Raw genomic sequence first — 55,166 nt, forward strand, 5'->3', positions numbered from 1 at the left:
GGGCGGGTGGGTGCGGGGTTGGAGGGTCAGGCGGCTGCGGCCTCGCGGTGGGCCTCGCAGGCGGCGACGCCGCCGTGCAGCCGGGTCAGGAACCGGCGGCAGGCGTCGAAGTCGAGCTCGTCGCAGCGCCAGGCCACGTGGCCGTCGGGACGGATCACGTAGAGCGCTTGTGCGTCCGGGTCGTCGAGCCCGTAGGCGTCGAACACCGCCGCGGAGTCCGCGCTCTCCATCCAGGGGGCGCGACGGTGCTCGGTGCGGGCGACGAGGTGGGTGCCGATCGTGTCCCCGAAGGCCGCCAGGCCGGCCAGCTGCTCCGCGTGCCGGACGGCCTCGTCGGTGGTCAGGTGGCGCCGGGAGAACGCGACCACCTGCAGCTTGTAGCCCTGCAGGAGGTCGAACATCGACCGGTCGGACCGCAGGGCGGCGTCCGGTGCCCGGTGCCCGGCCCGCGGGCCCTTCAGCGAGTACAGCAGCGCGTCGACGGCGTGCTCGCCGGCCGGATAGCGCAGGCCGGTCTGGGACAGCCGCCGGAAGGACTTCCGGTGCGGGATCGGCGCCGCCGACATCCGGCCCAGCAGGAACGGGCCGATCGTGTCGCGCAGCCACGCCCGCCAGCCGCGCAGGTCGGCCGCCACCCGGTAGAGCCGGTCGGTGAAGCGCAGCAGCGCGACGCCGACGGGGTGGCGCTCGGCGTCGAAGGTGTCCAGCAGCGCCGGGTCGGCCCCGGTCCGGACGACGGCGGCGAGCTTCCACGCGAGGTTGGCCGCGTCGAGCAGGCCGGTGTTCATGCCCTGACCACCCGCGGGCGAGTGGATGTGCGCCGCGTCGCCGACGAGGAACCCGCGACCGGCGCGGTAGGTGTCGGCCATGCGCAGGTGCACCGCGTACCGGGTCAGCCAGACCGGGTCGCTCAGCGTCAGCGGCACCTGCATCGCCGCGCGCAGCGACTCCTGCAGCGCCTCGAGCGTCACCTCGCCGTCAGCGCCGGTCGGGCCGAGGTCGGTCGCCATCACCCGCGAGGTCTCCGAGCCGCGCAGCGGGAGGAACAGCCCGATCCGCCGGCCGTTCATGAACACCCGGAAGCGGGCGTGGTCGAGCGGCCAGTCGACCCGGCAGTCCGCGAGCAGAAACCGCTGCGCGTAGCGGTCGCCGGTGAAGGTCAGGCCGAGCTCGCGCCGGACGGCGCTGTGCGCGCCGTCGGCACCGACGACATAGTGGCAGGTGAGCGTCCGGCGACGGTCGTCGCAGCCGGGTTCGACGAGCGCGGCGGTGACCGTCCGCGCGTCCTGGGTCAGCGTCTCCAGCCGGGTGCCGCGGTCGACGGTGAGGCCGTGCCGGGCGAGGTCCTGGATCAGCAGCTCCTCGACCTCGCACTGCGGCGCCATCAGGATGAACGGGTAGGGCGTGTCCGGGGCGCGGGAACGGTCGAAGTCCAGGCCCCCGACCCGCCGGCCCCGGATGTGGAAGGTCAGCCCGTTCGCGACCACACCGCGGCGCAGGAGCTCGTCGGCCAGCCCGATGGAGCGGAACAGCTCCACCGTGCGGGCCTGCACCGCGAAGGCGCGGGACTCGGTCGCCGGGCCGGCGTTCGCGTCGACGATCCGGACCCGGACACCCTGGCGGACCAGCAGCGCCGCGGTCATCAGGCCGCTGGGCCCGGCGCCGACCACCAGGACGTCGACGTCCGTCGGGGGCCCGGCCGGCGCCTGTTCCCGCGCGGCCTCCGCCTCCCGTCGCCACGCGTCGAGCTGCACCGGGCTCGGCCCCTCGGCCGGGGGTGCGGGCGCCCGGGACTTGCCCAGCCCCTCCAGGAACCGGCGGACCGGCCCGGTGTCGCGGCGCCGGGCGTGCACGACCGGTGCCGGCGTCCCGCTGATCCTCCCCCACGCCCACCGGCCGCCGGCCAGCGCCAGCACGACCAGGGCGACGACGATCAGGCCCATCGGATCAGGCCTCCACGGGGACGGAGGCGGCCGGCAGCGTGCTGCACATCCGTAGGAACTGCTGGCGCAGCGGCCCCTCGACGTGCGGGCCGATCCGGCGGACGAACTCCTGGGTGTGCGACTGCGCGAGGTGGGCGACGAGCTCGTCGCGGGAACGGAACATCTCGTAGATCACGAACGTCCGCCGGTCGGCCCGGTCGCGGTGGACGTGGAACTCGATCGCGCCGGGCTCGGCCCGCAGCGGCGCGACCAGGCCGAGGATCAGTTCCTCCACATCGGACTCGTGACCCGGCTTCGCCCGGCAGAAGCCGAGGTGCGCATACGGCCCGGTCTCGTCGGCGTCGGGTTCGGGGAGGACGACGGGGTGCTCGGTCACGGCGATCTCCTCATCGCTCGGCGGAGCGCGCGGCGGCACCGGCAGGGGCGCCACGCACCGCGGGAGCGTCGCAGCGGCGCGGGGCGCTCCCCCAGCCGTCGTCCCACTCGCCGGGACTCGGTGGGTACGGACCCGGTGGCCGGGCCGGCGTGGCCGGGCCGGCGGGACCGGGGAATCAGGGACCCGGCCGCGCCCAGCGCCGGCTCGAGTAGGCCCGGGTCGCGGCCGCCGCGGCCATCCGCACCGCCGGCCCGAGCTGCTTCTCGGGCACCGCGGAGCTGGGCCCGGTGACCGACAGCGCCGCCACGACCTCGCCGTCACGTCCGAAGATCGGGGCGGCCACACAGGACACCCCGGCGTTGCCCTCCTCGCGCTCACGGGCCCAGCCGCGGTCCGGGATCGCGGCCAGCTCGCGGCGCAGCGCGGCCGCGGTGGTGAGCGTCCGCGGGGTGCGTGGCGGCATGCCGGCCGCGACGATCCGCTCCACCGTGGCCTCGTCGGACCAGGCGAGGATCGCCCGGCCCAGCCCGGAGCAGTAGGCCGGGACGGAGCTGCCGACCTGGGAGAGCATCGGCATCGGCCGGTGTCCGGTGATCTTGTCGACGACCAGGACCTCGCTGCCGTCGAGCACCCCGAGCTGCACCGTGGTGCGGGCCGCGGCGAAGAGGTCCTGCAGGAACGGCAGCACCGACTCGCGCAGCTCGTGGCGCACCGGGACCAGCCCGGACAGCTCGAACAGCCGGGTGCCGATCCGGTACCGGTCCCCCAGCTTGTCGAGCCAGCCGAGCTCGATCATCCGGGTGGCGAGCCGGTGCGTCGTGGACCGGGGCAGCCCACCGCGGCGGACGAGGTCGGCGAGGGTGAGCTCGCGGTGGTCGGGGCCGAACGCGTCCAGCAGGAGGGCGGCCCGCTCCAGCGAGCCCGGTGGCAGGTCCGCCGGGTCCCGCTCGGCGGGACTCACCGTCGTCCGCTCCGGGTCACCCGCCGAACGTAGAGGTCACGCGGCCCCGCGTCAGCACCCGAGCCCGGCCGGCGCCTCCGGCCGTATCGTCCATGGTCCTTCTGCGTGGAGTCGAGAGTGCAGTACAGCGGCACGCAGGCTCCACAGAGGAGGATCATGGTGTCACCAGCAGCACCCAGTCCTCGTCCGAGGGCGGCGCGTAGTCCGCGCCCGCCCCGGTCTGCGTCCGCTCCCCCGTACGCGGGTCGACCCAGTACGCACGGGCGGGGCCCGTCACCGCACTGGAGTCCACTGTGAACTCCCGCCCCGACGGGCTGTAGACCAGCAGGTAGGACCCGTCCGACGCCCGGTTCGCCACGACCCGCTCCGCGCCCGACCCGAGATCGGACGTGAGCACCGACGGCGCCGGTTCGCCGAGGTGGAACGGCAGCGACTCCATCAGCTCGCGCAGGTGCCGCATCTGCCCCGCGGCCGGGAGCTCCAGGGCGTCGGTCCAGCTGCCCCGCGCGCCCAGCTCGCCGTCGCCGCCGTCGTTGAACTGCCAGACCGCGTGCGCCCCGTAGGTGTGACCGGCGGCGCCGCCGAGCACGGCCCACCAGGCGTCGCGCCGGACGTCGGTCGCGGTGGAGTACCCGCGGTCGCGCTCCCAGCAGTACGGGTGGTCCTCGTAGATCGGCTCGCCGTCGAGGAAGGGCTTCGCCGGCTGCGCCGCATAGGTCTGCTCGAGCAGCCGGGCCCGGATGCCGTAGCGCAGGCAGTGCCCGCCCTGGATCATGTGGAAGTCCAGCCAGTCTGTGCCGGCGAACCAGGTCGCGGACGTCTCGTCGCCGCGCGGGTGGTAGGTCTTCAGCTGGGTGCCGCCCGCCTCGTCGAGCCCGGCGGCCAGCTCGCCCCAGAGCCCCTCCTCGCCGTCGGCCGGGTGGTCGCCGCCGAGGGTCCAGACGACGTTGTCGCGGTCGCCGTAGCGCTCGCCGAGGAACCGCCCGTAGGCCCGCGCGTTGTCCTCGGTGACCACCGAGCCGGTCTGGTCGTCACCCCAGACCGGGTGGATCGCGAGGTACATGCCGCGCTCGGCGGCGGCGTCGATCGCGTCGTCGACACCCGCCCAGTGGTCCTCGTGCGCGGCGACGGTGCCCACGTCGCCGTCGATCGGCCGGCGCGCCCCGCCCTGGGGGAAGATCGCCACCGTCTGGATCACGTTGAAGCCCTGGTCACGGCGGGCGTCCAGGTAGCGGGCGATGTCGTCGCGGTCCGGCTTGCCGAGCATCGCCCACGCCGTGTCGCCCAGCCAGAACATCGGCGCCCCGCCTGCGGCGAGGAACCGGCCGTCGATCTCCATCCGCGAAGGCGTCGGGTCGGGCTCGGGCTCCTCGACCGGCTCGGCCGACACCGACGCCACCTGCCGGGTCCCGCCGGGCGGATCCCACACCGAGAGCGCGGCCGCGGCGAGCGCGCCGAGCGACATCGCGAGCCCCAGCGTGAGCAGCATGCGTCCGGTGTACCCCGGGGTGCGTGGCACGTCGCCTCCGATCGGTCCTCGCAAACCTAGATGATCACCGCGCGGGTGGGCGTGCACCACGACGACGATCACTCCCCCGGATGCGGGAGGATCACCCCCATGGCCACCGCGGCTCCCGGCGTCTTCGTCCCGTACGGCACCACGCACTGGGTGGCGCTGGGGGTCGGCGTCGTGGGTGCGGTGGTGCTCGTCGTCATCGGCCGCCGGCTGCGCGGACGGCCGGCGGAGGCGGCGTTCTCCCGCTGGTTCGCCGTCGCGATCCTGGCCTTCCAGATCCCGCTGCAGCTGCGCCTGCTCACCCCGGAGCGCTTCGACCCGGACATCTCGCTGCCCCTGCAGCTGTCCGACCTGTCCTGGATGTTCGCGGCCTACGCGCTCTGGTCCCACCGCTGGTGGGCCTGCGCACCCCTCTACTACTGGGGGCTGACGCTCACCCCGCAGGCGATGCTCACCCCCGCGACCGACGCCCCCGACTTCCCGCACATCGAGTTCGTCTCGTTCTGGGGCCTGCACCTGCTCGTCACCTGGGCGGCGATCTACCTGACCTGGGGAGCCGGGGTGCGCCCCAGCTGGGCGGGCCTGCGGGTGACGCTGGCGGTCACCATCGCGTGGGCGGCATGCGTGACGACGTTCAACTCGGTGGTCGGCAGCAACTACGGGTTCCTCAACCGCAAGCCGGACAACCCGTCGCTGCTGGACCTGCTGGGTCCGTGGCCGTGGTATCTCCTCGTCGAGTTCGCGCTGGTCGTGATCGGGTGGGCGCTGATCACGTGGCCGTGGCGACGCGTGTCACCAGGCGCCCCAGTCCCTCGATCCGGCTGACCAGCTCGTCACCGGGGCGCAGGAACACCTGCGGGTCGCGTCCGGAGCCGATCCCGGCCGGGGTCCCGGTGAAGATCACGTCACCGGGGTGGAGGGGCAGCCGGCCGGACAGATACGCCACGAGACTGCGCACGTCGAAGATCAGGTGCGTGGTGCGGGAGTGCTGCACGGTGGCGCCGTTGAGCGTGCAGCTGATCTCCAGGTCGTCGGGGTCGTCCAGCTCGTCCGGGGTCACCAGCCAGGGGCCGGTCGGCCCGAACCCGGGCAGCGACTTGCCCAGGCCGAACTGCTGCGGCGCCGGGCCGGAGAACTGCAGGGCCCGGTCGCTGAGGTCCTGCCCGATCGTCAGACCGGCGACGTGCTCCCACGCCACCCGCTCCGGGACCCGCCGCGCCTCCCGGCCGATCACCACCACCAGCTCCACCTCCCAGTCCACGGTGTCCGAGGGCAGTACCAGCGGCGCGCCGGGCCCGGTGAGACAGGAGGCGAACTTTCCGAAGACGACGGGCTCGGTGGGCGTCTGCAGGCCGGACTCACCCACGTGGTCGGCGTAGTTGAGGCCGATCCCGAAGCACTGGCGTGGGTACGGCGCCGGGGCCCCGGCATCCGGTGGTGGCGCGGTCCGCGGGTCGGCCTGCGGCCGGCCGGCCGCCCACTCGCGCAGCTCCGGCCAGCGCGGGTAGACCTGCTGCGGGTCGGCGTCGAACCGTCCGCCGCTCGCGCGGGCCACGTCGACCAGCTCGTCGCCGGACAGCAGGCACAGCCGGCCCGCCACGTTCGCGACCCTCACGGGACGGGTCGGCGAGCGCTCACCGCGGCCCGACCCGGGACAGCAACCGGCCGCCGGGCAGCGGCTCCCCGCGCCGCGCCGCCAGGTAGCTGCGGCGGCCGGTGTCGTACCAGCGGTGCACCGTCCGCACCGGGGCGAACCGGTGGGCCTCGTGCGCGCGGTACCGCCACGGCGGCAGCGACCCCTTGCGGCCGCACATCGCCGCGGAGAACTCGACCGTGTCCCGGTCGGTGTAGCGGTCGACGCGCTCGAACCAGGCCATGCTGGTGCGGGCGGAGGCCTGGGTGCGCGCCATCGCGCGACGCCGGGTGCGGTCGTAGCGGTTCAGCGCGGTCTGCAGGTCGTCGCCGTGGTCGTGCAGGTTCTGCGCGAGCGCGACGGCGTCGATGCAGGCCAGCCGGGTACCGGAACCGATCGTGAAGTGCGTGGTGTGCGCGGCGTCGCCCATCAGCACCATGTTGTCGTGGTACCAGCGCTCGTTGCGCACCTCGAGGAAGTGCCGCCACTGGGTGGGCTCGCCGCGGGTGCTGCTGAACAGGTTGTGGCCGCGCAGGACGCCGGCGAACAGCTTCTCCAGCAACGCGATCGTCTCGGCGTCGGTCGCCTGGCCCAGCCCCAGGGCATCCCACGTGGACTGCTGGCACTCGACGATGAAGGTGCTCGTCCCGGCGCTGGACGGGTAGGCGTGGCACCACACCCAGCCGACCGGGGTCTCGACGAAGTCGAACACGAAGCTGCGGAACACCGCGTCGGTGCCCAGCCAGGCGTACGGGTTGGCGCCGACGGACACCTGGGTGCCGAATGCGTCGCCGGCGAGCCCGCGCACTCTGCTGTTCGCCCCGTCGGCGACGACGACCAGGTCGGCCGGTGGGACGTTCTCGAGATCGGTGATCTCCTCGCCGTGCCGGACGTCGACGCCGAGGTCGAGGGCCCGCTGGGTCAGGATCTCCAGCAGCGCGGCCCGCCCGACGCTGTAGCCGTAGCCACCGAGGTAGGACGGCCTGCCCCGGAGCCGGATCTGCTGCTCCTGCCAGACCACCGACGCCGCGCGCAGCTTGCGCGCGCTCTCGGCGTCGTTGCGGTAGAGCGTGTCGAGCAGGTTGTCCCAGTACACGACGCCGAACCCGTAGGTGGCTCCCGGCGGATCCCGGTCGACGACGGTCACGTCGTGCCCGCCGTCGCGCAGCGCGGCCGAGATCGCGAAGTAGAGCCCGGCGGGGCCGCCTCCGACGCAGGTGATCTTCATGAGGTGGTCCTTTCGACGAGGTCGTCCGGGTCGGCGGCGGCGTGCCTGCCGTGCCCGTTGCGGGCGTGCCCGTTACGGGGCACCGGCGACGGCCGCCACTGCCCGGTCTGCGGCCCCCACCGCTCGGGGTGGTGCAGGCGGTAGAGCGCGGTGTAGCGGCCGCCGCGCGCGAGCAGCTCGGCGTGCGTGCCGGTCTCGGTGACCCGGCCCTGCTCGACCACCAGGATCCGGTCGGCGTCGGCGACGGTGAGCAGGTTGTGCGAGATGACGATCGTGGTGCGACCGGCCATCAGCCGGCGCAGCGGACCGAGGATCCGCTCGCCGGTCTCGGCGTCGAGGCCCGTGGTGGGCTCGTCGAGCAGCAGCACCGGTGCGTCCCGGACCATCGCCCGGGCGATCGCGATCCGCTGGCGCTGCCCACCCGACAGCAGCCGGCCGCGCTGGCCGACCCGGGTCTCGTAGCCGTCCGGGAGCGCCGTGACGAAATCGTGCGCCTCGGCCGCCTTCGCCGCCGCGACGACCGCGCGGTGGTCGGCGTCCGGCCGGCCGGCGAGGATGTTCTCGGAGATCGTCCCGTCGAGCAGCAGGGTCTCCTGCAGCACGATCGCGATCGAGTCCCGCACCTCGCGCGGGTCCAGGTCGCGCAGGTCGTGCCCGTCGAGTGTGATCCGCCCGGCGTCCGGGTCGTAGAAGCGCAGCAGCAGCTTGAGCAGCGTGGTCTTGCCCGCCCCGCTGGCCCCGACGATGGCGGTGGTGCGCCCGGGCTCGGCCGCGAACCCGACGTCGTGCAGCACGTCGCGGCCGGTGTCGGGGTAGCGGAACCGCACGTCGGAGACCCGGACCGAGCCGCGGGCCCGGCCCAGCGCGACCGGGTGGGCCGGCGCGGTGACCTCCGGCTCCTGGTCGAGCAGCTCGATGATCCGCTCGGCTCCGGCCGCCGCGGCGAAGAGTGTGTTGGACAGCTGCCCGAGGCTGCGCATCGGCGAGTACAGCTGCGAGATGTAGAGCAGGAACGCGAGCAGCCCACCGAGCGTGACCTGCCCGAGGGTCAGCTGCCAGATCCCGACGGCGACGATGGCCATCAGGCCCAGCACCTGGAACACGTCCGAGATCGGGCCGAACATCGCGATGAGCCGGGTGGCGCCGAGCTGGGCGCGGACGGCGCCGCGCGCCTGGTCGTCGAACCGGCGGACCTCGGTGCTCTCGCGACCATAGGCCTGGATCAGGATCGCGTTGCCGAGGCTCTCCTCGGCCACCACGCTGATCGATCCGCTGCGCCGGCGGACCTCGCGGTTCATCGCCCTGATCCGGCGGGAGAAGTACCGCGAGATCGCCGCGAAGAAGGGGACCACGATCAGCGCGACGAGCGCGAGCCGCCAGTTCAGCACGAACATCAGCCCGGCGAACATCACGATCTTGACGAGCGCCGAGGCCGCCTGCGCGACTCCGGCGAGGAGCAATGACTCGATGGACGCAACGTCACCGGACAGTCGCGTTATGATATCGCCCAGCCGACGCCTGTCGAAAAAGCTGACGGAAAGCGTGTGCAGATGGGCGAACACACGCGTCCGCATGCGTCGTAGGAAGTTCTCGCCGATCCACACGGCGAGGTATTGATCGAGGAATCCAATTGTGCCGCCGAGCACGGTGATTCCGGCGTAGGCCAGTGCGACCCAGCCGAACGCCGCGAAGTCCCGCGGCACGATGACCACGTCCACGAGGATCTTGGACATCCAGATCGCCGCGGCCTCCAGCGCCGGGGAGACCACGACGAACAGCAGGCTGATGCACAGCCACCCGCGGAACGGGCGGATGTCGGGCGCGAACCGGCGGAAGATGGCCGCCACCGCGACCGGTGGCGCCTGGTCGACGAGACCGCCCTCGATCTTCGGCGGTCGTCGCAGGTCACGTACCCAACCGCGGATCCTGCCGAGCACCGTCCACCCCCTCCCGACTCCTCCGCGCGAAGGGCGGTGGCCCGGCTGGGACCGGGCCACCGCCTGACTTCACCGGGCCGTCGGCCCGGCAGGGTGTGGGGTCAGTTGCAGTCCCAACCGCCCCATCCTCCCCAGCCGCCCCAGCCGTCGTCGTCGTCCCAACCGGACCAGCCTCCCCAGCCACCCCAGTTGTCGTCGTCCCAGCCGGACCAGCCGCCCCAGTCACCCATTTTCGATCATCTCTCTTCCCCGATGGTGCAATGAGACGCGATCTGCGCCTCACGGAAGGGGTGATCCGGATGCCCCCCGGCCGACGATTTCTGCGCCCGGCCGACATCCGCCCCCTCGACCGACCTTCGCACCCGAGCGCCGGTCGCCCTCGGTGAATCCCACCGTTTCACCTGATCAGACCAGAGCCCTTTTTGGTGCGCTTTTCGGCGGGTAGACGGCCGGTAAAATCGATCACAATTGGATTCGGTTCAGCCGGGCAGATCGGTCGGTTCCGGGCAGGAATCGACCGGACCTCTGATTCGGTCGTACACCTCACGGGGCGGGCCCGATCACGCCGGATCCGGCTCGTCCCGGGCGATCCGCGGCGCGTCACCCGCCGCGCCCACCCGGGCCGCTCCGGGGACGCCGCAGCTCGGCCGACCGGCCGACGGGCTCGGCCTCCCGGCGCCGCAGGGCACCGTGCGCGTTCCGCACCAGCCGCCGCTCGGCCCGACGCCCGCCATTCACCCCGCCGGCGGCGCGACCGTCACGTCCCCGCCGGGAGTCCGGCCGCCTGCGGCACCCGCTCGGCCAGCCCGGCCACCAGGTGGTCCAGCGCCGCGACCACCCGCCGGGGCGGCGCGGCGTCGTGCACGGCGAGCAGGTCGGCCGACGGTGTCGGGACCCCGGGCAGCACCCGCACCAGCTCGCCGGTGGAGAGCATCGGCGCCACCTGCCACAGCGACCGCATGACCAGGCCCCTCCCGGCCAGGCACCAGGCGGTCGCCACCTCACCGTCGTTGCAGGTCATCGCGCCGGTCACCCGCACGCCCGCGGCGTCGGCATCGGTGCCGAAGCGCCAGTGCGCGTACCCGGTGTCGTTCTCCCGGATCACGATGCAGTCGTGCTCGGCGAGCTCGGAGACGGCGCGCGGCGCTCCCCGGCGGTCCAGATAGGACGGCGCCGCGCAGACCACCCGGCGGTTGCGCAGCAGCAGCCGCGCGTGCATCCGGGAGTCCGGCAGCGGCGCGGTACGTACCGCGAAGTCGTAGCCGGTCCCGCCGATGTGCACCGGCAGGTGCGACAGCTCCAGGTCGATCCGCAGGTCGGGGTTGCGCGCCTCGAACGTCCCCAGCAGCGGGGCGACATGCGCACGCCCGAACCCCATCGACGAGTGCACCGCGATCCGGCCGTGCAGCCCGGACCGGGCGCGGCCGATCTCGTCCTCCAGGTCGTCGATCCGGCCGAGGACGGCCAGCGCCCCCTCGGCGTAGCGGTGTCCCTCCCCGGTGAGGGTGAGCCGGCGGGTGCTGCGGTTGACCAGCCGGACCCCGAGGCGTCGCTCGAGGCGGGCCAGCCGCTTGCTCACCGCCGAGACCGAGACGCCCCACTGGTGCGCGGCCTCGGTCAGCGTGCCGGCGGCGGCGATGCCGGTGAAGAAGTGCAGGTCGTCGAGATCGGGGAGGTCCATCGCCCGGTTCCTTTCGTCTGACGAAAGACAGTACGACGCCGTACCCACTTCACCTCGCCGGTCTGTCGGGAGAGGCTAGGAGAAGATCGACAGAGAAGGAGACGTCATGGCAGCCGTCACGCACCGCATCGCCGTCATCCCGGGGGACGGGATCGGCAAGGAGGTCGTCCCCGAGGGTGTCCGGGTCCTCGAGGCCGCCGCCGAGCGGTTCGGGTTCGGGCTCGAGAAGACCGAGTTCGGCTTCGCCTCCGCCGACCACTGGCTCGAGCACGGCACGATGATGCCCGAGGACTGGTTCGAGCAGCTGTCCGGTTTCGACGCGCTGTTCTTCGGCGCCGTCGGCTGGCCCGAGGTCATCCCCGACCACGTGTCGCTGTGGAACAGCCTGCTGCTGTTCCGGCGCCGGTTCGACCAGTACGTCAACCTGCGGCCGGCCCGGCTGCTGCCCGGCGTGAACGCCCCGCTGGCCGGCCGCTCTCCCGGCGAGATCGACATGTGGATCGTCCGGGAGAACACCGAGGGCGAGTACTCGTCGGTCGGCGGGCGGATGTTCGAGGGCACCGACCGGGAGACGGTGATCCAGGAGACCGTCATGACCCGCACCGGGGTCGACCGGGTCCTGCGCTACGCCTTCGAGCTGGCCCGGACGCGGCCGAACCGGCACCTGACCTCGGCGACCAAGAGCAACGGCATCTCGATCACGATGCCGTACTGGGACGAGCGGGTCGCCGCGATGGCCGCGCAGTACCCGGACGTCGACGTGGACAAGTACCACATCGACATCCTGACCGCGCAGTTCGTGATGAACCCGGACCGGTTCGACGTCGTCGTCGCCAGCAACCTGTTCGGCGACATCCTGTCCGACCTCGGCCCGGCCTGTACCGGCACGATCGGCATCGCGCCGAGCGCGAACATCAACCCCGAGCGGGACTTCCCGAGCCTGTTCGAGCCGGTGCACGGCTCCGCCCCGGACATCGCGGGCAAGGGCATCGCGAATCCGGTCGGCCAGATCTGGTGCGGCTCGATGATGCTGTCCCACCTCGGGGAGCAGGAGGCGGCCGACGCCGTCCTGGCCGCGATCGAGGAGGTCGTCGCCCGTGGCGGCGCGGCCACCACACCGGACCTGGGCGGGACGGCGACCACCGCCGAGCTGGGCGCGGCGATCGCCGACGTCGTCCGGGGATGATCTTCCCGGGCTTCCGGCCGCTCTCCGTGGACGCCGGCGGCGTCCGGATCCGCGGGGCGGTCGGTGGGGACGGGCCGCCGCTGCTGCTCCTGCACGGCTACCCGCAGACGCACGCGATCTGGCATGCCGTCGCCCCGCGGCTGGCGGAGCGGTTCACCGTCGTCGCGACCGACCTGCGCGGTTACGGCGACAGCGACAAGCCCGCCCCCGGCCCGGACGACGCCCGGTACGCGAAGCGCGTGATGGCCGCCGACCAGCTCGCCGTCATGCGGGAGCTGGGGTTCGAGCGGTTCGCCGTCGCCGGGCACGACCGCGGGGGGCGGGTCGCGCACCGGCTCGCCCTGGACTCCCCCGGGGCGGTGTCGGCGCTGGCGGTGCTCGACATCGTGCCGACCCGGCACGCCCTGGACCACGCCGACGCGGCCTTCGGGCACGGCTACTGGCACTGGTTCTTCCTGGCCGCACCAGCCGGGATCCCGGAACGGCTGATCGGGAACGACCCGGAGTTCTGGATCACCGCGCGGATGCGGTCCCGGCACGGCGGCGGCGCCCCGTTCGACGACGCCGCGATCGCCGAGTACGTCCGTTGCCTCTCGGATCCGGCGGCCATCGCGGCGTCCTGCGCCGACTACCGGGCGGCCGCCGGGATCGACCGGCGCCACGACGAGGCCGACGCCGGCCGGGCGCTCGCGCCGCCGCTGCTGGCGCTGTGGGGCGCGCGCTCGTTCGTCGGGCGCAGCTACGACGTCGAGCAGGTCTGGCGCGAGTACGCCGCCGAGGTGCACGGGGTCGCCCTCGACGCGGACCACTACCTGCCCGAGGAGCGTCCCGACGAGGTCGCGGCCGAGCTGACGGCGTTCCTCACCCCGCGGTGATCGTCCGTTCCGGAGCGGAGCGTTCGTCTGCCGAACGCTCCGCTCCGGAACCGGTGATCAACCCTGCGGAGGGCGCCCGGCATCCGGGCCCCACTGGGCCAGCACGGCGGTCTCCACGACCGTCATCACCTCGTAGAGCACGATCGACACCAGGACGGCCAGCGCGACGATCGTCCACACCCCGCCGTAGTTGCCGGAGCCGTTGTAGCCCGACAGCACCCCGCCCATCCCGACGAACCCGGACAGCCACTCCGCCAGCATCGCGCCGACGATCGCGCCCGGCACCGAGATCCGCGCGGAGGCGAGGAACTGCGGTAGCGCGCTCGGGATGCGGGCCTTGCGCATGACCGTCCAGGCGTTGCCGCCGTTGACCCGGATGAGATCGACGGTCTGCTGCGGCACCGAGTTGAGCCCGAGCACCACGTTGACCAGGACCGGGAACAGCACGACGATCGCGGCGATCACCGCGATGCCCAGCGGTCCCTGCCCGAAGATCAGCAGCAGCAGCGGCGCCATCGCGACCAGCGGCACCGAGCGGAGCAGCATCGCGATCGGCATGAAGGCGATCTCGAACGGCCGGAACAGCACGAACCCCACCGCGATCACGGTCGCGATGCCCATGCCGGCGACGAAGCCGAGCGCGGCGTTGCCCAGCGTCACCCACAGCGCGCCGAAGCTCTGCACGCGGGCGTCGGCGGCCGACAGCGACGCGGGCCGGACCCCGCGGGCCGGCTGCTCGGCGAACAGGTACTGCGCCACCGCCCATGGGGACTTGCCGACGAACTCCGGCACGTCGAACACCCACAGCAGCAGCGTCCAGAGCACTACGAGCGCGACCAGCGCGACGCCGACGGTCAACGCCGCCCGCCCGGCGCGGCGCAGCACGGCGGCCGCCACCGAACCGGCGGTGCGGGACTGGGTGCCCGCCTCCAGGACCGCGGTCATCGGCCGGCCGCCACGACGTCGGTACCCGAGGCCCACGGCGTCGCCACCCGGGCGACGAGCGAGACCAGCAGGTACGCCACCCCGGAGAACAGCCCGCTGACCAGCGCCAGGTACCAGAGCAGCGGCGCGTTGGCCTGGGTCTGGGCCGCGATCAGCGCGCGGCCGAGGGTCTGCTCGCCGCCGCTGCCGAGGTACTCGGCGAGGATCGCGCCGAGGAACGCCGACGGCGCGGCGATCTTCAGTGCGGCGAACAGGCTGGGCAGCGCGGAGACGATCTGCACCTTGCGCAGCACCGTCCAGGACGTGCCGCCGTAGGCGCGCACCAGGTCCAGGCTGGCGCGCGGCGCGGCGCGCAGCCCGACCAGGCAGCCGACGACGGTGGTGAAGAAGCAGAGCAGCGCGGCCAGCACCACCGAGGCCCCGGACGGCGCGTCCCGCCCGGCGACGATCACGATGACCGGCCCGATCGCGACCGGCGGCACGCAGTAGGTGACGATCGCGATCTGGTTGGCCAGCGGCTCGAACCGGGGCACCAGCAGCACGACGACGGCGAGCGCGATCGCCAGCCCGTTGCCGAGCAGGTAGCCCTGGGACGCCGCGGTGATCGTCGAGACCGAGTTGCGCAGCGTCGAGGCCCACCGCTCGGGCGAGGCCATCTCGGCGAGCACCGCGCCCGGGGTGGGGATGGTGCCGCTGCCGGTGAACAGCGTGACCGACGCGAGCCACCAGACCGCGAGGATCACCAGCACTCCGACCAGCCCGCCGAGGCGGGTGGTCAGCCGTGTGCTCACTCGTGCGCCCCGCCGCCGAAGAGGATCTCCGAGAGCCGGTCGACGTAGGCGTGGAACTCGGGCGTGCGCATCAGGTCCGGGGTCCGCGGCCGGGGCAGGTCGATCTCGACGACCTCCGCGATCCGCCCCGGGCGCGCGCTCATCACCGCGACGACGTCGGACAGGAACACCGCCTCCGAGATGCCGTGCGTGACCATCAGCGTGGTCGCCGGGCGCTCGGTCCAGATCCGCAGTAGCTCGACGTTCAGCCGCTGGCGGGTCATGTCGTCCAGCGCGCCGAACGGCTCGTCGAGCAGCATGACGGTCGGCTGCACCACCAGGCAGCGGGCGATCGCCACCCGCTGGCGCATGCCGCCGGAGAGCTGGGCCGGCTTGGCCTTCTCGAACCCCGTCAGCCCGACCAGGGCGATCAGGTCGTCGATCAGCCCCTGAGCCGGGGTGATCCCGGCGACCTCCAGCGGCAGCGCGATGTTGGAGGTGACGCTGCGCCAGGGCAGCAGCGCCGCCTCCTGGAAGGCGATGCCGAGCTGGTGGTCGCGCTGGATCTCCCGGGTGGACCGGCCGTTGATCAACGCCTCGCCGGACGACGGGGTGTCCAGCCCGGCGAGGATCCGCAGGATCGTGGACTTGCCGCAGCCCGAGGGACCGAGCAGCGACAGGAACGAGTCCTGGGTGGTGCCCAGGTCGATCGCCGACAGGGCCTGCACGGTGTCCCGGCCCATCGTGAAGGTCCGGGTCATGCCCTGGATGTTGATCCCGGTGGCGGCTCCGGGGTGTGCGGCCGGATCGATGGTCGCGATCCGGCCGGTCGCCGTCTCGGTCATGGGTTCCCCTCTAGCCGGCGGTGCTGCTGCTTCGACCCTCGACCGCCGGGCCTCAGACGATCAGGTCCGGGTTCTCCTCGTAGACCTCCTGCAGCAGCGACAGGTCGTAGAGCTCCTCGGCGGTGATCGTGATCCCCATGTCGCCGATCGCGCCGACGACCCGCTCGAGCGCCTCGGGGGTGGAGGTGAACAGCCCGTTGGCCCGGGTGTCGTCGGTGACGATCAGCTCGTTCTGCGCCTCGGCCTGCTCGGTCTGGCCGGGGATGTCCAGACCGAGGTCGCTGCCGTAGACCTCGACGGCGAGCCGCGCGGACTCGGCGGGGTCGGCGACGGCGTCGTTCCAGCCGCGGATCTCGGCGAGCAGGAACGCCTTGAGCATGTCCCGGTTCTCGTCGATGGTCGACTGCAGGACGGTGAAGACCTCCGAGGTCAGCGGGAGGCCGTTGTCGGCGAACGACAGCGTGACCGGGGTGTGCCCGTCGGCCTGCACCAGGAACGGCTCGTTGGTCAGGAAGGACATGAAGCCGTCGACGGATCCCTCGATCAGCGGCGCCGGCTCGTACTGCACCACGACCTGCTCGATCGTCGACGGGTCGATCCCGTTCGCGGCGAGCAGCCCGGCGAAGATCTGCTGGTTGGTCCCGGCCTGGATGCCGATCCGCTTGCCGGCCAGGTCCTCGAGGGTCCGGATCGGGGTCTGGTCCTCGAGCGAGAGGATGCAGAACGGGTTGCGCTGGAACGTGCTGCCGATGACCTTCAGCGGGGCGCCCTGCTCGGTGATGAACCGGGCCGTCGCGTCCGGGGCGGTGATGCCGATGTCGACGTTGCCGGCCAGCACGAGGGCGTCCGCGCTGTCCACCGGGCCGCTGACCAGGTCGACGCCGGTGAACCCGGCCTCGGTGTAGTAGCCCCGGGAGTCGGCCATGTACTCGCCGCCGAACTCGATGTTCTTGATCCAGGACAGCTGGACGGCGATGTCGCCGAACTGCCCGGCCTCCGCCTCGGCCGGGGCGGACCCGCTGGAGCCGCAGGCCGAGAGGGCCATCCCCGCGGCGCCGAGTCCCGCGCCGAGTCCGGCGAGGCGGAAGAGGTCCCGGCGGGACGGGGTGACGAGACGGCCGGACGGCATGGGGGACTCCTGAGGATCGTGCCGACGGGCGCCGGAACCGTCCCGGCGTCCACGATGGGCGTGAATCTAGGAATCCGTTCGCGGTGTCCGGTTGCGCCGCGGTAAACGACGTGTCAATGGCGTGCGCGCCGGAACGTTGCCGTTCGATCAGGGGAGCGCGTACGCTTTTCTGTACGTGAAGGAGGTGCTCATGCGGACGATGAGCTACACCGAGTCCCGCGCGCGGTACGCCGAGACGCTGAGCTCCGTGGTCGACGACCGGGAGGAGGTCGTGATCACCCGCGCCGGTCACGAGGCCGTCGTCATGATCGCCCTCGACGACTACGAGTCGCTCAAGGAGACCGCCTACCTGCTGCGCAGCCCGGAGAACGCCCGGCGCCTGCTGTCCTCGATCGACCGCCTGGAGAACGGCGGAGGCTCCACCCGTGACCTCGTCGACCCGGACGAGGAGTGAAGCTCGTCTGGGACGAACACGCCTGGGCGGACTACCTCTGGTGGCAGACCCAGGACCGGAAGGGCCTGAAGCGGATCAACAGCCTGCTGACCGACGTCGTCCGCCACGGCAACGACGGGATCGGCAAGCCGGAGCCGCTGAGGTACGGCTTCAGCGGCTACTGGTTCCGCCGGATCACCGACGAGCACCGGCTGATCTACAAGATCGTCGGCGACGAGGTCCGCATCGCCGCGTGCCGCTACCACTACGGCGGCTGAGCACCTACCCGCGCGCCGGCCGGATCCGCGTCGTCGGACGGTCGTCGGTGGCGGGCTTCTTCCCGCCGGCCCCGCCGCCGCGCAACGTCCGCACCACCGCGAGCTCCTCGGCGAACCGCGCCCGCATCAGCACCAGCACGCCCAGCGCCGCCGCGCCGCCCGCGAGGGCGGACACCGCCAGGGTCAGCAGGTCCGACCCGACCGGCCGCACGAGCGTCGCCACCCCCCAGGTCGCCGCCACGGTCACGACGAGCCCGGGCAGGTGCTTGGGGTACATCCGCAGCACCGCGCCCATCAGCCCCGGCGAGACCCGGGCGGAGAACTGCAGCATCACCAGGAAGTGCACGACGATCGCCACCGACGCCCCGACCGCGACGCCGGCGATCCCCCAGGTCAGCGCCCCGGTGACGCAGAGGACCACGACGTATCCGGCGTAGAGCCACTGCCGCCACGCCGCCCGGTAGACCGCACCGGTCGCCCGGGTGAGCGAGGTACTGATCTTGTACGACGTGCGCGGCAGCAACACCAGCGCGAACACCTGCACGAGCAGGACGGCCTCGCCCCACTGCGGGCCGAGCAGCACGCCGACGACCTCCGGGGCCAGCACGCACAGCAGCACCGCGGCCGGGATGGTGGCCAGCGCGACCAGGCTGGAGCTGCGGACATAGGCGGCGCGCAGCCGTTCGCCGTCGTCGCGGACCCGGGCCATCGCCGGGAACAGCGCCTTGTCCGCGGCCCCGCCGATCACGTTCGCGGGCTCGGAGAGCAGGTTGTAGGCCCGGGTGTAGAAACCCAGCGACGTGGTGCCGAGCAGGTTCGCGACGACGAGCTTGTCGGCGTTGAGCGCGAACCAGTTCCCGAGCTGGGCGATCGAGAACCCGGCCCCGTAGCCGAGCAGTGGCTTCAGCCGGCCCCACATCACCGACGGCCGCTCGAGGGCGACGCTCGGGCGGGTCAGGGCGAAGTAGCCGACGCACTTCGCCGCCGCGGCGGCGATCTCGCCGAACGCCAGCGCGGCCGCGCCGAACCCGGCCAGGGCCAGCACCACGCTCACGCCGATCAGCGCCGGACCCGCCGCCACCAGGTCGACCATCGCCATCGGCCGGAACCGCAGGTCACGCTGCAGCAGGCCGAGCGGCACCGCCGTCGCCCCGGCGAGCACCAGCGCGATCGACAGCAGCGGCAGCAGGACCGAGTCGGCCGGCAGCCCGACCAGGCCGTTGAGCACCGGCGCGGACAGCGCCAGCACCGCGGCGAACACCGCGGCCACCAGCACCGAGAACCAGAAGGCCGCGGCGACGTCGCGCTCGCCCAGGTCCCGGCGGTGCACCAGCGCGGCGGCGACACCGAGCTGGGTGACGAGCTGGGTCAGCCCGACGATGAGCAGCGCCGCCGCGGCCGCGCCGAACTCGTCGGGGGTCAGCAGCCGGGCCAGCGCGATCGTGGCGCCGAGCTGCAGCACGGCCTGGCCGACCGTCCCGGTGAAGGCCCAGGCGAAGCCGCGTGCGGTGCGGGCGGTCAGGTTCCTCTCCGGACCGTTCGTTCCGGGTTCGACGGCCCGGATCGGACGGGTGGCCTCCGGGTCGGTCACCGATGTCCCCGCAGGGCGGGGTGCAGCCGGCCGACGGTGCCCAGTGCGCCGAACCACGCCAGCTGGGTCGCCGTCCGCCGGGCCGACTCCCAGCGCGAGCCGGCACCGAGCAGCTCCCGGCGGCGCAGGCCGGACACCGCCGGATGGAACACCGAGTTGCCCACCCCACGAGTGAACATCAGCTCCGGGACCCCCTCGGTGGCGGCCCGGAAATCACCGGGCACCCCGCGCAGGCTCCAGCAGTCGTCCCAGGACGGCGCGGGGTCGGGGTAGTCGAACACGAACTCGAGGTCGAGCACCTTCAGGCCGGCCCGCGGGTCCCACAGCAGGTTGTGCGGCGACAGGTCGAGCACGAACCGGCCGCGGTCGTGCAGGTCGTGGCAGAACCGCAGCAACGTCCGCACCACCGAGGGCCGCAGCTGGGCGAGCTCGCCGGGCAGCCGCCGGACGAGGTGCCGTCCGGAGTCCCGGTAGAACGGCGTCAGCAGCCAGTTCGGCCCGTGCTCCAGCAGGGCGGGGACCTCCGGCAGGTCGCCGAGGTCGAGGCGGGCCCGCAGCTCGCGGTCGAAGGCCTCGGCCGACCCCGGCCGGAAAACCTTGCAGACCACCGGGCCGAACCGCGGGTGGTCGACGAGCGCGACCCGGGCCCGGAAGCCGGGCGAGGTCCCGCCCAGCATCCGCAGGACCGGGAACGGGACGGCACAGACCCGGGTCAGCTCCGCCGCCCGCGGCTCCAGCCGTTCGCGCACGGACGGGTCGTCGAGGGTGTCGAGCAGGACCAGCGCCCGTTCCGGACCCGCCAGGACGTCCACGAGACCGACCCGGCTACGCGGCTGGAAACGGCGTACCAGTCGCTGCTCGGTGTGGTGCAGGACGGCGGCGACGCGCGCCTCGACCGCCCGGTCCCCGGCCGGCGCGGGGGATCCGACGTCGCACGCGACCACGAACGCGTACGGCTCGACGGCGAGAGCGCCGGCGGGCCGCATCCGCCCGAGGCCTGGCAGGACGGCCCGGGCGCGGGCGCGCTGCGACTCGTCGAGCACGACGACGTCGAGGATCTCCAGGCCGCGGGCGATGCCGGCGACCGCCTCGTCGAGCAGGTGCGCGACGGCCCTGCCGACGACGAACACCGCCAGCCCGCGCCAGGGGCCGGGCTCGCGCGCCGCGGTCCTCCGGGGTGCCGTCGCGTACGGCCGGACCGGCTGTGCGTCGTCGATGATCAACGGTTGCCCCCTGACACGTTTGGGTCAGCGGAGCATAAGAGCTTGCTGAACGTCGTATGAATGGGGGATATACGCTCGATGATCAATTTCCGCTCACCGCGTTTGCGCTAGACCATTCGGGCGATGACCGCACTGGTGCGCGCGATCGGCGGAAGATCGGCCCGGCGGGCGGTAGGTTCGGCCCGCGTGAGCGCCGATCTCGCCGAGCTCTACCGCGACCTGCACCGCCACCCCGAGCTGTCGTTCGCCGAGACCCGCACCGCCGCCGTCGCCGCCGGCCGGTTGCGTGCGGCGGGCTACGAGGTGACCGAGGGCGTCGGCGGGACCGGGGTGGTGGGCGTCCTGCGCAACGGCACGGGGCCGGTGGCGCTGCTGCGCGCCGACATGGACGCCCTGCCGGTCGCCGAGGACACCGGCCTGGACTACGCCAGCACCGCGCGCGGGACCGCCCGCGACGGCGAGGACACCGCCGTCGCGCACGCCTGCGGGCACGACATGCACGTCACCTGCCTGGCCGGCGCGGCCGCCGAGCTGGCGTCCACACCGGACACTTGGACCGGGACGCTGCTGGTGGTGTTCCAGCCCGCCGAGGAGATCGGCGGTGGCGCGCACGCGATGCTCGACGACGGCCTGCTGGATCGGTTCGGGGTGCCGGACGTCGTGCTGGGCCAGCACGTCGCGCCGCTGCCCGCCGGGGTGCTCGCGGTCGCGTCCGGGGCCGCGTTCGCCGGCAGCGACACCGTGCGGGTCACGCTGCACGGCTCGGGTGGGCACGGCTCGCGCCCGGAGACCACGGTGGACCCGGTCCTGCTCGCGGCGGCGACCGTACTGCGGCTGCACACGGTGGTGTCCCGGGAGGTCGCGGCGACCGAGACCGCGGTGCTCGGCGTCGGGATGCTCCGGGCGGGGACGAAGGAGAACATCGTCCCCGAGTCCGCCGAGCTGGGCCTGACCGTGCGGTCCTACACCCCGGCCGTGCGGGAGCGGGTGCTGGGCGCGGTGAGGCGGATCGTGCGCGGCGAGGCGGCCGCGGCGGGCGCCCCGCGCGACCCCGAGGTCCGGGTCGTCGAGACGTTCCCGCCGGTGGTGAACGACGCCGCGGCCGTCGAGCGCACCCGGGCCGCGCTCGCGACGGCCACACCGCTACCGGTCGTCGACCCCGGTCCGGTCACCGGCAGCGAGGACGTCGGCGCGTTCGCCACCGCGGCCGGCGCGCCCTGCGTGTACTGGCTGCTCGGCGGGGGCGACCCGGCGGTGTTCGCCGGGGCGAGCACCGTGGACGAGATCCGGGACCGCGTCGCGGATCTGCCGTCGAACCACTCGCCCCGGTTCGCGCCGGTGATCGAGCCGACGCTGTCGACCGGGGTCGCCGCCCTGGTCGCCGCCGCCCGGGAGTGGCTCCGCCCGTGAGTGGTTGTCGCGGTCAGGACCGCGACAACCACTCACGGGTGGCGTCAGCCGCGAGGGTGCCCAGCAGGGCCAGGTTCCGCGCGGTGTCCGACCCCGGTTCGGCGTGGTAGACGACGAGTTCCTGGCCGGGCGCGGACCGGACGTCGAAGGTCTCCATCCGCAGGTCCAGCTCGCCGACCGCCGGGTGCACCAGCCGCTTGGTCCCGGCGGCCTTCCCCCGGGCGTCGTGCCGTGCCCACAGCCGCGCGAACTCGGGGCTGCGCTCGCGCACGTCGTCGAGCACCGCGCGGACCCGCGGGTCGTCCGGGGCCTCGCCGTGCCGCAGCCGGAACCCGGCCGTGGCGTCCCGGGCGGCGGCGTCCCAGTCCGCGTAGAAGCTGCGGGCCGCCGGGTCGCAGAACACCCGTTCCAGCAGGTTGACCCCGGCCGGGAGCAGGTCGAGGAGCGCGCCGCCCAGGGCGTTCGCGGCGAGGACGTCGTAGGCCCGGCCGAGGACGATCGCCGGTTGGCCGGCCCAGGCGTCGAGCAGCATCCGCAGCTGCGGGTCGACCCGTTCGCGGCTGCCGCTGCGGCGTCGTCGCGGCACCGCGCCGGCGAGGCGCAGCAGGTGGTCACGGGCGTCGTGGTCGAGCCGCAGGACGTCCGCGAGCGCGTCCAGGACCTGGACCGACGGGTTCCGTTCGCGGCCCTGCTCGAGCCGGACGTAGTAGTCGGCGCTCATCCCGGCGAGCAGCGCGACCTCCTCGCGCCGCAGTCCCGCGACCCGTCGCCGGCTGCCCGCGGGCAGCCCGGCGTCGCCAGGGGAGACCTGCGCACGCCGGGCGCGGAGGTACTCGCCGAGGGGCGTCGGGGCCATGACACCCATCCTCCCGCGGGACGCGACCGGGAGGGTGGGTGCGCCACTCCCCCGGTCGCTGTGGCCTCCCGGCCGCGCCGCCGTCGGCGTCGAATGGGATCCATGCCGAACACGAACCCGAACGGACACGCCGTCGCCCTCGTCACCGGCGCCAGCAGCGGGATCGGCCGGGCCGTCGCCACCCGGCTGGCCGCGGACGGCGGATGCGTCGTCGCCGCCGCCCGGCGCGCGGACCGCCTCGCCGAGCTCGCCGCCGGCGCACCGGGCCCGGGCCGGATCGAGCCGTGCGAGCTGGACGTCACCGACGCCGGCGCCGTGCGCGCCGCGGTCGACGACATCGTCGAGCGGCACGGCCGGATCGACCTGCTCGTCGCCAACGCCGGGGTGATGCCGCTGTCACGACTCGACGCCGGGCGCCTCGACGAGTGGGACCGCATGATCGACGTGAACGTCCGCGGGCTGCTGCACGGCATCGGCGCGGTGCTGCCGCACTTCACCCGCCAGGACCGCGGGCACGTGGTGACCGTGGCGTCGGTCGGTGCCTACCAGGTCAGCCCGACCGCCGCCGTGTACTGCGGCACCAAGTACGCGGCGTGGGCGATCACCGAGGGGCTGCGGCTGGAGTCGCCGCCCGGTATCCGGGTCTCCACGGTGTCTCCCGGCGTCGTCACCTCCGAGCTGGCCGAGCACATCTCCGACCCCGGCGCGCGCGAGGCCATGACGACCTACCGGGCGAACGCGATCGGACCGGAGGCGATCGCCGACGCAGTGGCCTACGCCGTCGGGCAGCCGCCGGAGGTGGACGTCAGCGAGATCCTCGTCCGCCCCGCGCGTCAGCGTCCCTAGTGGATCTGATGCGCTACCGGACGTGACGCTCTCCCGCCGCTCCCTGCTCCTCGGTTCCGCCGGCGTCGGCGCCGTCCTGCTCGGCTGTTCCGCCCCCGCATCGCCGGAGGCGGGACCCGCCGCGCCGGACGTCCCCACGACCGGGCCGATCCCGGCGATGGCCGACCTCGAGCGGGACTTCGCGCGCCGGATCGGTGTGGTCGCGCTGGACACCGGTTCCGGGGCCGCCGTCGGGCACCGGCCCGACGACCGGTTCCTGATGGCCTCGGTGATGAAGGCGCTGATGGCCGGGTTCGTGCTGCACCGCTCCGTGGGCGACGCCGGACTGCTCGACCGGCGGGTCGCCTACGGCCCGGCCGACCTGCTGTCCTACGCCCCCGTGACGACCCCTCGGGTGGCCGAGGGCATGACGGTCGCCGAGCTCTGCCACGCGGCCGTGACGGTCTCCGACAACACCGCGCACAACCTGCTGCTGCGCGAGGCCGGCGGCCCGGCCGAGCTGACGGCGTGGCTGCGGGAGCTCGGCGACGAGGTGACCCGGGCCGACCGGATCGAACCCGGGATGAACGACGTCGACGGCGACCTCGACACCAGCACGCCGGCCGCGCTGGCGGCCACGCTGCGCGCGCTGGTCACCGGCGACGCGCTGCCGCCGGCCGAGCGGGGCGTCCTGGACGGCTGGCTGCGCGCCAACACGACCGGCGACCGGCAGATCCGGGCCGGCGCGCCGTCGGGCTGGGAGGTCGGGGAGAAGACCGGGTCCGGCTCCGCGGGCGAGCGCAACGACGCCGGCGTGCTGTACCCGGCGGACGGAGCGCCGGTGGCGCTGGCGGTGTTCACCGTCCCGACCGGGGATCCGGACGACGACCGCGGCGAGGACGCCATCGCGGCCGCGACCCGCGCGGCGCTGGGGGAGCTCAGATGAGAGCCAGCACCGCGCGGAGGATCGCGACCTGACCGACCGGGCTCGGATGCAGGCCGTCGTCCTCCCAGAAGTCCGGGCCGACCGGCATCCCGGCCAGGTCGATCGCCTCCGGGTCGACCTCGCGCACGGTCGCCAGCAGCTCCGGCAGGTCCGCGGCGTCCCACCACTCGCCGGTCAGCTCGCGGGTGAGCCCGACCCGTCCGGGGTCGATCGGCGGCGGCACGATGAACCGGACCTTCGCACCCGTCTCGGTCTCCAGCAGCAGCCGCAGCGCCCGCAGGTTCCGCCCGGTCTCGGCCGCCGAGACCATCCGGACCCCGGTCGTCGCGCCCTCCCGGCGGATGTCGTTGGTCCCGATCATGACCAGCACCTGGGTCGGGACCCGGGAGACGAGCACCGGCCCGAGGGCGAGGGCCTCGCTGCTGGTCCGGCCGCTGAGCGCGAGCACCTCGACCGACGCCTCCGGCTCCACCCGCGGCACCAGCTCGGCCAGCAGCCGTGCCCAGCTCAGCCGGTCCGCCGAGATCGAGTCACCCACGACGACCAGCCGCTCGCCGGGCCGCGGTCCCAGCCGGGAGAGCCCCGCGGCGACCGGGCGCTCGGAGACCAGTGCCCCCGCGGCGGCCCGGACCCGGCCGGCCAGCTCCGCGCGGGCCTCCCGCGCCGCGGACGGCTCCAGCCCGGCGGTCACCACGAGCAGCCGGTCGATCTCCGCCTCGCGGACACCGAACGCCGCGAACGCCGGCCAGGCGGTCAAGTCGGCGTACCGGATCAGCCGGGTCATCAGATCGTTGTCCACGCCTCATCCTCCACACCGGACTCCTCCCCCGCAGCCTGCCCGGCGGCCCACGTCCCGGCGACCGCGGGGTCACCCGAACAGCGGCATCTTCGCGTGACCCACGCCACACCAGATCGCGGTTTCGGGCGGGATCCCCGCAGCTACCGGCCGGGATTCAGGTCGACCGCACCGCCGGTCAGGCGAGCCTGTGTTGGCTGGCAACCGCAGGCCGCCCCCGACACGCTGTGCCGCATGACCACGGCCCAGGACTTGCCCCAGGTTCAGCAGTGCTCCGCGACGAGCTGCTCCTACAACGAGGACTCCGGCTGCCACGCCGGTGCGATCACGATCTCCGGGGACCACGCCCACTGCGGCACCTTCGTGGAGATCTCGTTCCGCGGCGGGACGGACCGCGGGGGTCTCGTCGGCGCCTGTCACCGCGCGGACTGTCGCTACAACGAGAAGCTGGAGTGCACCGCGTCGTCGGTGAACATCGGCCAGGGCGCCGACGCCGCGGACTGCCTGACCTACGAAGCCAGGTAGGCCGGCTCCGAGACACCCTCGGGGTGGATGCCGCCCCGCTCGTCGACGCGCAGCGCGCCGTCCGCGATGGCGAGCGCCGCGACCGGGTCGACGTCGTCCACCAGGACGGCGACCCCGCTCGCGGCCACCTCGCGCAACGCTCCCAGCACGCAGCGCCGGCCGCTCGCGTCGAGCCCGTCGGTCAGGCGGTCGGCCAGCACCATCCCGGTCGGCTCCGACCGCGCCGTCGCGACTGTGCGCATCCGGTCGGCGAGCCCGTCGGCGACCCGCGCCCCGAGCCGCCGCACGACGGCGCCGCGACCGTCCGATCCGCGGCCCGTGGCGTCGTCGAGCCGGTTCATCAACCGGCGGCGTTCCACGGACGGGCCCAGCAGCACCGTGATGCTGCCGGCCGGCAGACGCAGCGACATCAGCCCTCCCTCACCAGAACTCAGGTCAGGCTAACCGTTCATCACGACGAGGTGAAGACGGCGGAGCTGTGAAGGCGATCGCGCCGTGCCGGCGGTCGCGCCCGTCAGACGCCGATCCGGCGGCCCGGGTCGCCGTCCGGAGCCGGGTCCGTGCGCGGCCCGGGGAGCGCCAGATCGGCCTCGACGCCCGCTGCGGCCGCACGCCCGGCGGCCGCGGCACGCCGGATGTGTGCCGGGACCGTGCTGGACCGCTCGGGGAGCAGGATCGGCGGCACCGCTCCGCCGTCGCGGCGCACCTCGACGCTGCGGCGCAGGTAAGCGAGGCCACCGCGCATCAGGCGGGTCCCGCGCTGCAGCGCGCCGGCCTCGGGCATGGCGTCGCCCGCCCCGGCCTCGCGCTCGGAGATGTGCCGCAGCCGTGCGACCGCCGCGGGCAGCCGGCGCAGCGCCGCGCTCCGGCCCTGCCGTGACATCGCGACCTTGGCGAGGAAGCTGCCGAGCCCGACCGCGTAGCCCTCGAGCTGCGCGTTCAACGCGTCCTGGTCGGGACGGTGGTGGTGCCACAGGTAGGCACCCGGGGCGTAGCCCAGCACGTACCCGCCGAGGATCATCCGGACGAGGAACTCGCAGTCCTCACCGCCGTGCGTGGGGGTGCCCGGGCCCATCGCCTCGTCGAAGCCGCCGGCGGCGCGGGCGGCGGCGGCGCGCACGGCCAGGTTCGCGCCGATGCCGAACAGGCCGGGCGCGAACGGGAAGATCGGCGAGTCCTCGGGCGGGTTGTCGAGGGTGAACCGGCGCGGGGCGAAGCCCTTGTTCCAGGCCAGCGCGACGTCCGCGGCGCGCTCCTCGGGGCTACCCAGGCGGGCGGCCAGGACCGGGCCGGAGACGCAGGCCAGCTCGGGGTCGGCGGCGAAGGCGCCGGCGAGGCGGGAGGCCCAGGCGGGGTCGACCTCGGTGTCGTCGTCGGTGAACGCCACGATCTCGGTCCGGGCCTCGGCCAGCCCGCGGTTGCGCCCGATGGACGCGCCGCGCCGGGACTCCCGGACGTAGCGGACCCGGGGCGAGTCCGCGGCGGCGACCGCGCGCTCGGTGCGCTCGTCGTCCGGGTCGTTGTCCACGACGATGACCGACAGCGCGGGGTGGTCGGAGGCGAGCACGGCGCGCAGGCAGCGGGCCAGCGACTCGGGACGGTTCCGCGTCGCGATCACGACGGTGACCGGGTCGGCGGCGACGGGGGCCTGCCGCACTGCGCCGACCGGCCCGAGCGAGGTGGCGGCGGCCCGCAGCTCCGCGGCGGAGGCGCGGCCGTCCCGCAGCGGGACGGTGACCTGCCCCTGCGGGGTGCCGTCGACGGTGACCAGGAGGCGGGCCGCACCGAACCGGGGGTCGACCGCGAGGTCGCGTACCGGGGCGAGCCGGTCGTGCTCGCCCACCCAGGTCGGTCCGTCGGGGTTCGTCGCCATGAAACCCATGATGCGGCTTGATCGCTGTGATGACACTGAGATGGCTGTGACGTTGCCGAGACCGGCATCGGGGCCACTCGATCCCCGGGGAATGAACCACGGCGCTCGCCGGTTGCGAGGGGTGTAGATGACACGTCAACGAGATGGTGGGAGGTCGGAACGATGACCACGTACACGCCGCCCTGGAGCACCGGCGACGCGGCGGAGCCGGCCGAGCGCTGGGAGCGCGCGTCCTACCTGTTCGACCTGGGTGACCACCTGGCGGCCGCGCGGGTGCTGGAGGAGCTGCGGGACGACCGGCCCGAGGCCGGAGCGGTCCGGCTGCTGCTGGCCCGGGCCTACTACCACTCGGCCCGGCTGGGCCCGGCCGAGTCGGAGTTGCGCAGCCTGCTCGAGCTCACCCCGTCCGACGGCTACGCGCACCTGCTGCTGGGACGCACCCTGCAGCGGCGGTCGCAGCACGCCGAGGCGGAGCCGCACCTGCGGCTCGCCCGCGCGATGGGCGTCGAGACGTCCTGAGCCCGCCGGAGCGGTCCGGTCACGACCCGGGTCGTGACCGGACCGCCAGCGCGCGATGCCGGCCGCCGGCGGCTCGGCCGACCGGCTCCTCGCCGGTGAACAGCACGTGCTTCCGCGGCGGATCCGTGGTGATCAGGCCGATCGCGGGGACGGTGACCTGCGCCGCGACCACGGCGGCGAGCAGCCAGGTCGCGGCGCGTCGGCCCGGGACGACGATGTCCATATCTTGATCTCGCGCCCGGGCCGCTCGGCGCTACACCCTCGCAATCAGTCGTCGTCCAGGTCGTAGATCCGGACCCAGTCGATCTCGTAGGTGGCGGGCTGCATGTTCCCGCCGTGGAAGTTGTCCAGCTGGATCGTCAGGTGCCCGCTGGGCATGTCCTGGATGTTCTGCCGGGTGCTCGAGGAACCACCGGAGAAGCTGAACCACTCCTCACCGTCGATGAAGCCCTTCACGTGGTCCGGGGTCCACTCGAAGCCGATGTTGTGCCACTCGGTCAGCGGTTCCCCGCAGTCGGACTCACGGACGTGCTCCTGCTGCACCCGCCCCCGGTCGTGCGGGTAGTGGATGAACGCCTGGACGCAGTCGTCGCCGGGCCGCATGTTCTCCAGGAAGTCGTACTCACCGTCCTCGGGCCAGCGGTTCGACTCCGGCCAGATGATCAGCAGCGGGTGATAGGGGCGGCCGTTCTCCGGACCGTCGGCCTGTGAGCGGACGCGGGCCTCCCAGCGGCCGTACTGCTGGTTGAACCGGGACGCGACCCACGCCGAGTCGCCGTTCTCCAGGCCCGTCTGGACGAGCTTCTCACCGTCCACCGTGGACCGGCTCGCGCAGCGGCCGCCGTTGCCGGCGTGCCCCTCCCAGCACTCGCCGGCCGTGCTCCAGCGCTCGGGATCCGGCGGACCGACGTAGTCGAACTCGTCCGACGCCGGCAACGGGGTGCCCCAGGAGTGCCGCTCCGCGGCGGTGTCGGCGTCCGGGGCCGGCACGTCCTGGGGGTCGGGTCCGGCGGAGGGCTCGTCGGCCGGGTCCGTATCCGCTGGGTCCGTGTCGGCCGGATCCTGGGCGGGACTCCCTGCGGGGTCGTCGGTGCCGGGGCCGGCGTCCGGGTCCTCGCCCGCGGCGGGACCGTCCGCCGGTCCGAAGGGGTCGGAGCCGGGCTCGTCGGCCGGGTCGGCCGCGGGCTCCGCCGAATCAGCCGAATCAGCCGGATCGGCCGGATCAGCCGGATCGACCGGATCGGCGGGGCCGACCGGGTCGGCGGGGTCCACCGGGTCGGTTTTCTCCGCGGGGTCGGCCGGATCCGCAGCGTCGGCCGGATCCGGCGTGTCGGCCGGATCCCCGGGGGTGACCGGGTCAGCCGGGTCCGCCGGAACGGCGTCCGGGTCGGCCGCGGGCTCACCGGGACCGGTCCGGTCCTCCGGATCGGCCGGATCGGCCGGATCCGTCCCGCCCGACCGCTCGCCCGGGTCCGCCGGGTCGACCGCACCGACCGGGCCGTCGGAACCCGGCTGCCCGGTCGAGGACCGGGCTCCGTCGCCCGGGGCCGGGCCGGACCCGTCCCGCTCCACGACCGGCCCGCCCGGTCCCCCGGCGGCGAACGACGACTCCCGCACCGCGGCCGGCGGCGGCATGCTCCCGGTCGCGCTCGAACCGCTCTCCGTCGAGGCCGACCCGTTGGTGGACGGATCGACCTCCGCGTCCGTCGCCGTGGACACGGCGCGTGCCGTGCCCGCCGTCGCCGGCTCCGGACCGGCGGTCACCGCGGGTGCGCCCGCCGCGTCGTGGGTCGCCCCGCCGGTGACGGCGAGCCCGTTCCCGGTGAAGGCGAGAACACTCGCCGTCACCACCGCCGTCGCGCCCATCACCGTGCGTCGTGCCAGTCCGCGTCTCATCGACTCGTTCCCGCCCCGTCCGTGTCCGGCTTGTCCGATATTGCGGACGCTAGGTGCCGGTTCGGTCACCCGACCACGGAAGCCACCCGACGGTGGGGTGACCACACCCGGACAGGCGTCACCCGTTGCGTGGGGCCACGTCACCGCACCTCGTGCGCGGTGTGCACGGCGGGACGGCGGAGACACCGGTGGCGGCGGTGACGGTGGTGAGCCCCGTGGGGCCGCCCGACCGGGTGCCTGCGGCGCTCAGCGCGGGGCGGTGGCCCGGCCGGGCAGGGTCTCCGGCGCGCGGAGCCACACCAGGGCTGCCACCAGCATCAACGCCCCGGTGACGGCGAAGGCCGGGCCGTAGCCGAGGCCCTCGGCGATCATCCCGGCGAGGACCGGCCCGATGATCGCGCCGAGGTCGGCGGACATCTGGAACCCGGCCAGCACCGACCCGCCGCGACCGCGCGCGCCGATCACGTCGGCGACCGCGGCGTTGAGCGGCGGGTTCATCAGTCCGCCGCCGAGTCCGGCGACCAGCGAGAGCAGCAGGAACAGCCACGGGTCGGACGCGTACCCGAGCACCGCCGTCGAGAGTCCGGCCACCACGAGCCCGACGATCAGCGGCGGGCGCCGCCCCGAACGGTCCGCGATCCGGCCGCCCAGAACCAGCGTCGCAGCGTTGCCGGCGGCGAACACCGACAGCGCGATCCCGCCGAATGCGTCCTCCCGTCCCAGCGCCTCCACCACGACCAGCGGCACGAGCGCGATCCGCACCCCGAAGACCGTCCAGCCGTTGGCGAAGTTCCCGATCAGCGACGCGCGGTAGGCGGGGTGCCGCAGGGCGTCGCGGAACCGGGTCCGCGGGGCCGGGCCGTCGTCGGGGGCGTCGCCCTCGGGCCGGCGCAGCATCCGCCCGCCGATCACCAGGACCAGCACGAGCAGCCCGGCGTAGGTCAGGAACGGCGCCCGGACGTCGATCGTCACGAGCACCCCGCCGAGCAGCGGTCCCGCGACGTTGCCCAGCAGGAACCCGGTCGCCCACACGCTCGTCGCCCGCCCCCGCAGGTGCGGCGGGGCCAGCCGGACCAGCAGCGACATCGCCGAGACGGTGAACATCGTCGAGCCGATCCCGGCCACCAGCCGCAACGCGATCAGCTGCCAGTACGCCGTCGCGAACGCCAGGCCCGCGGTGGTCACCGCGACCACGGCCAGGCCCCACACGAACACGGGCAGCTCGCCGAAGCGGCCCACCACCGACCCCGAGATCGGCGCGAACACCAGCCGGGAGAAGGCGAAGACGCTGATCACCGCGGATGCCGCGGTGATGCCGACGTCGAAGGAGCGGACGAACGCCGGCAGCACCGGCGCGACGATCCCGAACCCGATGGCGATCGCGAACGCCGACCCGACCAGGACGTGGATCTCGCGTGGCAGCGCACCGGCCGCGCGGCGACTGCGACGCTCACCCGACGCGCCGGCGGCCCCCGCGTCGTGCTCGACCACCCGTCCTCCTCCGCTGGGTCCCGGAACCGGGGTGACGGTACGCCCGTACCAGAACCCCCCTGGGCGCCCGGTCGACCCTCGTCCGCCAGGCTGGACGGCGTGGACGACACCGGAGGGCAGCTCGAGCGGCTGGACCGGCTCGCGGGGCCGGAGGGGACCGCGCTGCTCGGCCGGCTCGCCGGTGCGGACCGGTCCGGTGACGCCGCGCTGCGCCTCGGCACCGCGCTGCGCCGCGAGCACGACGCCGACCTCGTCGCCGACGCGATGGCTCAGGCCGGGCTGCGCGACCGGGCGGCGGCGAAGTTCTCCCGCGCGTCGTCGATGTGGTTCACCCGGGAAGGGCTGGAGCAGGCGTCGTCGGAGGTGGTGGCCCGGCACCGGGCGGCCCGCTACGCCGGGCTCGGCCGGCTCGCCGACCTGTGCTGCGGGATCGGCGGCGACCTGCTCGCGCTGGCCGGCGGGCACGAGGTCACCGGGGTCGACCGGGACCCGGTGCACCGCTGGATGGCCGAGCGCAACGCCGCCGTGTACGACGGGCGGGGCCGCACCGTCGGCGGCGACGTCCGGGACGCCGACCTGTCCGGTGTGGACGGCGTGTTCGTGGACCCGGCCCGGCGCACCTCGGGCGGCCGGATGCGGACCGGCGACTCGGAGCCTCCGCTCGACTGGTGTCTCGGGCTGACCGGCCGGGTGCCCGCGGTCGGGATCAAGGCGGCACCGGGCATCGACCGAGACCTGGTGCCGCCCGGCTGGGAGATCGAGTTCCTGGCGCTGGGGCGGGAGATCAAGGAGTCCGCGATCTGGTCACCGGCGCTCGCGACCGCCCGCGCCCGGGCCACCGTCCTCGACCCGGACGGCACCGCGCACACCCTCGCCGGCGAGCCGGATCCGGCCGACGGCGACACCGGCATCCCGGTCACCGAGTCCGGGGCCTGGCTGCTCGACCCGAACCCGACCGTCACCCGGGCCGGGCTGGTGTCGGCGCTCGCGGTACGCAGCGGCACCACCCGGATCGACCCGCGGATCGCGTTCCTCACCGCCGGCGACCGGCCGGAGCCCTCGCCGTTCGCCCGGACACTGCGGGTGATCGACTCACGGCCGTGGGACCAGAAGCGGCTGCCGCGGCTGCTGCGCGAACTCGACGTCGGCGCCGTGGACGTGCGGCGCCGCGGCCTCGCCGGCGACGTCGACGCGATCGCCCGGAAGCTGCGCGGGCGCGGGTCGCGCCGGGCCACGGTCGTCATGACCCGCGCCGACGACCGCCCGTGGGGTCTGGTCTGCGTCGACCCCTGACGGATCCGGGTCAGCCGCGGGCCCGGCCGGGGAAGTGGATGAACTCCAGTGCGATCCCGTCCGGGTCGCGGAACTCCAGGGTCGCGTAGGAGGTGGGGTCGTCCCGGTCGACGACGCCATCGTGCGGGACCGAGAGCGTGTCCAGCCAGGCCGCCCAGTGGTCCAGGGTGTCCCGGTCGGAGACCCCGAAGGCCAGGTGGTCCAGCGCGCCGCGGACCGTGCCGGCGTCGCCGCCGGCCGGGGCGTGCAGCTCGATCATCACCCCGGTCGCGGAGTCGAGCAGCAGCGCGGCCTTGTCCGGATCCCCGCCGCCGGCGTCGTGGTGCGGGAAGGTCATCGGCAGCCGTTGCAACCCGAGCACCCGCTGGTACCAGGTCGCGCTGGACTCGACGTCGGACACGACCGCCGACACGTGGTGGAAGCCGGTGACCGCCGGTCGTTCGATGCCCGAGCCCATCGGTGCTCTTCTCCTCGTCCGATTCGCCGTCGCGATGTTCCTTCGTTGCCGTCAACCATGATCGACGGTGCGCTGCCGCGCCGTCACGGGCCCGTCCGTACCCGGTCCCGCCGGCGCGCCGAGCGTGCGTGACCGGCCGGGGTCCGGCGGCACCGTCGTCGCGCTCACGGTGCCAGCCTGGCCCGGTGCGGCGGTCGTGGCGAGCCCGGCGACGCGCCGCGCACCCACCCGTGGCACGGTCGCGCCATGGTCGTTGCTGCCGAGGTGCCCGAATCGATGCGGTGCAGCGTGCTGCGCGCCGCCGGCGAGCTGGTGGTCGAGGAGCGCGCGACACCCCGGCCCGGAGCGGGCGAGGTGCTCGTCCGGATCGCCGCGGTCGGCACCCTGCGGCTCGGACGTGCACTACTTCCGGCACGGCCGGATCGGGCCGTTCGTGGTCCGCGAGCCGCTGGTGCTGGGCCACGAGCCGTCCGGCCGGATCGTCGACACCGGACCGGGCGTGGACGCGTCCCGGATCGGGCAGCGGGTCTCGCTCGAACCCGGGGTGCCCTGCCGGCGGTGCCGGTACTGCCACACCGGCGCCTACAACCTCTGCCCGGACATCGCGTTCTTCGCGACGCCGCCGGTGGACGGCGCCTTCGCCGAGTACGTCGTGATCGCCGACGACTTCGCCCACCCGGTGCCCGAGCACGTCTCCGACGACGCCGCCGCGCTGCTGGAACCGCTGTCGGTGGCGCTCTGGGCGCACCGCAAGGCCGGCACCGGGATCGGGTCCCGGGTGCTGGTGGCCGGGGCCGGCCCGATCGGGCTGCTGGTCGCCCAGGTCGCGGCGGTGCAGGGCGCGGCGGAGGTCCTGGTCAGCGACCCCGACCCGGGACGCCGCGAGGCGGCCCGCGACTTCGGGGCGACGGCCGTGCGCGACCCGGCCGCCGACGACCTCTCCGGGGCCGGGGTGGACGCGTTCGTCGACTGTTCCGGCGCGCCGCCCGCGGTGCTCGCCGGGCTCGCGGCGATCGCCCCGGGCGGGCGGGCCGTGCTGGTCGGGATGGGGGCCGACGAGATGACGCTGCCGGTGTCGGCGTTGCAGGGCCGCGAGATCACGCTGACCGGCACGTTCCGCTACGCGGGGACGTGGCCGTCCGCGGTCCGGCTGGCCGCCTCCGGCGCCGTCGACCTGGACCGGCTGGTCACCGGGCACGTCGACCTCGACCACGTCGGCGAGGCGCTCGCTCCGGGCCCGGAGCAGGTGAAGGTCGTCGTACGGCCGTGAAGGTGGGCCCGGCCTCCGTGGCCGGACGCATACTGACGCGCGTTCCGTGGATCAACATATGGATCCGCTCCTCCGGTGCACCCCCCATGGGCACCGGAGGAGCGGATCGCGGGATCGGCCGGGGCTCCCCGGTCCCGGCCGGGAACTCAGAGCCGTGCGCGGCGGATCACGAGGTACCCGCCCACGGCGGCGACCGCGCCGAGGATCAGCGGGTAGCCGGCCAGCAGGAGCGGCACCGGGGTCTCGACGAAGAACCGGCCGAAGGCCGGCCACGCGGACTGCCAGGTGAGGGCGAACACGATCGCGCCGACGACCAGCAACAGGGCCAGCGCGATCGTCCAGATCCCGATCTGACCCCAGCGGCGGAACACCGCGCCGAGCGCGAGGAACACGAACCCGAAGGTCAGCAGGGGGCCCCAGTAGGTCAGGACCTGCAGCACCGGGCCCTGCTCGGGCATGAAGGTCATCGAGAAGAAGTTCGTGCCGACCCCCCAGCCGCCGGTCATCCGCTCGATGCCGAGCATCGCCGTCAGCACGACCGCGTGCAGCAGGGTCTCCAGCGCGAGCAGTACCGAGACGCCGAGGTAGAAGTGCCGCCGGGTCAGCCCCAGGCTGATCGCGAACGGCATGACCTGGGTCATCGTCACCAGGTACATCGAGCCGACGATGATGAACAGCGCGGAGAGCGCGCCCGTGGTGCCGGCACCGGGGTCATCGACGTTGGCCCGGATCGCCCACCAGATCGCGAGGTTCACCACGAAGATCGCGGCGAGGATCAGCCAGGGCCCGCCGACCCGGTTGACCGAGTCCACCGAGTTCATCCGGATCACGGTGAGCACCCGGTTCGGGAGTGCGGTATCCGTCGATCGCACGGTGTCGATGCGGGTGCTCATGACAGGACCTCCCGGTCGGTACGGCTGCCGGAGACGTTGCGCTGGGTGGTGCGGACGACGAGCTGCTGCAGCGAGACGGGCTCGAACTGCAGGCTCGGCTCGCGGGTCTCCGGCACGGCGCCGGAGAGGGTGACCCGCAGGAACCCGCCCAGCTGCTCGCGGTGCAGCTCGGTGTGACCGCGGGCGAACCGCTCCACGGAGTCGGCCGGCCCGGTGACGCTCACCGCGCGGCCGCGCAGCGCATCGGCGTCCTCGTCGATGAGCACCCGGCCCTGGTCGATCAGCACGACGTGCTCGATCAGGTCGGACACCTCGTCGATCAGGTGGGTGGACAGCACCACGGTGCGCGGGTGCTCGGCGAAGTCGGCGAGCAGCCGGTCGTAGAAGATCTGGCGGGCGACGGCGTCGAGACCCAGGTAGGGCTCGTCGAAGAAGGTCAGTGGCGCCCGCGAGGCCAGTCCGATGATCACGCCGATCGCGGACTGCTGACCGCGGGAGAGCTTCTTGGACGACCGGGTCAGCGGGAGCGCGAACTCCTCGACGAGCTGGTCGGCGAAGCCCTGGTCCCAGTGCGGGTAGACCATCGCCGCGGCCTTCAGCGCGTGCCGGACCTTGTACTCGTCCGGGTAGCGCAGCGACTCGCGGATGAAGCAGGTGCGGGCCAGTACCCGGGCGTTCTCGTAGGGCTGCTCGCCGAAGATCTCGGCCCGGCCGGACGTCGCGAAGTTCTGCGCGGTGAGGATCTGCATCGCGGTGGTCTTGCCGGCGCCGTTGCGGCCGAGCAGACCGTGGATCCGGTTCTCGTCCAGCGCGAAGCTCACGTCGTCGAGCGCGGTCACGTCGCCGTATCGCTTCGTGACGCCGTGCATGGCGATCACGCTCATCGGTCGTCCCCCCAGACGTCGATCATCTTCTTCAGCTGCTCCGGATCGATCCCGATCTTGCGGGCCTCGGTGACCAGCGGACCGACGAACTGGCGGGCGAAGTCCTCCCGCCGGCTCTCCAGCAGCCGGGCGCGCGCTCCCTGGGCGACGAACATCCCGATTCCCCGTCTCTTGTAGAGGACACCCTCGCTGACCAGCTGGTTCAGCCCCTTGGCCGCGGTCGCCGGGTTGATCCGGTGGAACGCGGCGAGCTCGTTGCTGGACGGGACCTGGGCCTCCTCGGGGTAGGTCCCGTCCACCACCGCCGAGGAGATCTCCTCGGCGATCTGCACGAACAGCGGGCGGCCGTCGTCGTTCACGACGACCACTCACTGCGGTAGTGCAGTGGTTCATTAGTCATGTAATGAACCATAGAGGCGGCTTCCTGATCCGTCCAGCCGATTGCTATATCTGTCTCTGCTTATATAGACTCGCGACGTGCATGCGCTCGACGTGCTGGGCGATCCGGTCCGGCGCCGGATCCTCGAGCTCCTGGCCGGCGGCGAACGGACCGCGGGGCAGGTCACCGAAGTCGTCCGCGCCGAGTTCGGGATCTCCCAGCCGGCCGTCTCGCAACAGCTGAAGGTGTTGCGGGAGAACGGCTTCGCCACGGTCCGACCGGAGGGGACCCGCCGCATCTACGCGGTCGACCCGTCCGGTGTGGACGAGGCCGGACAGTGGCTGGCCGATGTGCGCGGCTTCTGGTCGCAGCGGCTCGACGCGCTCGGCACCGAACTGGCCCGCGGCCGCCGGGAGCGGCGCACCCCGTCCCCGAGGAGTCCGGAATGAACGATCGACCCGATCCCGCGGCCGCTGCCCCGGGGCCGGGCGGCACCGTCCACACCCGGCCCGACGGACGGCGGGAGCTCGCGTTCCGGCGGGAGTTCCCCGACCCCGTCGACGAGGTCTGGGCCGCGGTCACCGACCCCGCACGGTGCGCCCGGTGGTTCGCCTCGTGGACCGGCGACGCGCGTCCGGGCGGGACCATCGCCCTCACCATGACCAGCGCGGAGGACGGCGGCGGGCCACCCGAGACCGCCCGGATCACCGCGTGCGAGCCGCCGCACCGGCTGGCGGTCACGATCGAGGTCCCGGACGCCGGCCCGCCGTGGGAGCTCGCCGTCGACCTGACCTCCACCGCGGACGGTGGCACCGTGCTGGAGTTCCGCCAGCCGCTGCCGGACGGGGCCTCCGCCGCCGACACCGGGTCCGGCTGGCACTGGTACCTGGACCGGCTCGCCGCGACCCTCGCCGGTGCGCCGATGCCGGAGTGGGAGCCGCACCTGGCCGCGACCACGGCGCTCTACCCGAACTGAGGCCGGGCGGCCGACGGCAGGAGCAACGGCACCGCGGCCGGCCGGGCGGCGCAACGGGGCCGACGCCGGCGTCGCTACCCGCGGGACGGGAGGACGGCGTCCCGGCCCGCGGCCGCCCGGTGGAGGACGACGGCGAGCAGCAGGCACCCCGCCGCGAGCAGGGCCCCGTGCGCGATCCGGAGCGCCGGCGGCGCGAAGAACTGCGGCAGGTAGAGCACCAGGCCGATCGCGAACACCAGCCCGGCGGCGGGCGGCAGCACCCCGCCCCGCCGCAGAGCGACGGCGACCGCGACGCCGGCCACGGCGAGGGCCGCCAGCCCGGCCGCGAACGTGGTCACCGCGTACGGCCCCATCCGGATCCCCTCGGCGAGCGCGTCGACCGTCGCCGGCGGGACACCGGTCCCCGGCCGGCCGAGCTCGGCGAGCGCGAAGGACTCGGCGCCGTAGTACGGCAGCACGAGCGCGACCCCCGCCCCGGCCGTCAGCAGCCCGGACCACGCCGCGCGTTCGCCCGGCGTGCCGCGGTGCGCGGACCACAGTGCCGCGAGCCCGGGAACGAGCAGCGCGAACGCGAGCACCCCGAGCAGGTGCGACGGGATCCAGAGCGGGGCGACCCATACCGAGGGCCCGTCGACGTACGGGCGGGACGCGGGATAGGCCACGAACGCCACCCCCGCCACGCCGAGCGCCGTGGCGCCGTTCCGGACACCGGCCGTCGGAGTCTCCACCTCAGTCATGAGAGCAATGCTCTCGCGATCGCCTGCCACTGACAAGAGCATTGCTCTTTTCCGAGCACGCCGCTCGTCACTCGGATCAATGGTCTACCGTGCAGCGATGAACGCCTCCCGCACCGCCCGCGAGCGCGCCCGGGCCGAGCTGGTCTCCGAGATCACCGCGTCCGCCCGCCGGCAGCTCGCCGTGACCGGGGCCGCGGCGCTGTCGATGCGTGCCGTGTCCCGCGAGCTGGGGATGGTCTCCTCGGCGCTGCACCGCTACTTCCCCACCCGCGACGACCTGCTCACCGCGCTGATCGTGCAGAGCTACGACGCGCTGGGCGACGCCGTCGACGCCGCCGACGACGCGGTCGCGGGCAGCGGCCCCGCCGTCCGGTGGCGGGCGATCACCCGGGCGGTGCGGGCGTGGGCGCTGGCGAACCCGCACGAGTACGCGCTGATCTACGGCTCCCCCGTGCCGGGTTACGCGGCTCCGGCCGACACCGTGCCGGCCGCGGGCCGGGCGGTGCGGCGGTTCGTGCGGATGCTCGCGGAGGCGCACGCGGCCGGGGCGCTGGACGTCGGGCCGCTGCCGGAGCCCGGGCCGGAGGCCGCCGACGCCGCCCGGCTGCGCGCCGCGTTCGAGGTCCCGGACCTGCCGGACCCGCTCCTGCTCGCCGCGCTCACCGCGTGGACCGGCGTGTTCGGGCACGTGTCGTTCGAGCTGTTCGGTCAGTTCGAGAACGCCGTCGACCATCGGGACGAGGTGTTCGACGGCACCGTCGAACGGCTCGGACGGCTGGTGGGACTGCCCGCGGCCTGACCGCCGGGCCGGGCGGCTGTCACGAACCGGGGCGGATCCGCGCCACCAGCCGTTCCCACCGGGTCCGCCAGACGGCGAGCCGGCCCTGCTCGGCCGCGACGACCAGGGTCAGCGCCCCGGCCGCGACGAGCACCGCGAGCAGCAGGTCCCCGAACGGCCCCGGCCCCGGGCGGCCGGACCCCAGCGCGGCCGCCGCCGTCCCCACCGGCGGGAGCCAGTTCCGGGTCCCGGTGACGAGCAGGAAGGTCAGGCCCGCGACGATCGCGAGGCCCTGGCTGCGGATCAGCGGGCGGGCGAACACCGAACCGACCGCGGCCCCGGCGATGCCGCAGGTCAGGTGCGCGAGCAGGCCGTCCAGCAGCGAACCGGTGGTGGCGGTCCCCCAGGCGGCGACCACGCCCCAGACGACGGCGACGAGCCCGAGCGCCGCGACCCCGGCGGTCGCGGCGAGCAGCACCCCAGCGGCCACCGGCAGCGGTCCACCGGCGGCGGACAGCGTCACGGTGCGGGCGGTGTCGTCCTCGGACTCGGCCAGCGCGTGCGCCAGCCAGGCGCCGACCGGGTAGAGCATCAGCGCGCTGGCCGCCCACGGCGCGGGCAGCGGGCCGGGGGTGCCGCCGAAGAGGATCGCGAGCGCGCCGACGTAGAGCACGGCCGGGGCGACGAACCGTTCGGACCGGCCGACGTCCTCCCCGAGCAGCATCGCCACCGCGAACGCCGAGCGCGCCCGCCTCACCACGCCTGCTCCCGCGCCGTCCCGCCCGCCCCGGGAGGCCGGGACCGGCGGGGGCCCGGGGGGGACTGGTCGGGTCGGACCGGCCGCACCGACCGGACCGCGCATCCGGCGCCGAGCGCGGCGACCAGCCAGGCGTCGCAGTCCGGGGCCGGGACCCGGACGGTCAGCCGTCCCGGGCCGAGCGCCTCGACCCGGGCCCGGGGCAGCCGCTCCAGCAGCGGACGCGGGTCACCCGCGCACGCCAGGTCGAGCCGCATCACCGCGTCCGACGGCGGCGCGGCCGGCAGCGGCACGGAGTCGGGGTCCCCGGCCTCCACGGTGCGGCCCTGGCGCAGCCGGTGCACCCGGGCACCGGGCAGCCCGGCGGCGGTGCCGGAGTGGTCGGTGACCAGCGTGGCGCCGCGGCGCCCGGACAGCACCCGGGTCAGCGCGTCGGCGGCGTCGTCGTCCAGGCCGGACCAGGGTTCGTCGAGGACGACCACGCCGGGGTCGCAGGACAGTGCCTGTACCAGGCCGATCTTCTGGGCGTTGCCCTTGGACAGCTCGGACATCGGCTCGGCGTCCTTGCCGTCGTAGCCGAGCGCCTCGAGCAGCTCGTCGGCGCGCTCGGCGACGTCGTCGGGGTCGAGCCGTCGCACCCGGGCCAGGTGGTCGAGCCAGCGCCGGGGCGGGAGCCGCAGCAGGGCCGGGAAGCGGTCGGGCAGGTAGCCGACGACGGCCGGACGGTCCTCGACCCGGCCCGCGGTGGGCGTCTCGGCGCCCGCGGCGATCCGCAGCAGGGTGGACTTCCCGGCGCCGTTGGCGCCGCGGAGCACGGTCGGGAGGACCGGATCGACCTCCAGGTCGACGCCACGCAGGGCGACCGTCCCGGACGGGTGGGTGTGGTGGATCCCGACGAGTCGCACGGCCACCTCCACGTCGTCGCCCGCGGGTCTTCTGCGGCGCTCAGAGTCGCACAACCGGCCGTTGGGCCGTCCGGCCGGTGGCCGGGCGTACCGGGTGTGCCCGGGCCGGCACGCAGGGCGTTCGCCGGATCCGAGCGGCCCCGGGCCGGTGCCCCCGCACCTCGTTGCGCAGCGTCGGACCGGCTCCCGGCCGCCGACCTCAGGAGCGGCCGGCCGGGTCCGCGCTGCGGCTTCCGGCCGCGCGACGCTGGCGGACCCGTCGCCACACCAGCCAGGCCACCGCCAGCACACCCAGCACGAGCACGATCCGGCTCAGCGGCGCCATGTATCCCTCGACGACCTCCCAGCGCTCACCGAGCTGGTAGCCGAGGGTGACGAACAGGGCGTTCCACACGGCGCTGCCGAGCGTGGACAGCAGCGCGAACCGGGCGAGCGGCATGCCCGCGATCCCGGCCGGGATGGAGATGAGGCTCCGGATCAGCGGGACGCAGCGGCCGCCGAGGACGAACCAGACGCCGTAGGAGTCGAACAGGTCCCGCCCCTTCTCCAGGTCCTTCTGGCTGGACAGCAGGAACCAGCGCTTCCCGGCGAGCGCGTGCACACGGTCGTAGCCGAGCCAGGCACCGAGCGCGTAGAGCACCAGCGCACCGGCGACCGCACCCATGGTGGCGGCACCCCAGACGGCGACCGGGTTCATCGCGCCGGTCTGCGCCCGGAAGCCACCCAGCGGGAGGATGACCTCCGACGGGATCGGCGGGACGACGTTCTCCAGGAAGATCAGCAGCCCGATCCCGGCGGCCCCGAGCCGGTCCACGACGTCGAACACCCATTGCGTCACGTACGCCATGGTGCCCGTTTCGTGGCGCACGCGACGTCCGGGGCTCCCCCGAGCCGATCACGGGGGTGCCCCGGGGTGGATCAGCCGGGCAGGCGGAACTGGATCCGCTCGATCGAGGAGATGAGGGGCGCGACCATCTCGCGCCGGATCCGGTTGTGCTCCTCGTCGGCGTCGTAGGCCCGGTAGGCCTCCTCGTCCGCGAGGTCGACGACGATCGAGAACGACGCGTTCCCGTCCCGCAGTCCGAGGTCGACGCCGGCGACGAGGTCGAGCTCGACGCCGTCCACCCGGAGCTCGCGCAACGCCTGCAACGCCTTCTCGATCTCGGCGGGGTCGACGCCGTCCTCGAGCCGTCCGACCACCACGTTGCGGATCATCCGCGTCTCCTCTCGATCACCGGTCGGCGTCACCCTACGACAGGCCGCCGCACCCCCACGCCGCTCTCGCGGGGCGACGCCACGGGGCCCGCCGACGGGCGTCGTCGGCGGGCCCCGGAGACGAGCGGGTCAGGCGGCCGCGGTGGCCGTCTCGCCCTTCGCGGCGCGGTCGCGCAGGCTCTGCGGCACGTCGAACCGGTCGCCGTAGCGGGCCGTGAGCTCGTCGGCCCGCGCGACGAAGCCGGCCGGGCCGCCCGGGTAGCCCTCGATGTACTGCAGCACCCCCCCGGTCCACGGCGGGAACCCGATGCCGAAGATCGACCCGATGTTGGCGTCCGGGACGGTCGTGAGCACACCCTCGTCGACGCAGCGCACCGTCTCGATCGACTCGATGAACAGCATCCGCTCGGACAGCTCGTGCAGGTCGACGTCGTGGTTCGTCGCCCCGAACTCCGCGCGCAGCCCCGGCCACAGGCCGTCCCGCTTGCCGTCGGAATAGGCGTAGAAGCCGGCGCCGGAGCTCTTCCCCTTGCGGTCGAACTCGTCGACCATCCGGTCGATGACCGCGTCGGCCGGGTGCGGGGTCCAGGCGAGCCCGGCGGCCTCGGCCCCCTTGCGGCTCTCCTCGCGGATCTTGCGCGGCAGCGTCAGGGTCAGCTCGTCCATCAGCTGCAGTACCGGGGCCGGGTAACCCGCCTGCGACGACGCCTGCTCGATCGTCTGCGGGTCGATGCCCTCGGCGAGCATCGCGACGCCCTCGTTGAGGAAGGTGCCGATCACCCGGCTGGTGAAGAAGCCGCGCGAGTCGTTGACGACGATCGGCGTCTTCTTGATCCCCAGGGTCAGGTCGAACGCCTTGGCCAGCGCCTCGTCGTTCGTCCGCTCGCCGCGGATGATCTCGACCAGGGGCATCTTGTCGACCGGCGAGAAGAAGTGCAGCCCGATGAAGTCGTCCGGCCGCTCCACCCCGCGAGCCAGCTCGGTGATGGGCAGCGTCGAGGTGTTCGAGCACAGCAGCGCGTCCGGGTTCACGTGCTCGGCCGCCTCCCGGAACACCTCCTGCTTGAGCTCGACGGACTCGAACACGGCCTCGATCACGACGTCGCAGCCGGCCAGGTCGGCGTAGTCGTCGGTCGGGGTGATCCGGGCGAGCAGCGCCTCGCCCTTCTCCCGGGTGGTCTTCTTCCGGGCCACGCCCTTCTCGACGAGCCCGGCCGAGTAGGCCTTGCCCTTGTCGGCGGCCTCCCGGGAGACGTCCTTGAGCACGACGTCCCAGCCGGCGAGCGCGCAGGTGTAGGCGATGCCCGCGCCCATCATCCCGGCGCCGAGCACCGCGACCCTGGTGGGCTGCCAGTGCGCCGGCGAGGACGGCCGGGACTTGCCGCCGTTGATCGCGTTGAGGTCGAAGAAGAAGGCCTTGGTCATGTTCGTCGAGACCTGGCCGGTCACCAGCTCGACGAAGTAGCGGCCCTCGATCCGCAGCGCGGTGTCGACGTCGACCTGGGTGCCCTCCACGGCCGCGGCGAGGATGTTGCGCGGCGCCGGCATCGGCGCGCCCTTGAGCTGCTTGCGCAGGTTCGCCGGGAACGCGGGCAGGATCGAGGCCAGCGACGGGTGCGACGGCGTGCCGCCGGGGATCTTGTACTTCGGCTGGTCCCAGGGCTGCCCGGGGTGTTCCGGGTTGGCCTTCACCCACGCCGTCGCCTTCGTGAGCGCCTCCTCCGGCGAGGACGCGAGCTCGTCGAGGATCCCCAGCTCGAGGGCCTTGGCCGGCTTGTGCCGCTGCCCCTGGGCCAGCACGTTCATGAAGCCGTTGGCGATGCCGAGCATGCGGGTGATGCGGGTGACCCCGCCGCCCCCGGGCAGCAGCCCGAGGGTGACCTCCGGGAGGCCGTAGACGACGCCCTTCGCGTCCAGCCCGACCCGGTGGTGGCAGGCCAAGCCGATCTCCAGCCCGCCGCCGAGCGCGGTGCCGCCCATCGCGGCCGCGACCGGCTTGCCGAGGGTCTCCAGGCGCCGCAGCTGGCCCTTGACCTCCTCGACCATCTCGAACACGCGAGGCCCGTCGTCCGGGCCGGCGGACGACAGCATCTCCAGGTCGCCACCGGCGAAGAAGGTCTTCTTCGCCGAGGTGACGACGACGCCGGCGATGTCGTCCTTCGCGGCGACGAGCTGGTCGACGACCTCGCCCATCGCCTCGCGGTAGGCGTCGTTCATGGTGTTGGCGCTGCGGCCCGGGTCGTCGAGCGTGACGATCGCGATCCCGTCCGCGTCGGTCTCCCAGCGGACGGCCTTCTGCTCACTCACTTGTCTGCCCAGCCCCTTCAGACTCGCTCGACGATCGTCGCGATACCCATGCCGCCGCCCACGCACAGCGTGGCCAGCCCGCGGCGCAGGTCGCGCCGCTCCAGCTCGTCGACCAGCGTCCCGAGGATCATCGCGCCGGTCGCGCCCAGCGGGTGGCCCATCGCGATGGCGCCCCCGTTGACGTTGGTCTGCTCGTGCGAGATCCCCATGTCGCGCATGAAGCGCAGCGCCACGGCGGCGAACGCCTCGTTGATCTCGAACAGGTCGATGTCGTCGACGGTGAGCCCCGCCCTGTCCAGCGCCTTGCGCGAGGCCGGGGCCGGCCCGGTCAGCATGATCGTCGGGTCGGCGCCGGACAGCGCGGTGGACACGATCCGGGCCCGCGGGGTCAGGCCGTGGGCCTTCCCGGCCGCCTCGGTGCCGATCAGGGTCAGCGCGGCGCCGTCGACGATGCCGGACGAGTTGCCGGCGTGGTGCACGTGGTCGATCTTCTCGACCCAGTGGTAGCGCTGCAGCGCGACGGCGTCGAACCCGCCGTCGCGGCCCATCATCTCGAACGACGGCTTCAGCCCGCCGAGCGTCTCGACGGTCGCGCCGGCCCGGATGTGCTCGTCGCGGTCGAGCACGGTCAGGCCGTTGCGGTCGCGCACCGGGATCACCGAGTTCGCGAACCGGCCGTCCGCCCAGGCCTTCGCGGCGCGGGTCTGAGACTCGACGGCGAACGCGTCGACGTCGGTGCGCGAGAAGCCCTCCAGGGTGGCGATCAGGTCGGCGCCGATCCCCTGCGGGACGAAACCGGTCTCGTAGGCGGTCTCCGGGTCCATCGCCCAGGCGCCGCCGTCGGAGCCCATCGGCACCCGGCTCATGGCCTCGACGCCGCCGGCGATCACCATCTCCTCCATCCCGGAACGCACCTTCAGCGCGGCGGTGTTCACCGCCTCCAGGCCGGACGCGCAGAACCGGTTGAGCTGCACACCGGCGACCGTGTCCGGCAGCCCGGCGGCGATCGCGGCCGCCTTCGCGATGTCGCCGCCCTGGTCGCCGAGCGGGGACACCACACCCAGCACGACGTCGTCGACGACGGCCGGGTCCAGCTCCGGATGCCGCCGCCGGAGCTCGTCGATCAGGCCGACCACCAGGGAGATCGGCTTGACCTCGTGCAGCGAACCGGAGGCCTTGCCCCGGCCGCGCGGTGTGCGGATCGCGTCGTAGATGAAGGCCTCGGGAATCTCGCTCATCCGAACCTCTCGTGGGGTGGTCGGGCTTGTCGGACGCAAGGCCCACGGCGGGCGCCGAGACCTGCTACTTGCCGGTAACCTTTGCTACCGCAGCGCCCTCACCTCGGTCAAGGCGCCGTTTCCGTATGTGACAGCAAGAATGTCACACCAAGACTGTCACATCTTCGGCCGACGCAGTAGCGTCGGCGCCCATGTCGGCCCCCACCGAGGACCTCCTCACCGTCGACCAGCTGGCCGAGCGGACCGGGATCGCCGTGCGCACCATCCGGTACTACGCCGGTCGCGGGCTGCTCCCCGCACCCCGGCTGCGCGGGCGCACCGGGCTCTACGACGTCCGGCACCGGGCCCGCCTGGAGCTGGTCAGCGAGCTGACCGGGCTGGGGTTCACCCTCACCGCGATCGAGCGACAGCTGGAGCGCGTGCCGCACGACGCCGGCCCCGAGGAGCTCGCGTTGCAGCGCGTGCTGCTCGTCCCGTGGGTCCCCGAGACCACCGAGGAGATGGACCGGAGCGAACTGGAGCGGCGGGCCGGGCGCCCGCTCTCCGACGCCGACGTCGAGCGCCTGGAACGCCTCGGCGCGCTGACCCGGCTGGCCGGACCGGGTCCGGAATCGGCCGGATCGGGTCCGATGGCGGCCGGGCCGGGTCCGGCGGCGGGAGCCGAGCCGGGGGCGACGACCGTCCGGCTGCACGGTGGGGCGGCGTTGGGCTCGGCGATCCGGGCGCTCGACTCCGAGCTGCCGCCGGAGTACTGGGCCCGGGCGCATGCGCTCGTCGAGCGCCATACCGCGGCGCTCGCCGACGACCTGATGGACCTCTTCCAGCGGGAGGTGCTGCAGCCCTACCGGGACCGCGGCCGTCCGGCCGACGAGCGCAGCCGGCTGGCCGCGGCGCTCGCCCACCTCAAGCCGATCATGGTGCACGGCGTCGTCGCGACCTTCGGCCGCGCGGTGAACCGGACGATCCGGGAACGGGTGGACCCCGACGATGCCGCGACGCAAAGCGGGTGATCATCGCCAACCCCGCCTAACATCGGCGCATGGCGACCTTCGAGTTCCCGGTGCGGGTCCGCTACCACGAGGTGGACGCGCAGGGCGTGGTGTTCAACGCCTGGTACCTGGCCTGGTTCGACGAGGCCATGACCGAGTTCCTCGAGCACCGCGGGCTCACGTACCGGACGATGCTCGACGCCGGGTACGACGTGCAGCTGGTGCACACCGAGATCGACTGGCGGTCCGGCGTCGGGTGGGGTGAGGACGTCGTGATCGCGGTGTCCACCGCCCGGCTCGGGCGGACCAGCTTCGCGCTCGACTTCCAGGTCCGCGGCACCGACGACGCCGGGAGCCCCACGGTGAGCTGTGGCTGCCGGACCGTCTACGTGGTCGTCGCGGTGGACGGCACGGGCAAGCAGGAGATCCCGCCGCTGATCCGCAACGCCCTCGGGGCGCCCGAACCGCTGCTCCCCTACGACTGAGGGACGATCCGCCCCCGCACCTCACCGAGCGAGAACCGGCCACCGCCGACGGCCGGGGCGGTCGCGGTCAGGACGACCTCGTCGCCGTCGTGCAGCCAGGACCGGGTCCCCCCGCCGGAGAGCGCGATCGGGTCGGCGCCGTTCCAGGCCAGCTCCAGCAGCGAGCCGAACCGCGCACGCTCCGGACCGGAGATCGTGCCCGAACCGAGCAGGTCCCCGGAGCGCAGGCCCGCCCCGTTCGACGTCAGGTGCGCCACCAGCTGCTCCACCGACCAGTACAGCTCCCGCGCGGGCGGCGTCGCGATCCGCTCGCCGGACAGGTGCACGGCCAGTTCGATGTCCAGGCCGGTGGCGGGCCCGGACGGCGCCAGGTACGGCAGCGGCCCGGGGTCGTGCGCGGGCAGCGGCACCCGCGCGGCGGCGAGCTCCTCCATCGGCGTCACCCAGGCCGAGATCGACGTCGCGAACGACTTCCCGAGGTGCGGACCGAGCGGGCGGGTCTCGAAACCCTGGACGTCGCGGGCCGACCAGTCGTTGAGCAGGACGACGCCGAACACGTGCTCGGCCGCGTCGTCGACCCCGACCGGGCCGGCTGCCGGGCCGCCGAGCACGAACCCGAGCTCGGCCTCGAGGTCGAGCCTCCGGGTCGGGCCGAAGTCCCCCGCGGCGCGCTGCCCGGACGGGCGGACGACCGGGCTGCCGGTGACCCGCACCGTTCCGGACCGGCCGTGGTAGCCGACCGGCATGTGCCGCCAGTTCGGGGTGAGCGGCTCGGCGTCCGGGCGGAAGATGAGCCCGGCGTTCCGGGCGTGCTGCTCGCAGGCGTAGAAGTCGACGTAGTCGGCGACGGTGAAGGGCAGGACCGGGACCAGGCCCTCGGCGGGCAGCCGGTGCGCGAAGGCCTTCTCGTGGTCCTGCCGCCAGCCGGTCAGCCACTGGCACACCTCGCGCCACGCCGGCCGGCCGGCGTCGAGCAGGCCGTCCAGGTTGGGGGCGGTCAGCAGCTCGGGGTACGGGCCGCGCTGTGCGGTGGCGAGCGAGCCGACGTCGAGCAGCCCGCCGTCGGGCAGCGGGCAGGCGATCCGCGAGCTGCCGGGACGCCCGGCACCGGCCACCGCCCCGAGCGCGAGGCCGGGCGGCGGTGCGGTCGTCCCTGGCGCAGTCGTCACAGCGGCAGACCGTACCCGCGCGTGCGGTGCATTCGTCCCCGGTGCCGGGGTCGCCCCTTCCGCGACCGTCCGCCGTCTCATCGTGCGACACCCACCCGGACCAGCGAGGGGGTGGTGCTGGGGTGGCGACGCCGGGATGCGTGTGCCCGGCCGGGTCCGGGGAGACAGCGGCCGGGCACACATGCCAGAGTCGCCATCCGAGCATCAGTCCCTGCCGGACGTCGTCGAGGACGAGTGGAGTACAACGCATGGCACAGCAGGTACGCGGGGTCGTGGCCCGCGCCAAGGGCGAGCCGGTGACCGTCGAGACGATCACCGTCCCCGACCCGGGACCGGGCGAGGCGGTGGTGGCGATCCAGGCCTGCGGGGTCTGCCACACCGACCTGCACTACAAGCTCGGCGGGATCAACGACGAGTTCCCGTTCCTGCTCGGCCACGAGGCCGCCGGGATCGTCGAGTCCGTCGGCGAGGGCGTCACCGACGTGGCGCCGGGCGACTACGTGGTGCTGAACTGGCGCGCGGTCTGCGGGGTCTGCCGGGCCTGTAGGAAGGGCAAGCCGCACCTCTGCTTCGACACCCACAACGCGACGCAGAAGATGACGCTGGAAGACGGCACCGAGCTGTCGCCCGCGCTGGGGATCGGCGCCTTCATCGAGAAGACCCTGGTCCACTCCGGACAGTGCACCAAGGTCAACCCGGACGCCGACGCCAAGGTCGCCGGGCTGCTCGGCTGCGGCGTGATGGCCGGCCTCGGGGCCGCCGTCAACACCGGGCAGATCGGGCGCGGTGACTCGATCGCGGTCATCGGCTGCGGCGGGGTCGGGGACGCCGCCATCGCCGGGGCGAAGCTGGCCGGGGCGACGACGATCGTCGCGGTCGACACCGACCCGCGGAAGCTGAAGTGGGCCGAGGAGTTCGGCGCCACGCACACCGTCAACGCCAAGGAACAGGATCCGGTCGAGTTCATCCGCTCCGTGACCGACGGGAACGGCGCCGACGTCGTCGTCGAGGCGGTCGGGCGTCCGGAGACCTACAAGCAGGCCTTCTACGCCCGCGACCTGGCCGGCACCGTCGTCCTGGTCGGGGTGCCCACCCCGGACCTGCAGGCGCCGGAGATCCCGCTGATCGACTACTTCGGCCGCGGCGGCGCGCTGAAGTCCTCCTGGTACGGCGACTGCCTGCCCAGCCGGGACTTCCCGACCTACGTCGACCTGTACCTGCAGGGCCGGTTCCCGCTCGACAAGTTCGTCACCGAGACCATCGGCCTCGACGACATCGAGGCCGCCTTCGAGAAGATGCACCACGGTGAGGTCCTGCGTTCGGTGGTGATCCTCTGATGCCGCCGATCGACCACGTCGTCACCTCCGGCACGTTCAACCTCGACGGCGGATCCTTCGACGTCGACAACAACGTCTGGATCGTCGGCGACGACCGCGAGGTCTTCGTCATCGACGCCGCGCACGACGCCGACGCCATCGCCGCCGCCGTCGGCGACCGGGCGGTGAAGGCGATCGTGTGCACGCACGCCCACGACGACCACGTCAACCAGGCACCCGTGCTGGCCGACCGGTTCTCCGCGCCCATCCTGCTGAACCCGGCCGAGATGGTGCTCTGGGACATGACCTGGCCGGACCGCAAGCCCGACCAGGAGCTGGCCGACGGCCAGACCCTGAGCGCCGGCGGGATCGACCTGCGGGTGCTGCAGACCCCCGGTCACTCACCGGGCTCGTCCTGTCTCCACGCGCCCGAGCTGGGGATCGTGTTCACCGGCGACACCCTGTTCCAGGGTGGGCCGGGCGCGACCGGCCGGTCGTACTCGAGCTTCGACACGATCATCGAGTCGATCCGCACGACCCTGCTGACCCTGCCCGGCGAGACGCAGGTCCGCACCGGGCACGGCGACTCGACGAAGATCGGCGACGAGGCACCGCACCTGGAGGAGTGGATCCGCAACGGATCCTGACCGGGTCGTCCCGGGCCCGGCCCCGCATCCGCGGGCGCCGGGCCCGAGCCGTTCATGATCCTTCTCTGTGGAACCCGGCGCCCAGTCGACTGCTCTCCCCGCTCCCGGAACAGGGATCACGCGGCGGGGCGCCGGCGCACCAGCGGGGCGAGCACCAGCAGGACCACCGCCGTCGTCCCGAAGGCGGCGGCGAAGCCGAACGGCTCGGCGATCGCGCCCAGCCCGGACGCGCCGAGGCCGGTGCCGGCGTCGAAGGCGATGTTCCACGCCGCGCTGGCCCCGCCGTAGTGCTGCGGCCCGGCCGCGGCGAACAGCGCGACGACGGCGTCGTTCTGCACCACGCCGAACCCGGCGCCGACCGCGGCCGCGCCCAGCACCAGCAGGACCGGGGTGAGCGGTGCGGCCAGCACGCCGAGCAGCCCGGCCGCGGCGAGCAGGGTGCCGGCGGGCAACAGGGCTCCCGGGCGGCTGCTGCGGTCGGTCCGGGCCCCGGCCCATCCCCGGCCGAGCACCGCGCCGAGCGCGGTGGCGAACAGCGCCGCGGGCACCGCGACGGTCGCGCCCGGCACGGCGAGCGGGGCGAAGGTGATCACCCCGCCCTGCGCCGTGGAGCAGCCCAGCATCGCCAGGATCGGGGCGGCGGGCCACCGTCGCCCGCGGGAACGCGCACCCGGCCCGCCGGCATCCGCCGGCACACGGCCGGACGGCGACGGATCCGCACCGGCTTCCCGGTCGGCACCGCGCGGTCCCGGCACCCGGCCCCGGCGCCGCTCCGGCCGCGGTCCCCGTACGAACGCCACCACCAGCGCCCCGGCGACCGGGGTGGCCCCGGCCAGCAGGAACACCCCGGTGAATCCCAGCACCTCGACGACCGCGACGCCGGCCGGCAGGAACACGAGCTGCGGGAGGCCGACGGCGTAGCCGTACCGGGCCGAGGCCCGGCCGTGCGCGGAGGGTTCGACGAGCTCGGCGACCAGCGCGCTGCCCGCCACCGTCACCATGCCGAACCCCACGCCCCGCACCGCCGACAGCGCCAGCACCGGCGCGAGCTCGGCGGACAGCGCCAGCAGCGGCGCCGGCACCCCCAGCAGCAGCGAGCCGGTCACCAGCACCGGCCGGTGCCCCACCCACCGCAGCATGGCGGGCACCAGCAGCTGGGTCGCGACGGTGACGGCCATCAGCACGCCCGTCGTCAGTCCCGCACCGAACGCCCCGGACCCGCCCCGCGCCACCCACAACGGCACCACCGGCAGCAGCAGCGCGTACCCGCCGAAGGCGATCGCGGTCGCGAGCAGCAGCAGGCGGAAGCGGGGTGCGGTCAACGACGGCGGGTGGGACGGCGGCACGCCCTACCCTCGCAGCCCGGGGGCCGGCCCCGGGATCAGGCCTGCGGCAGCGCCTGCTCCAGCAGCGGGACGACGCCGTCCAGCGCCGCCGGCAGGCTCAGCACGGTCTGCCAGCCGAACGCGACCTCGGTCGGGCCCTCCAGGAAGATGCTGCGGTTCTCGCGGGTCACCGCCAGCCGGGAGACCAGCTCGTCGGCTTCGACGGTCGCCCGGCCGCCCGGGGTGAAGGACAGCTGGTCCCACACGAGCAGGTCGTGGTCGAGCTCGGCGGCCTGCTCGAAGCTGAGGTCGGTGTAGAAGTTGCCGGCGGCCAGCTCGTCGAAGCGCGGCGGGATCGTGAACCCGAGCGAGGTGAAGAACCGGGAGCGGGGGTCCTGCGAGGCGAACGCCCCGAAGTGGTCCGCACTGCGGGTCGCCACCGCGGCGGTCCGGCCGGCCCACTGCGGGTTGGCGTCGCGGGCCTGCGCGAACCGGGCGTCGACGTCGGCGACGAGCTGCTCGGCCTGCTCCGACCGTCCCACGGCGTGGCCGATGATCCGGGTCGTGTCCTGCCAGGGCACGCCGTAGTCGTCGAACTCGGCGGGCGCGGCGACGATCGGGGCGATCGCGCTGATCGTGTCGTAGCTGCTCTGCTCCAGGTCGGAGTAGATGCCGACGATCAGGTCCGGCTGCAGCGCGGCGATCTTCTCCGGGTCCGGGGAGGTCATGTTCAGGACCTGCGGCTGCGAGCCCGACTGCTGCACCGCGTCGGCCGCCCAGGACTGGACCGCCGCCGACTCGTCGCCGTACCAGTACCGCACGCCCACCACCGGGACACCGAGCGCGAGCAGCGCGTCGTGATCGGTGTAGCCGATGCTGACGACACGCTGCGGGGCGGCCTCGATCGTCGTCGTGCCGAACTTGTGCTCGAGGGTGACCGGGAAGCCCTCCTCGCCACCGGCGGCCTGCTCGCCACCGCCGGAGTCGCCGCTCCCGCAGCCTGCGAGCAGCACACCACCCGCCGCCAGCGACCCGAGCAGCATCTGCCGCCGCGTGAAGTTCATCCCGTTCCTCCTGGTCCCGCCCCCGATGCACTGCGCATCAGTTAGGTGTGCCTGTCCTATCGCAAGGCTGATCATCTCTGTTACCCGGCCCCCGGAACCGGGCAGCGTGCGAGGCATCGATCACGTGCGCGTAGGACGTCGTCGCGCACCGGTATGGGCGAACGCTGACGGGTGGACCCCGTGCTTGCTAGGCATGTGGTGACGCAACGAGGAGGCGCGGATGGATTACGGACCCTGGTCGCTGGTGGTCGACGTCGGCCTCATCGGCGGCCTGCTCCTGATCGGCACCCTCGTGCGGCGCTGGGTCGGCCCGGCGCAGCGGCTGATGCTCCCGGCCAGCGTGATCGCCGGGTTCCTCGGCCTGCTGCTGGGACCACAGGTTGCGGGGATCCTGCCGTTCTCCGACCAGCTCGGGACCTACGCGTCGGTGCTGATCGCCGTGGTGTTCGCCTGCCTCGGGCTCGGCGACGACGCCCGCGGGCGCGGGTTCGGCCGCTCCACCGCGGCGTTCTCCGCATACTCGTTCGCGATGTACGCCCTGCAGGTCGGGCTCGGCATGGTCCTCGCCTACCTGCTGTTCGTCCCGGTCTTCGGGACGCCGGAGGGCTTCGGCCTGCTGCTGTTCGCCGGCTGGGCCGGCGGGTTCGGCTCGGCGGCCGCAGTGGGCTCGGTGTTCACCGACGCCGGCTGGGAGGGCGCGAGCTCGCTCGCCTTCACCTCGGCGACGGTGGGCATGCTGGCCGGTGTGGTCGGCGGTATCGCGATCGCCAACTGGGGCGCGCGTCGCGGTCACACCGCCCGGCTGGGCCGGTTCGACCAGCTGCCGCCCGCGCTGCGCACCGGCCTCGTCCCCGCCGCCGAGCGCGAGCCGACCGGGATCGGGACCACCTCGGCGTCGTCGATCGAGCCGCTGGGCCTGCAGGTCTGCCTGGTCGCCGCGATCACCGTGCTCGGCTACGGCGCGGCCGAGGGCATCGCGCTCGTCGTCCCGTCGTTCTCGGCGCCGGTGTTCGTGCTCGCGTTCGTCGCCGGCCTGCTCGTGAAGTTCCTGCTCCGGCGCACACCCGCCTGGGAGTACTGCGACCAGCGCACCCTGCGCAGCATCTCCGGCGTCGCCACCGACGTCCTGATCGTCTGCGGGATCGCGTCGATCACGCCGAGCCTGGTCGCGGACTACTGGGCCCCGCTGACGATCCTGTTCGTGTTCGCGCTGGCGCTCAACCTCGCGATGTTCCGCTGGGTCGCACCGTCCGTCATGCACGGCGCGTGGTTCGAGAAGTCCCTGTTCACCTGGGGCTGGGCGACCGGCGCCGTCGCGACGTCGGTCGCCCTGCTGCGGATGGTCGACCCGGACCTCGACAGCCGCACCCTCGAGGAGTTCGGCCTCGCCTACCTGCCGGTCGCCCCGCTGGAGACGGGCAGCATCGCGGCCACACCGCTGATCGTGCTGGCCGGGCTCGGGTGGGCGATCGCGGTCGGCTGGACCGCGGTCGGACTCGTCGCCCTCGCCCTGCCGTTCCTGCTCGGCTGGACACGTGCCCGTCCCGCCGGCACACCGACGACACCCGGAGAGAAGACGAGATGAGCCGTTCCCTGCCCGACGCCGACGTCGCCGTCCTCGGTCTCGGAGCGATGGGCTCGATGACCGCCTGGCAGCTCGCCGCCGCCGGCGCACGCGTCATCGGGTTCGAGCAGTACGGGCTGGTCCACGACCGCGGTGGCGCGGGGGGCGAGTCCCGGCTGTTCCGTGCCGCCTACCACGAGGGGGCGGAGTACGTCCCCCTCCTGCGCCGCGCCCGGGACATGTGGATCGAGCTGACCCAGGCGTCCGGACGTCCGCTGTTCACCCCGACCGGCTGCCTGTCGATCGGGCGGCCGGACATCGAGCCGATGCGCAACGTGCGCGCGTCGGTCGACGAGCACGGTCTCGACCACGAGATCCTGGCTCCCGACGAGCTGACCGCGCGCTTCCCGCAGCACGCCCCCGCCGACGGCGAGATCGGCATCCTGGACCTGGCCGGCGGCATGCTCCGGCCCGAGCTGGCGGTCCTGACCGCCGCCGAGCGCGCCCGGGAGGCCGGTGCCCGGCTGATGGACAGGACGGTGGTCAGCGCGGTCGAGCCCGACTCGGGCGGTGTCACGATCGTCACCGACGAGCGGACCTGGCGGGTGCGGCGCGCGGTCGTCACCACCGGAGCCTGGGTCCGCGAGCTGGTCCCGCAGGCCGCGGTCGTACCGAAGCCGATCGTGCTGACCTGGTTCGCACCGTCCGACGTGGAGGACTACCGGCCGGACGTGTTCCCGGCGTTCATCCGGGACACCGACGGGATGCACCTGTTCGGCTGCCCGGTGATGGACGGGGTGTCGGTCAAGGCGGGGGTGGCCGACGTGTGGG

The 55,166-nt window shown here is 73.8% G+C and carries 57 protein-coding genes (1 of these 57 running past the window's edge); 21 read left to right on the forward strand and 36 right to left on the reverse strand.

Translation table 11 applies throughout. The features are described from left to right. Positions 1-26 precede the first annotated feature (26 nt). From WIS52_RS28775 to WIS52_RS28790, 4 genes are all read right to left on the reverse strand, one after another. Positions 27-1,943 (reverse strand): FAD-dependent monooxygenase, encoded by a 1,917-nt coding sequence (locus WIS52_RS28775; protein WP_349301554.1) that lies wholly within the window; start codon positions 1,941-1,943, stop codon positions 27-29. Between the two features lie 4 nt (positions 1,944-1,947). After that, positions 1,948-2,319, reverse strand: a complete 372-nt coding sequence (locus WIS52_RS28780; RefSeq protein ID WP_349301555.1) for a putative quinol monooxygenase — start codon at positions 2,317-2,319, stop codon at positions 1,948-1,950. A 175-nt stretch (positions 2,320-2,494) separates the two neighbouring features. Next, entirely contained in the window at positions 2,495-3,280 is a 786-nt protein-coding gene (locus tag WIS52_RS28785; protein WP_349301556.1) for an IclR family transcriptional regulator, read from the reverse strand. 154 nt (positions 3,281-3,434) lie between these two features. Continuing rightward, positions 3,435-4,769, reverse strand: a complete 1,335-nt coding sequence (locus tag WIS52_RS28790) for a glycoside hydrolase family 140 protein (protein WP_349301557.1) — start codon at positions 4,767-4,769, stop codon at positions 3,435-3,437. Positions 4,770-4,898: 129 nt separating this feature from the next. On the opposite strand from WIS52_RS28790, the gene WIS52_RS28795 reads away from it, so the two are divergent. Then, entirely contained in the window at positions 4,899-5,621 is a 723-nt protein-coding gene (locus tag WIS52_RS28795; protein WP_349301558.1) for a YwaF family protein, read from the forward strand. On the opposite strand, the gene WIS52_RS28800 is transcribed toward WIS52_RS28795, so the two are convergent. From WIS52_RS28800 to WIS52_RS28820, 5 genes are all read right to left on the reverse strand, one after another. Continuing rightward, positions 5,566-6,396, reverse strand: coding sequence for a fumarylacetoacetate hydrolase family protein (locus WIS52_RS28800; protein ID WP_349301559.1), 831 nt, complete (start codon positions 6,394-6,396; stop codon positions 5,566-5,568). The genes WIS52_RS28795 and WIS52_RS28800 overlap by 56 nt on opposite strands. A 34-nt stretch (positions 6,397-6,430) precedes the next feature. Continuing rightward, entirely contained in the window at positions 6,431-7,657 is a 1,227-nt protein-coding gene (locus tag WIS52_RS28805) for an FAD-dependent monooxygenase (RefSeq protein ID WP_349301560.1), read from the reverse strand. Continuing rightward, positions 7,654-9,594, reverse strand: coding sequence for an ABC transporter ATP-binding protein (locus WIS52_RS28810; protein ID WP_349301561.1), 1,941 nt, complete (start codon positions 9,592-9,594; stop codon positions 7,654-7,656). Before WIS52_RS28810 ends, WIS52_RS28805 begins: the two co-directional genes overlap by 4 nt. A 101-nt stretch (positions 9,595-9,695) precedes the next feature. Next, positions 9,696-9,824 (reverse strand): hypothetical protein, encoded by a 129-nt coding sequence (locus WIS52_RS28815; protein WP_349301562.1) that lies wholly within the window; start codon positions 9,822-9,824, stop codon positions 9,696-9,698. Between the two features lie 527 nt (positions 9,825-10,351). After that, a complete protein-coding gene (locus tag WIS52_RS28820; RefSeq protein ID WP_349301563.1) occupies positions 10,352-11,275 on the reverse strand; it encodes a LysR family transcriptional regulator in 924 nt (307 codons plus the stop codon). 106 nt (positions 11,276-11,381) lie between these two features. On the opposite strand from WIS52_RS28820, the gene WIS52_RS28825 reads away from it, so the two are divergent. Continuing rightward, positions 11,382-12,461, forward strand: coding sequence for a tartrate dehydrogenase (locus WIS52_RS28825; RefSeq protein ID WP_349301564.1), 1,080 nt, complete (start codon positions 11,382-11,384; stop codon positions 12,459-12,461). Next, a complete protein-coding gene (locus WIS52_RS28830) occupies positions 12,458-13,336 on the forward strand; it encodes an alpha/beta fold hydrolase (protein ID WP_349301565.1) in 879 nt (292 codons plus the stop codon). Before WIS52_RS28825 ends, WIS52_RS28830 begins: the two co-directional genes overlap by 4 nt. A 57-nt stretch (positions 13,337-13,393) precedes the next feature. On the opposite strand, the gene WIS52_RS28835 is transcribed toward WIS52_RS28830, so the two are convergent. Genes WIS52_RS28835 through WIS52_RS28850 form a run of 4 tightly spaced genes read right to left on the reverse strand, consistent with a single transcriptional unit; the run spans position 13,394 to position 17,025 of the window. Then, the gene (locus WIS52_RS28835; RefSeq protein WP_349301566.1) at positions 13,394-14,281 is read right to left on the reverse strand and encodes an ABC transporter permease; all 888 of its coding nucleotides are present in this window, start codon (positions 14,279-14,281) and stop codon (positions 13,394-13,396) included. Beyond that, entirely contained in the window at positions 14,278-15,072 is a 795-nt protein-coding gene (locus WIS52_RS28840; protein WP_349301567.1) for an ABC transporter permease, read from the reverse strand. Before WIS52_RS28840 ends, WIS52_RS28835 begins: the two co-directional genes overlap by 4 nt. Further along, positions 15,069-15,896, reverse strand: a complete 828-nt coding sequence (locus WIS52_RS28845; protein WP_349301568.1) for an ABC transporter ATP-binding protein — start codon at positions 15,894-15,896, stop codon at positions 15,069-15,071. Before WIS52_RS28845 ends, WIS52_RS28840 begins: the two co-directional genes overlap by 4 nt. A 52-nt stretch (positions 15,897-15,948) precedes the next feature. Then, entirely contained in the window at positions 15,949-17,025 is a 1,077-nt protein-coding gene (locus WIS52_RS28850; protein WP_349301569.1) for an ABC transporter substrate-binding protein, read from the reverse strand. Between the two features lie 175 nt (positions 17,026-17,200). On the opposite strand from WIS52_RS28850, the gene WIS52_RS28855 reads away from it, so the two are divergent. Together WIS52_RS28855 and WIS52_RS28860 are read left to right on the forward strand one after the other, a co-directional pair. Continuing rightward, complete coding sequence (locus WIS52_RS28855; RefSeq protein ID WP_349301570.1) at positions 17,201-17,479, forward strand: type II toxin-antitoxin system Phd/YefM family antitoxin; 279 nt, start codon at positions 17,201-17,203, stop codon at positions 17,477-17,479. After that, a complete protein-coding gene (locus tag WIS52_RS28860; RefSeq protein WP_349301571.1) occupies positions 17,476-17,736 on the forward strand; it encodes a Txe/YoeB family addiction module toxin in 261 nt (86 codons plus the stop codon). Before WIS52_RS28855 ends, WIS52_RS28860 begins: the two co-directional genes overlap by 4 nt. 4 nt (positions 17,737-17,740) lie before the next feature. On the opposite strand, the gene WIS52_RS28865 is transcribed toward WIS52_RS28860, so the two are convergent. Both WIS52_RS28865 and WIS52_RS28870 read right to left on the reverse strand, forming a co-directional pair. Beyond that, positions 17,741-19,327, reverse strand: a complete 1,587-nt coding sequence (locus WIS52_RS28865; RefSeq protein WP_349301572.1) for a lipopolysaccharide biosynthesis protein — start codon at positions 19,325-19,327, stop codon at positions 17,741-17,743. Next, a complete protein-coding gene (locus WIS52_RS28870; RefSeq protein ID WP_349301573.1) occupies positions 19,324-20,550 on the reverse strand; it encodes a hypothetical protein in 1,227 nt (408 codons plus the stop codon). The genes WIS52_RS28865 and WIS52_RS28870 overlap by 4 nt, the downstream gene beginning before the upstream one ends. Before the next feature lie 186 nt (positions 20,551-20,736). Here WIS52_RS28870 and WIS52_RS28875 point away from each other — a divergent pair, with 186 nt between their 5' ends. Continuing rightward, on the forward strand, positions 20,737-21,960 hold the full coding sequence (locus WIS52_RS28875; RefSeq protein ID WP_349301574.1) for an amidohydrolase: 1,224 nt from the start codon (positions 20,737-20,739) through the stop codon (positions 21,958-21,960). Positions 21,961-21,973: 13 nt separating this feature from the next. Here the strand turns inward: WIS52_RS28875 and WIS52_RS28880 are convergent, their stop codons facing one another. Next, complete coding sequence (locus WIS52_RS28880) at positions 21,974-22,816, reverse strand: helix-turn-helix domain-containing protein (RefSeq protein ID WP_349301575.1); 843 nt, start codon at positions 22,814-22,816, stop codon at positions 21,974-21,976. Positions 22,817-22,918: 102 nt separating this feature from the next. On the opposite strand from WIS52_RS28880, the gene WIS52_RS28885 reads away from it, so the two are divergent. Both WIS52_RS28885 and bla read left to right on the forward strand, forming a co-directional pair. Further along, positions 22,919-23,662 (forward strand): SDR family oxidoreductase, encoded by a 744-nt coding sequence (locus tag WIS52_RS28885; protein ID WP_349301576.1) that lies wholly within the window; start codon positions 22,919-22,921, stop codon positions 23,660-23,662. A 22-nt stretch (positions 23,663-23,684) separates the two neighbouring features. Then, positions 23,685-24,587, forward strand: a complete 903-nt coding sequence (gene bla, locus WIS52_RS28890; protein WP_349301577.1) for a class A beta-lactamase — start codon at positions 23,685-23,687, stop codon at positions 24,585-24,587. On the opposite strand, the gene WIS52_RS28895 is transcribed toward bla, so the two are convergent. Beyond that, positions 24,580-25,386, reverse strand: a complete 807-nt coding sequence (locus WIS52_RS28895; protein ID WP_349301578.1) for an SGNH/GDSL hydrolase family protein — start codon at positions 25,384-25,386, stop codon at positions 24,580-24,582. The two genes, bla and WIS52_RS28895, sit on opposite strands and share 8 nt — an antisense overlap. A gap of 231 nt (positions 25,387-25,617) precedes the next feature. Between WIS52_RS28895 and WIS52_RS28900 the strand changes: the two genes are divergently transcribed. Then, entirely contained in the window at positions 25,618-25,908 is a 291-nt protein-coding gene (locus WIS52_RS28900; protein ID WP_349301579.1) for a DUF1540 domain-containing protein, read from the forward strand. On the opposite strand, the gene WIS52_RS28905 is transcribed toward WIS52_RS28900, so the two are convergent. Together WIS52_RS28905 and WIS52_RS28910 are read right to left on the reverse strand one after the other, a co-directional pair. Continuing rightward, positions 25,893-26,318 carry a hypothetical protein gene (locus tag WIS52_RS28905; RefSeq protein ID WP_349301580.1) on the reverse strand — a complete coding sequence of 142 codons (426 nt, stop codon included), beginning with the start codon at positions 26,316-26,318 and terminating at the stop codon, positions 25,893-25,895. The two genes, WIS52_RS28900 and WIS52_RS28905, sit on opposite strands and share 16 nt — an antisense overlap. A gap of 104 nt (positions 26,319-26,422) precedes the next feature. Then, a complete protein-coding gene (locus WIS52_RS28910; RefSeq protein WP_349301581.1) occupies positions 26,423-27,781 on the reverse strand; it encodes a glycosyltransferase family 2 protein in 1,359 nt (452 codons plus the stop codon). A 162-nt stretch (positions 27,782-27,943) separates the two neighbouring features. Here WIS52_RS28910 and WIS52_RS28915 point away from each other — a divergent pair, with 162 nt between their 5' ends. Further along, the gene (locus WIS52_RS28915; RefSeq protein WP_349301582.1) at positions 27,944-28,300 is read left to right on the forward strand and encodes a tetratricopeptide repeat protein; all 357 of its coding nucleotides are present in this window, start codon (positions 27,944-27,946) and stop codon (positions 28,298-28,300) included. A gap of 19 nt (positions 28,301-28,319) precedes the next feature. Here WIS52_RS28915 and WIS52_RS28920 read toward each other — a convergent pair whose 3' ends face one another. The 3 genes from WIS52_RS28920 to WIS52_RS28930 all read right to left on the reverse strand — a co-directional run bounded on the left by WIS52_RS28920 (position 28,320) and on the right by WIS52_RS28930 (position 31,687). Continuing rightward, a complete protein-coding gene (locus WIS52_RS28920) occupies positions 28,320-28,523 on the reverse strand; it encodes a hypothetical protein (protein ID WP_349301583.1) in 204 nt (67 codons plus the stop codon). Between the two features lie 44 nt (positions 28,524-28,567). Then, the gene (locus WIS52_RS28925; RefSeq protein WP_349301584.1) at positions 28,568-30,196 is read right to left on the reverse strand and encodes a glycoside hydrolase family 16 protein; all 1,629 of its coding nucleotides are present in this window, start codon (positions 30,194-30,196) and stop codon (positions 28,568-28,570) included. Positions 30,197-30,442: 246 nt separating this feature from the next. Continuing rightward, positions 30,443-31,687: an MFS transporter gene (locus WIS52_RS28930; protein ID WP_349301585.1), complete on the reverse strand. Its 1,245-nt coding sequence runs from the start codon at positions 31,685-31,687 to the stop codon at positions 30,443-30,445. Between the two features lie 99 nt (positions 31,688-31,786). Here WIS52_RS28930 and WIS52_RS28935 point away from each other — a divergent pair, with 99 nt between their 5' ends. Beyond that, positions 31,787-32,980, forward strand: a complete 1,194-nt coding sequence (locus WIS52_RS28935) for a class I SAM-dependent methyltransferase (protein WP_349301586.1) — start codon at positions 31,787-31,789, stop codon at positions 32,978-32,980. A 10-nt stretch (positions 32,981-32,990) separates the two neighbouring features. On the opposite strand, the gene WIS52_RS28940 is transcribed toward WIS52_RS28935, so the two are convergent. Beyond that, positions 32,991-33,437, reverse strand: a complete 447-nt coding sequence (locus tag WIS52_RS28940) for a VOC family protein (protein WP_349301587.1) — start codon at positions 33,435-33,437, stop codon at positions 32,991-32,993. A 397-nt stretch (positions 33,438-33,834) separates the two neighbouring features. Between WIS52_RS28940 and WIS52_RS28945 the strand changes: the two genes are divergently transcribed. Beyond that, the gene (locus WIS52_RS28945; RefSeq protein WP_349301588.1) at positions 33,835-34,707 is read left to right on the forward strand and encodes an NAD(P)-dependent alcohol dehydrogenase; all 873 of its coding nucleotides are present in this window, start codon (positions 33,835-33,837) and stop codon (positions 34,705-34,707) included. A gap of 146 nt (positions 34,708-34,853) precedes the next feature. Here the strand turns inward: WIS52_RS28945 and WIS52_RS28950 are convergent, their stop codons facing one another. Genes WIS52_RS28950 through WIS52_RS28960 form a run of 3 tightly spaced genes read right to left on the reverse strand, consistent with a single transcriptional unit; the run spans position 34,854 to position 36,843 of the window. After that, positions 34,854-35,600, reverse strand: a complete 747-nt coding sequence (locus WIS52_RS28950) for a hypothetical protein (protein ID WP_349301589.1) — start codon at positions 35,598-35,600, stop codon at positions 34,854-34,856. Next, positions 35,597-36,484 carry an ABC transporter ATP-binding protein gene (locus WIS52_RS28955; RefSeq protein ID WP_349301590.1) on the reverse strand — a complete coding sequence of 296 codons (888 nt, stop codon included), beginning with the start codon at positions 36,482-36,484 and terminating at the stop codon, positions 35,597-35,599. Before WIS52_RS28955 ends, WIS52_RS28950 begins: the two co-directional genes overlap by 4 nt. Further along, on the reverse strand, positions 36,481-36,843 hold the full coding sequence (locus WIS52_RS28960; RefSeq protein WP_349301591.1) for a GntR family transcriptional regulator: 363 nt from the start codon (positions 36,841-36,843) through the stop codon (positions 36,481-36,483). Before WIS52_RS28960 ends, WIS52_RS28955 begins: the two co-directional genes overlap by 4 nt. 118 nt (positions 36,844-36,961) lie before the next feature. Between WIS52_RS28960 and WIS52_RS28965 the strand changes: the two genes are divergently transcribed. Further along, positions 36,962-37,312, forward strand: coding sequence for an ArsR/SmtB family transcription factor (locus tag WIS52_RS28965; protein WP_349301592.1), 351 nt, complete (start codon positions 36,962-36,964; stop codon positions 37,310-37,312). Next, positions 37,309-37,839, forward strand: coding sequence for an SRPBCC family protein (locus WIS52_RS28970; RefSeq protein ID WP_349301593.1), 531 nt, complete (start codon positions 37,309-37,311; stop codon positions 37,837-37,839). Before WIS52_RS28965 ends, WIS52_RS28970 begins: the two co-directional genes overlap by 4 nt. A 74-nt stretch (positions 37,840-37,913) precedes the next feature. Here the strand turns inward: WIS52_RS28970 and WIS52_RS28975 are convergent, their stop codons facing one another. After that, positions 37,914-38,576, reverse strand: coding sequence for a hypothetical protein (locus WIS52_RS28975; RefSeq protein WP_349301594.1), 663 nt, complete (start codon positions 38,574-38,576; stop codon positions 37,914-37,916). Positions 38,577-38,673: 97 nt separating this feature from the next. Here WIS52_RS28975 and WIS52_RS28980 point away from each other — a divergent pair, with 97 nt between their 5' ends. After that, entirely contained in the window at positions 38,674-39,375 is a 702-nt protein-coding gene (locus tag WIS52_RS28980; protein WP_349301595.1) for a TetR/AcrR family transcriptional regulator, read from the forward strand. Positions 39,376-39,394: 19 nt separating this feature from the next. Here WIS52_RS28980 and WIS52_RS28985 read toward each other — a convergent pair whose 3' ends face one another. The 6 genes from WIS52_RS28985 to WIS52_RS29010 form a co-directional block, all read right to left on the reverse strand. Beyond that, positions 39,395-40,114, reverse strand: a complete 720-nt coding sequence (locus tag WIS52_RS28985) for a hypothetical protein (RefSeq protein ID WP_349301596.1) — start codon at positions 40,112-40,114, stop codon at positions 39,395-39,397. Next, positions 40,108-41,016, reverse strand: coding sequence for an ATP-binding cassette domain-containing protein (locus WIS52_RS28990; protein WP_349301597.1), 909 nt, complete (start codon positions 41,014-41,016; stop codon positions 40,108-40,110). The genes WIS52_RS28985 and WIS52_RS28990 overlap by 7 nt, the downstream gene beginning before the upstream one ends. A gap of 199 nt (positions 41,017-41,215) precedes the next feature. Next, a complete protein-coding gene (locus WIS52_RS28995) occupies positions 41,216-41,854 on the reverse strand; it encodes a DedA family protein (RefSeq protein ID WP_349301598.1) in 639 nt (212 codons plus the stop codon). An 80-nt stretch (positions 41,855-41,934) separates the two neighbouring features. After that, a complete protein-coding gene (locus tag WIS52_RS29000; protein WP_349301599.1) occupies positions 41,935-42,231 on the reverse strand; it encodes a Dabb family protein in 297 nt (98 codons plus the stop codon). A gap of 129 nt (positions 42,232-42,360) precedes the next feature. After that, complete coding sequence (locus WIS52_RS29005; protein ID WP_349301600.1) at positions 42,361-44,538, reverse strand: 3-hydroxyacyl-CoA dehydrogenase NAD-binding domain-containing protein; 2,178 nt, start codon at positions 44,536-44,538, stop codon at positions 42,361-42,363. Positions 44,539-44,555: 17 nt separating this feature from the next. Beyond that, entirely contained in the window at positions 44,556-45,776 is a 1,221-nt protein-coding gene (locus WIS52_RS29010) for an acetyl-CoA C-acetyltransferase (protein ID WP_349301601.1), read from the reverse strand. A gap of 191 nt (positions 45,777-45,967) precedes the next feature. Between WIS52_RS29010 and WIS52_RS29015 the strand changes: the two genes are divergently transcribed. Both WIS52_RS29015 and WIS52_RS29020 read left to right on the forward strand, forming a co-directional pair. Further along, on the forward strand, positions 45,968-46,786 hold the full coding sequence (locus WIS52_RS29015; protein WP_349301602.1) for a MerR family transcriptional regulator: 819 nt from the start codon (positions 45,968-45,970) through the stop codon (positions 46,784-46,786). Between the two features lie 29 nt (positions 46,787-46,815). Then, the gene (locus tag WIS52_RS29020; RefSeq protein ID WP_349301603.1) at positions 46,816-47,250 is read left to right on the forward strand and encodes an acyl-CoA thioesterase; all 435 of its coding nucleotides are present in this window, start codon (positions 46,816-46,818) and stop codon (positions 47,248-47,250) included. On the opposite strand, the gene WIS52_RS29025 is transcribed toward WIS52_RS29020, so the two are convergent. Beyond that, on the reverse strand, positions 47,241-48,419 hold the full coding sequence (locus WIS52_RS29025; RefSeq protein ID WP_349301604.1) for a fumarylacetoacetate hydrolase family protein: 1,179 nt from the start codon (positions 48,417-48,419) through the stop codon (positions 47,241-47,243). The genes WIS52_RS29020 and WIS52_RS29025 overlap by 10 nt on opposite strands. 248 nt (positions 48,420-48,667) lie before the next feature. On the opposite strand from WIS52_RS29025, the gene WIS52_RS29030 reads away from it, so the two are divergent. Together WIS52_RS29030 and WIS52_RS29035 are read left to right on the forward strand one after the other, a co-directional pair. Continuing rightward, positions 48,668-49,756, forward strand: coding sequence for an S-(hydroxymethyl)mycothiol dehydrogenase (locus WIS52_RS29030; protein WP_349301605.1), 1,089 nt, complete (start codon positions 48,668-48,670; stop codon positions 49,754-49,756). Then, entirely contained in the window at positions 49,756-50,382 is a 627-nt protein-coding gene (locus WIS52_RS29035; RefSeq protein WP_349301606.1) for an MBL fold metallo-hydrolase, read from the forward strand. The genes WIS52_RS29030 and WIS52_RS29035 overlap by 1 nt, the downstream gene beginning before the upstream one ends. A gap of 116 nt (positions 50,383-50,498) precedes the next feature. Here the strand turns inward: WIS52_RS29035 and WIS52_RS29040 are convergent, their stop codons facing one another. Further along, positions 50,499-51,704, reverse strand: coding sequence for an MFS transporter (locus tag WIS52_RS29040; protein WP_349301607.1), 1,206 nt, complete (start codon positions 51,702-51,704; stop codon positions 50,499-50,501). Positions 51,705-51,763: 59 nt separating this feature from the next. Continuing rightward, positions 51,764-52,771 carry an iron-siderophore ABC transporter substrate-binding protein gene (locus tag WIS52_RS29045; RefSeq protein ID WP_349301608.1) on the reverse strand — a complete coding sequence of 336 codons (1,008 nt, stop codon included), beginning with the start codon at positions 52,769-52,771 and terminating at the stop codon, positions 51,764-51,766. 220 nt (positions 52,772-52,991) lie between these two features. Between WIS52_RS29045 and WIS52_RS29050 the strand changes: the two genes are divergently transcribed. Both WIS52_RS29050 and solA read left to right on the forward strand, forming a co-directional pair. Continuing rightward, positions 52,992-54,356 (forward strand): sodium/glutamate symporter, encoded by a 1,365-nt coding sequence (locus WIS52_RS29050; RefSeq protein ID WP_349301609.1) that lies wholly within the window; start codon positions 52,992-52,994, stop codon positions 54,354-54,356. Next, positions 54,353-55,166 carry the 5' portion of an N-methyl-L-tryptophan oxidase gene (gene solA, locus WIS52_RS29055; protein WP_349301610.1) on the forward strand. Its footprint extends 329 nt past the window's final position, so 814 of the gene's 1,143 nt are visible here — the first part of the coding sequence; the start codon lies at positions 54,353-54,355; its stop codon lies off the right edge, out of view. Before WIS52_RS29050 ends, solA begins: the two co-directional genes overlap by 4 nt.

The sequence above is a fragment of the Pseudonocardia nematodicida genome, from assembly GCF_040105385.1.
GTDB lineage: Bacteria > Actinomycetota > Actinomycetes > Mycobacteriales > Pseudonocardiaceae > Pseudonocardia > Pseudonocardia nematodicida.

Excerpts from the sequence above, each read along its gene's own strand:
- WIS52_RS29035 (WP_349301606.1), top strand. The coding sequence starts at position 49,756 with ATGCCGCCGATCGACCACGTCGTCACCTCCGGCACGTTCAACCTCGAC.
- WIS52_RS29020 (WP_349301603.1), top strand. The coding sequence starts at position 46,816 with ATGGCGACCTTCGAGTTCCCGGTGCGGGTCCGCTACCACGAGGTGGAC.
- WIS52_RS28835 (WP_349301566.1), bottom strand. The coding sequence starts at position 14,281 with ATGACCGCGGTCCTGGAGGCGGGCACCCAGTCCCGCACCGCCGGTTCG.
- WIS52_RS28955 (WP_349301590.1), bottom strand. The coding sequence starts at position 36,484 with ATGAGCGTGATCGCCATGCACGGCGTCACGAAGCGATACGGCGACGTG.
- WIS52_RS29015 (WP_349301602.1), top strand. The coding sequence starts at position 45,968 with ATGTCGGCCCCCACCGAGGACCTCCTCACCGTCGACCAGCTGGCCGAG.
- WIS52_RS29030 (WP_349301605.1), top strand. The coding sequence starts at position 48,668 with ATGGCACAGCAGGTACGCGGGGTCGTGGCCCGCGCCAAGGGCGAGCCG.
- WIS52_RS29000 (WP_349301599.1), bottom strand. The coding sequence starts at position 42,231 with ATGATCCGCAACGTGGTGGTCGGACGGCTCGAGGACGGCGTCGACCCC.
- WIS52_RS28775 (WP_349301554.1), bottom strand. The coding sequence starts at position 1,943 with ATGGGCCTGATCGTCGTCGCCCTGGTCGTGCTGGCGCTGGCCGGCGGC.
- WIS52_RS28805 (WP_349301560.1), bottom strand. The coding sequence starts at position 7,657 with ATGAAGATCACCTGCGTCGGAGGCGGCCCCGCCGGGCTCTACTTCGCG.
- WIS52_RS28820 (WP_349301563.1), bottom strand. The coding sequence starts at position 11,275 with ATGGACCTCCCCGATCTCGACGACCTGCACTTCTTCACCGGCATCGCC.
- WIS52_RS29050 (WP_349301609.1), top strand. The coding sequence starts at position 52,992 with ATGGATTACGGACCCTGGTCGCTGGTGGTCGACGTCGGCCTCATCGGC.
- WIS52_RS28915 (WP_349301582.1), top strand. The coding sequence starts at position 27,944 with ATGACCACGTACACGCCGCCCTGGAGCACCGGCGACGCGGCGGAGCCG.
- WIS52_RS28880 (WP_349301575.1), bottom strand. The coding sequence starts at position 22,816 with ATGGCCCCGACGCCCCTCGGCGAGTACCTCCGCGCCCGGCGTGCGCAG.
- WIS52_RS28940 (WP_349301587.1), bottom strand. The coding sequence starts at position 33,437 with ATGGGCTCGGGCATCGAACGACCGGCGGTCACCGGCTTCCACCACGTG.
- WIS52_RS28825 (WP_349301564.1), top strand. The coding sequence starts at position 11,382 with ATGGCAGCCGTCACGCACCGCATCGCCGTCATCCCGGGGGACGGGATC.
- WIS52_RS28980 (WP_349301595.1), top strand. The coding sequence starts at position 38,674 with ATGAACGCCTCCCGCACCGCCCGCGAGCGCGCCCGGGCCGAGCTGGTC.
- WIS52_RS29010 (WP_349301601.1), bottom strand. The coding sequence starts at position 45,776 with ATGAGCGAGATTCCCGAGGCCTTCATCTACGACGCGATCCGCACACCG.
- WIS52_RS28845 (WP_349301568.1), bottom strand. The coding sequence starts at position 15,896 with ATGACCGAGACGGCGACCGGCCGGATCGCGACCATCGATCCGGCCGCA.
- WIS52_RS28795 (WP_349301558.1), top strand. The coding sequence starts at position 4,899 with ATGGCCACCGCGGCTCCCGGCGTCTTCGTCCCGTACGGCACCACGCAC.
- WIS52_RS29045 (WP_349301608.1), bottom strand. The coding sequence starts at position 52,771 with ATGAACTTCACGCGGCGGCAGATGCTGCTCGGGTCGCTGGCGGCGGGT.
- WIS52_RS28970 (WP_349301593.1), top strand. The coding sequence starts at position 37,309 with ATGAACGATCGACCCGATCCCGCGGCCGCTGCCCCGGGGCCGGGCGGC.
- WIS52_RS28910 (WP_349301581.1), bottom strand. The coding sequence starts at position 27,781 with ATGGCGACGAACCCCGACGGACCGACCTGGGTGGGCGAGCACGACCGG.
- WIS52_RS28900 (WP_349301579.1), top strand. The coding sequence starts at position 25,618 with ATGACCACGGCCCAGGACTTGCCCCAGGTTCAGCAGTGCTCCGCGACG.
- WIS52_RS28950 (WP_349301589.1), bottom strand. The coding sequence starts at position 35,600 with ATGAGCACCCGCATCGACACCGTGCGATCGACGGATACCGCACTCCCG.
- WIS52_RS28920 (WP_349301583.1), bottom strand. The coding sequence starts at position 28,523 with ATGGACATCGTCGTCCCGGGCCGACGCGCCGCGACCTGGCTGCTCGCC.
- WIS52_RS28925 (WP_349301584.1), bottom strand. The coding sequence starts at position 30,196 with ATGAGACGCGGACTGGCACGACGCACGGTGATGGGCGCGACGGCGGTG.
- WIS52_RS28885 (WP_349301576.1), top strand. The coding sequence starts at position 22,919 with ATGCCGAACACGAACCCGAACGGACACGCCGTCGCCCTCGTCACCGGC.
- WIS52_RS28975 (WP_349301594.1), bottom strand. The coding sequence starts at position 38,576 with ATGACTGAGGTGGAGACTCCGACGGCCGGTGTCCGGAACGGCGCCACG.
- WIS52_RS28790 (WP_349301557.1), bottom strand. The coding sequence starts at position 4,769 with ATGCTGCTCACGCTGGGGCTCGCGATGTCGCTCGGCGCGCTCGCCGCG.
- WIS52_RS28815 (WP_349301562.1), bottom strand. The coding sequence starts at position 9,824 with ATGGGTGACTGGGGCGGCTGGTCCGGCTGGGACGACGACAACTGGGGT.
- WIS52_RS28905 (WP_349301580.1), bottom strand. The coding sequence starts at position 26,318 with ATGTCGCTGCGTCTGCCGGCCGGCAGCATCACGGTGCTGCTGGGCCCG.
- WIS52_RS28830 (WP_349301565.1), top strand. The coding sequence starts at position 12,458 with ATGATCTTCCCGGGCTTCCGGCCGCTCTCCGTGGACGCCGGCGGCGTC.
- WIS52_RS28850 (WP_349301569.1), bottom strand. The coding sequence starts at position 17,025 with ATGCCGTCCGGCCGTCTCGTCACCCCGTCCCGCCGGGACCTCTTCCGC.